At 72.4% G+C, this 55,928-nt stretch carries 56 protein-coding genes and 1 tRNA gene (2 of these 57 cut by a window edge); 20 read left to right on the top strand and 37 right to left on the bottom strand.

The window, feature by feature from the left end:
- The 4 genes from DEI86_RS09530 to DEI86_RS09515 all read right to left on the bottom strand — a co-directional run.
- On the bottom strand, positions 1 to 88 hold the beginning of the coding sequence (locus DEI86_RS09530; RefSeq protein ID WP_111010335.1) for a carbohydrate ABC transporter permease. The gene continues 737 nt to the left of window position 1, outside the view; 88 of the gene's 825 nt are visible here — the first part of the coding sequence; the start codon lies at positions 86 to 88; its stop codon lies off the left edge, out of view.
- Positions 85 to 1,023 carry a carbohydrate ABC transporter permease gene (locus tag DEI86_RS09525; protein ID WP_111010336.1) on the bottom strand — a complete coding sequence of 313 codons (939 nt, stop codon included), beginning with the start codon at positions 1,021 to 1,023 and terminating at the stop codon, positions 85 to 87. The genes DEI86_RS09530 and DEI86_RS09525 overlap by 4 nt, the downstream gene beginning before the upstream one ends.
- Before the next feature lie 2 nt (positions 1,024 to 1,025).
- Entirely contained in the window at positions 1,026 to 2,387 is a 1,362-nt protein-coding gene (locus DEI86_RS09520) for an extracellular solute-binding protein (RefSeq protein ID WP_111011975.1), read from the bottom strand.
- A gap of 85 nt (positions 2,388 to 2,472) precedes the next feature.
- Complete coding sequence (locus tag DEI86_RS09515) at positions 2,473 to 3,531, bottom strand: carbohydrate kinase family protein (protein WP_111049380.1); 1,059 nt, start codon at positions 3,529 to 3,531, stop codon at positions 2,473 to 2,475.
- A gap of 200 nt (positions 3,532 to 3,731) precedes the next feature.
- On the opposite strand from DEI86_RS09515, the gene DEI86_RS09510 reads away from it, so the two are divergent.
- The gene (locus tag DEI86_RS09510; protein WP_111035721.1) at positions 3,732 to 4,508 is read left to right on the top strand and encodes a DeoR/GlpR family DNA-binding transcription regulator; all 777 of its coding nucleotides are present in this window, start codon (positions 3,732 to 3,734) and stop codon (positions 4,506 to 4,508) included.
- Positions 4,505 to 5,863, top strand: coding sequence for a 6-phospho-beta-glucosidase (locus tag DEI86_RS09505; protein ID WP_111049379.1), 1,359 nt, complete (start codon positions 4,505 to 4,507; stop codon positions 5,861 to 5,863). Before DEI86_RS09510 ends, DEI86_RS09505 begins: the two co-directional genes overlap by 4 nt.
- Positions 5,864 to 5,908: 45 nt before the next feature.
- Here the strand turns inward: DEI86_RS09505 and DEI86_RS09500 are convergent, their stop codons facing one another.
- The 13 genes from DEI86_RS09500 to hemE all read right to left on the bottom strand — a co-directional run bounded on the left by DEI86_RS09500 (position 5,909) and on the right by hemE (position 17,312).
- Entirely contained in the window at positions 5,909 to 6,715 is an 807-nt protein-coding gene (locus DEI86_RS09500) for a nucleotidyltransferase domain-containing protein (RefSeq protein WP_111049378.1), read from the bottom strand.
- 21 nt (positions 6,716 to 6,736) lie between these two features.
- The gene (locus tag DEI86_RS09495; RefSeq protein ID WP_111010342.1) at positions 6,737 to 7,231 is read right to left on the bottom strand and encodes a MarR family winged helix-turn-helix transcriptional regulator; all 495 of its coding nucleotides are present in this window, start codon (positions 7,229 to 7,231) and stop codon (positions 6,737 to 6,739) included.
- 102 nt (positions 7,232 to 7,333) lie between these two features.
- Positions 7,334 to 8,665: a glutamate-1-semialdehyde 2,1-aminomutase gene (gene hemL / locus DEI86_RS09490; RefSeq protein WP_111049377.1), complete on the bottom strand. Its 1,332-nt coding sequence runs from the start codon at positions 8,663 to 8,665 to the stop codon at positions 7,334 to 7,336.
- The gene (gene hemB, locus DEI86_RS09485; protein ID WP_375342172.1) at positions 8,662 to 9,759 is read right to left on the bottom strand and encodes a porphobilinogen synthase; all 1,098 of its coding nucleotides are present in this window, start codon (positions 9,757 to 9,759) and stop codon (positions 8,662 to 8,664) included. The genes hemL and hemB overlap by 4 nt, the downstream gene beginning before the upstream one ends.
- Positions 9,756 to 10,529 (bottom strand): uroporphyrinogen-III synthase, encoded by a 774-nt coding sequence (locus tag DEI86_RS09480; protein ID WP_111049376.1) that lies wholly within the window; start codon positions 10,527 to 10,529, stop codon positions 9,756 to 9,758. The genes hemB and DEI86_RS09480 overlap by 4 nt, the downstream gene beginning before the upstream one ends.
- A 60-nt stretch (positions 10,530 to 10,589) precedes the next feature.
- Entirely contained in the window at positions 10,590 to 11,564 is a 975-nt protein-coding gene (gene hemC, locus DEI86_RS09475; protein WP_111011969.1) for a hydroxymethylbilane synthase, read from the bottom strand.
- Positions 11,561 to 12,814, bottom strand: coding sequence for a ferrochelatase (locus DEI86_RS09470; protein WP_375342171.1), 1,254 nt, complete (start codon positions 12,812 to 12,814; stop codon positions 11,561 to 11,563). Before DEI86_RS09470 ends, hemC begins: the two co-directional genes overlap by 4 nt.
- Complete coding sequence (gene hemQ / locus DEI86_RS09465; RefSeq protein WP_111026561.1) at positions 12,811 to 13,545, bottom strand: hydrogen peroxide-dependent heme synthase; 735 nt, start codon at positions 13,543 to 13,545, stop codon at positions 12,811 to 12,813. The genes DEI86_RS09470 and hemQ overlap by 4 nt, the downstream gene beginning before the upstream one ends.
- A 153-nt stretch (positions 13,546 to 13,698) precedes the next feature.
- On the bottom strand, positions 13,699 to 13,947 hold the full coding sequence (locus DEI86_RS09460) for a hypothetical protein (protein WP_111011967.1): 249 nt from the start codon (positions 13,945 to 13,947) through the stop codon (positions 13,699 to 13,701).
- A 13-nt stretch (positions 13,948 to 13,960) separates the two neighbouring features.
- Positions 13,961 to 14,425: a phage holin family protein gene (locus tag DEI86_RS09455; RefSeq protein ID WP_111011966.1), complete on the bottom strand. Its 465-nt coding sequence runs from the start codon at positions 14,423 to 14,425 to the stop codon at positions 13,961 to 13,963.
- 52 nt (positions 14,426 to 14,477) lie between these two features.
- The gene (locus DEI86_RS09450; RefSeq protein WP_111010349.1) at positions 14,478 to 14,738 is read right to left on the bottom strand and encodes a hypothetical protein; all 261 of its coding nucleotides are present in this window, start codon (positions 14,736 to 14,738) and stop codon (positions 14,478 to 14,480) included.
- A 97-nt stretch (positions 14,739 to 14,835) separates the two neighbouring features.
- Positions 14,836 to 16,185, bottom strand: coding sequence for an NAD(P)/FAD-dependent oxidoreductase (locus DEI86_RS09445; protein WP_111049375.1), 1,350 nt, complete (start codon positions 16,183 to 16,185; stop codon positions 14,836 to 14,838).
- Positions 16,182 to 17,312, bottom strand: a complete 1,131-nt coding sequence (gene hemE, locus DEI86_RS09440) for a uroporphyrinogen decarboxylase (protein ID WP_258376501.1) — start codon at positions 17,310 to 17,312, stop codon at positions 16,182 to 16,184. Before hemE ends, DEI86_RS09445 begins: the two co-directional genes overlap by 4 nt.
- A 104-nt stretch (positions 17,313 to 17,416) precedes the next feature.
- Between hemE and DEI86_RS09435 the strand changes: the two genes are divergently transcribed.
- Both DEI86_RS09435 and DEI86_RS09430 read left to right on the top strand, forming a co-directional pair.
- On the top strand, positions 17,417 to 18,700 hold the full coding sequence (locus DEI86_RS09435) for a glutamyl-tRNA reductase (RefSeq protein ID WP_111049374.1): 1,284 nt from the start codon (positions 17,417 to 17,419) through the stop codon (positions 18,698 to 18,700).
- 35 nt (positions 18,701 to 18,735) lie between these two features.
- Positions 18,736 to 19,131, top strand: coding sequence for an NUDIX domain-containing protein (locus tag DEI86_RS09430; RefSeq protein WP_111049373.1), 396 nt, complete (start codon positions 18,736 to 18,738; stop codon positions 19,129 to 19,131).
- A 12-nt stretch (positions 19,132 to 19,143) separates the two neighbouring features.
- Here the strand turns inward: DEI86_RS09430 and DEI86_RS09425 are convergent, their stop codons facing one another.
- The 3 genes from DEI86_RS09425 to DEI86_RS09415 all read right to left on the bottom strand — a co-directional run bounded on the left by DEI86_RS09425 (position 19,144) and on the right by DEI86_RS09415 (position 22,542).
- Entirely contained in the window at positions 19,144 to 19,437 is a 294-nt protein-coding gene (locus DEI86_RS09425) for a hypothetical protein (protein ID WP_111010353.1), read from the bottom strand.
- A gap of 189 nt (positions 19,438 to 19,626) precedes the next feature.
- Positions 19,627 to 20,529 carry a serine hydrolase gene (locus DEI86_RS09420; RefSeq protein ID WP_111049372.1) on the bottom strand — a complete coding sequence of 301 codons (903 nt, stop codon included), beginning with the start codon at positions 20,527 to 20,529 and terminating at the stop codon, positions 19,627 to 19,629.
- Positions 20,530 to 20,574: 45 nt separating this feature from the next.
- A complete protein-coding gene (locus DEI86_RS09415) occupies positions 20,575 to 22,542 on the bottom strand; it encodes a M13 family metallopeptidase (protein ID WP_111049428.1) in 1,968 nt (655 codons plus the stop codon).
- A gap of 69 nt (positions 22,543 to 22,611) precedes the next feature.
- On the opposite strand from DEI86_RS09415, the gene DEI86_RS09410 reads away from it, so the two are divergent.
- Together DEI86_RS09410 and DEI86_RS09405 are read left to right on the top strand one after the other, a co-directional pair.
- Complete coding sequence (locus DEI86_RS09410; protein WP_111049371.1) at positions 22,612 to 24,018, top strand: uracil-xanthine permease family protein; 1,407 nt, start codon at positions 22,612 to 22,614, stop codon at positions 24,016 to 24,018.
- Positions 24,015 to 25,457 carry an MATE family efflux transporter gene (locus DEI86_RS09405; protein ID WP_375342170.1) on the top strand — a complete coding sequence of 481 codons (1,443 nt, stop codon included), beginning with the start codon at positions 24,015 to 24,017 and terminating at the stop codon, positions 25,455 to 25,457. The genes DEI86_RS09410 and DEI86_RS09405 overlap by 4 nt, the downstream gene beginning before the upstream one ends.
- Positions 25,458 to 25,560: 103 nt before the next feature.
- On the opposite strand, the gene DEI86_RS09400 is transcribed toward DEI86_RS09405, so the two are convergent.
- The gene (locus DEI86_RS09400) at positions 25,561 to 26,691 is read right to left on the bottom strand and encodes a LacI family DNA-binding transcriptional regulator (RefSeq protein WP_111011960.1); all 1,131 of its coding nucleotides are present in this window, start codon (positions 26,689 to 26,691) and stop codon (positions 25,561 to 25,563) included.
- A gap of 86 nt (positions 26,692 to 26,777) precedes the next feature.
- On the opposite strand from DEI86_RS09400, the gene DEI86_RS09395 reads away from it, so the two are divergent.
- The 4 genes from DEI86_RS09395 to DEI86_RS09380 all read left to right on the top strand — a co-directional run bounded on the left by DEI86_RS09395 (position 26,778) and on the right by DEI86_RS09380 (position 30,785).
- A complete protein-coding gene (locus tag DEI86_RS09395; protein WP_111049370.1) occupies positions 26,778 to 28,076 on the top strand; it encodes an MFS transporter in 1,299 nt (432 codons plus the stop codon).
- A 13-nt stretch (positions 28,077 to 28,089) separates the two neighbouring features.
- Entirely contained in the window at positions 28,090 to 28,785 is a 696-nt protein-coding gene (gene nucS / locus DEI86_RS09390; RefSeq protein ID WP_111049369.1) for an endonuclease NucS, read from the top strand.
- A gap of 105 nt (positions 28,786 to 28,890) precedes the next feature.
- On the top strand, positions 28,891 to 29,541 hold the full coding sequence (locus DEI86_RS09385) for an HAD hydrolase-like protein (protein ID WP_111011957.1): 651 nt from the start codon (positions 28,891 to 28,893) through the stop codon (positions 29,539 to 29,541).
- Entirely contained in the window at positions 29,541 to 30,785 is a 1,245-nt protein-coding gene (locus tag DEI86_RS09380; protein WP_111035733.1) for a CynX/NimT family MFS transporter, read from the top strand. Before DEI86_RS09385 ends, DEI86_RS09380 begins: the two co-directional genes overlap by 1 nt.
- A 9-nt stretch (positions 30,786 to 30,794) precedes the next feature.
- Here the strand turns inward: DEI86_RS09380 and DEI86_RS09375 are convergent, their stop codons facing one another.
- The 3 genes from DEI86_RS09375 to DEI86_RS09365 form a co-directional block, all read right to left on the bottom strand.
- A complete protein-coding gene (locus DEI86_RS09375) occupies positions 30,795 to 32,222 on the bottom strand; it encodes an ATP-binding protein (RefSeq protein WP_111049368.1) in 1,428 nt (475 codons plus the stop codon).
- Positions 32,223 to 32,354: 132 nt separating this feature from the next.
- Positions 32,355 to 33,224, bottom strand: coding sequence for an NAD(P)H-binding protein (locus tag DEI86_RS09370; protein WP_111049367.1), 870 nt, complete (start codon positions 33,222 to 33,224; stop codon positions 32,355 to 32,357).
- 32 nt (positions 33,225 to 33,256) lie between these two features.
- The gene (locus DEI86_RS09365) at positions 33,257 to 33,913 is read right to left on the bottom strand and encodes a nucleoside/nucleotide kinase family protein (RefSeq protein ID WP_111049426.1); all 657 of its coding nucleotides are present in this window, start codon (positions 33,911 to 33,913) and stop codon (positions 33,257 to 33,259) included.
- A 79-nt stretch (positions 33,914 to 33,992) separates the two neighbouring features.
- Here DEI86_RS09365 and DEI86_RS09360 point away from each other — a divergent pair, with 79 nt between their 5' ends.
- The 3 genes from DEI86_RS09360 (at position 33,993) to DEI86_RS16855 (ending at position 36,059) form a co-directional block, all read left to right on the top strand.
- Positions 33,993 to 34,364, top strand: a complete 372-nt coding sequence (locus DEI86_RS09360) for a VOC family protein (protein ID WP_111010363.1) — start codon at positions 33,993 to 33,995, stop codon at positions 34,362 to 34,364.
- Between the two features lie 58 nt (positions 34,365 to 34,422).
- Positions 34,423 to 34,923 carry a MarR family winged helix-turn-helix transcriptional regulator gene (locus DEI86_RS09355; RefSeq protein ID WP_181439744.1) on the top strand — a complete coding sequence of 167 codons (501 nt, stop codon included), beginning with the start codon at positions 34,423 to 34,425 and terminating at the stop codon, positions 34,921 to 34,923.
- A gap of 140 nt (positions 34,924 to 35,063) precedes the next feature.
- Complete coding sequence (locus tag DEI86_RS16855; protein WP_111049365.1) at positions 35,064 to 36,059, top strand: helix-turn-helix transcriptional regulator; 996 nt, start codon at positions 35,064 to 35,066, stop codon at positions 36,057 to 36,059.
- A gap of 46 nt (positions 36,060 to 36,105) precedes the next feature.
- Here DEI86_RS16855 and DEI86_RS09345 read toward each other — a convergent pair whose 3' ends face one another.
- From DEI86_RS09345 to DEI86_RS09320, 6 genes are all read right to left on the bottom strand, one after another.
- On the bottom strand, positions 36,106 to 38,007 hold the full coding sequence (locus DEI86_RS09345) for a glycoside hydrolase family 2 TIM barrel-domain containing protein (RefSeq protein ID WP_111049364.1): 1,902 nt from the start codon (positions 38,005 to 38,007) through the stop codon (positions 36,106 to 36,108).
- Positions 38,004 to 39,320: a family 1 glycosylhydrolase gene (locus DEI86_RS09340; RefSeq protein WP_111049363.1), complete on the bottom strand. Its 1,317-nt coding sequence runs from the start codon at positions 39,318 to 39,320 to the stop codon at positions 38,004 to 38,006. Before DEI86_RS09340 ends, DEI86_RS09345 begins: the two co-directional genes overlap by 4 nt.
- The gene (locus tag DEI86_RS09335; protein ID WP_111035740.1) at positions 39,320 to 40,252 is read right to left on the bottom strand and encodes a carbohydrate ABC transporter permease; all 933 of its coding nucleotides are present in this window, start codon (positions 40,250 to 40,252) and stop codon (positions 39,320 to 39,322) included. Before DEI86_RS09335 ends, DEI86_RS09340 begins: the two co-directional genes overlap by 1 nt.
- Positions 40,242 to 41,213, bottom strand: a complete 972-nt coding sequence (locus DEI86_RS09330; protein WP_220035657.1) for a carbohydrate ABC transporter permease — start codon at positions 41,211 to 41,213, stop codon at positions 40,242 to 40,244. The genes DEI86_RS09335 and DEI86_RS09330 overlap by 11 nt, the downstream gene beginning before the upstream one ends.
- A complete protein-coding gene (locus DEI86_RS09325) occupies positions 41,210 to 42,472 on the bottom strand; it encodes an ABC transporter substrate-binding protein (RefSeq protein WP_111010369.1) in 1,263 nt (420 codons plus the stop codon). Before DEI86_RS09325 ends, DEI86_RS09330 begins: the two co-directional genes overlap by 4 nt.
- A gap of 124 nt (positions 42,473 to 42,596) precedes the next feature.
- Positions 42,597 to 43,634 (bottom strand): LacI family DNA-binding transcriptional regulator, encoded by a 1,038-nt coding sequence (locus DEI86_RS09320; RefSeq protein ID WP_111035742.1) that lies wholly within the window; start codon positions 43,632 to 43,634, stop codon positions 42,597 to 42,599.
- 141 nt (positions 43,635 to 43,775) lie between these two features.
- Between DEI86_RS09320 and DEI86_RS09315 the strand changes: the two genes are divergently transcribed.
- From DEI86_RS09315 to DEI86_RS09300, 4 genes are all read left to right on the top strand, one after another.
- Complete coding sequence (locus tag DEI86_RS09315) at positions 43,776 to 44,138, top strand: VOC family protein (RefSeq protein ID WP_111026542.1); 363 nt, start codon at positions 43,776 to 43,778, stop codon at positions 44,136 to 44,138.
- Between the two features lie 306 nt (positions 44,139 to 44,444).
- Positions 44,445 to 45,497 carry a hypothetical protein gene (locus DEI86_RS09310; RefSeq protein WP_111049362.1) on the top strand — a complete coding sequence of 351 codons (1,053 nt, stop codon included), beginning with the start codon at positions 44,445 to 44,447 and terminating at the stop codon, positions 45,495 to 45,497.
- 89 nt (positions 45,498 to 45,586) lie between these two features.
- Positions 45,587 to 46,387: a L,D-transpeptidase gene (locus tag DEI86_RS09305; protein WP_258376500.1), complete on the top strand. Its 801-nt coding sequence runs from the start codon at positions 45,587 to 45,589 to the stop codon at positions 46,385 to 46,387.
- An 89-nt stretch (positions 46,388 to 46,476) separates the two neighbouring features.
- Positions 46,477 to 47,238 (top strand): SDR family NAD(P)-dependent oxidoreductase, encoded by a 762-nt coding sequence (locus DEI86_RS09300; protein WP_111049361.1) that lies wholly within the window; start codon positions 46,477 to 46,479, stop codon positions 47,236 to 47,238.
- A gap of 145 nt (positions 47,239 to 47,383) precedes the next feature.
- Here the strand turns inward: DEI86_RS09300 and DEI86_RS09295 are convergent, their stop codons facing one another.
- The 4 genes from DEI86_RS09295 to DEI86_RS09280 all read right to left on the bottom strand — a co-directional run bounded on the left by DEI86_RS09295 (position 47,384) and on the right by DEI86_RS09280 (position 51,606).
- Entirely contained in the window at positions 47,384 to 48,298 is a 915-nt protein-coding gene (locus DEI86_RS09295; RefSeq protein ID WP_111010374.1) for a carbohydrate ABC transporter permease, read from the bottom strand.
- Between the two features lies 1 nt (position 48,299).
- Positions 48,300 to 49,259, bottom strand: coding sequence for a carbohydrate ABC transporter permease (locus DEI86_RS09290; RefSeq protein ID WP_111010375.1), 960 nt, complete (start codon positions 49,257 to 49,259; stop codon positions 48,300 to 48,302).
- Between the two features lie 34 nt (positions 49,260 to 49,293).
- Positions 49,294 to 50,634 carry an extracellular solute-binding protein gene (locus DEI86_RS09285; protein ID WP_111026539.1) on the bottom strand — a complete coding sequence of 447 codons (1,341 nt, stop codon included), beginning with the start codon at positions 50,632 to 50,634 and terminating at the stop codon, positions 49,294 to 49,296.
- A gap of 603 nt (positions 50,635 to 51,237) precedes the next feature.
- On the bottom strand, positions 51,238 to 51,606 hold the full coding sequence (locus DEI86_RS09280) for a cupin domain-containing protein (RefSeq protein ID WP_111011943.1): 369 nt from the start codon (positions 51,604 to 51,606) through the stop codon (positions 51,238 to 51,240).
- A 94-nt stretch (positions 51,607 to 51,700) separates the two neighbouring features.
- Here DEI86_RS09280 and DEI86_RS09275 point away from each other — a divergent pair, with 94 nt between their 5' ends.
- Entirely contained in the window at positions 51,701 to 52,720 is a 1,020-nt protein-coding gene (locus DEI86_RS09275; protein ID WP_111049360.1) for a GlxA family transcriptional regulator, read from the top strand.
- Positions 52,721 to 52,820: 100 nt separating this feature from the next.
- On the opposite strand, the gene DEI86_RS09270 is transcribed toward DEI86_RS09275, so the two are convergent.
- Complete coding sequence (locus DEI86_RS09270; protein ID WP_111049359.1) at positions 52,821 to 54,086, bottom strand: MFS transporter; 1,266 nt, start codon at positions 54,084 to 54,086, stop codon at positions 52,821 to 52,823.
- 140 nt (positions 54,087 to 54,226) lie between these two features.
- Here DEI86_RS09270 and DEI86_RS09265 point away from each other — a divergent pair, with 140 nt between their 5' ends.
- Complete coding sequence (locus DEI86_RS09265; RefSeq protein ID WP_111049424.1) at positions 54,227 to 54,913, top strand: SDR family NAD(P)-dependent oxidoreductase; 687 nt, start codon at positions 54,227 to 54,229, stop codon at positions 54,911 to 54,913.
- A 28-nt stretch (positions 54,914 to 54,941) separates the two neighbouring features.
- Here the strand turns inward: DEI86_RS09265 and DEI86_RS09260 are convergent, their stop codons facing one another.
- Both DEI86_RS09260 and DEI86_RS09255 read right to left on the bottom strand, forming a co-directional pair.
- On the bottom strand, positions 54,942 to 55,256 hold the full coding sequence (locus DEI86_RS09260; protein WP_111049358.1) for a hypothetical protein: 315 nt from the start codon (positions 55,254 to 55,256) through the stop codon (positions 54,942 to 54,944).
- Positions 55,257 to 55,348: 92 nt separating this feature from the next.
- Positions 55,349 to 55,435: transfer RNA gene (locus tag DEI86_RS09255), tRNA-Leu, on the bottom strand.
- 86 nt (positions 55,436 to 55,521) lie between these two features.
- Here DEI86_RS09255 and DEI86_RS09250 point away from each other — a divergent pair.
- A protein-coding gene (locus DEI86_RS09250; protein ID WP_111010799.1) for a DUF3662 and FHA domain-containing protein crosses the window boundary here: on the top strand, positions 55,522 to 55,928 show its 5' portion. 271 nt of this gene lie beyond the right edge of the window; 407 of the gene's 678 nt are visible here — the first part of the coding sequence; its start codon is at positions 55,522 to 55,524; its stop codon lies off the right edge, out of view.

The following is a 55,928-nucleotide window of genomic DNA, read 5'->3' as shown; positions in this document are numbered from 1 at the left end:
GCACACCGACGAGCGGGACGATCGCGAACAGGGCGAAGAGGCTCAGGACGACGTAGTCGACGACCTTCTCGCGCGTGGTGATCCTCATTCGGTGTCCTTCGGCTGGATCCGGTTCACGAGTGCCGTGACGATCATGATCACGACGGTCAGGGTGACCGCGACGGCGGCAGCTGCGCCGACCTGGCCCGTGTTGAACGCGCGGTTGTACGCCTCGAACGCCGGTACGGTCGTCGAGTTGCCCGGACCGCCGCGCGTGGTGATGTACACGAGGTCGAAGGTCTTGAGCGCCGACACGATCGTCAGGGTCAGCGCCACCGCGATCTGCCCGCGGAGCGACGGCAACGTGATGGAGAAGAACTCGCGCGCCGCCCCGGCACCGTCGAGCCGCGCCGCCTCGAACAACGCGGGCGCGATGTTGCCGACGCCCGAGAGGAACAGCACGAGGCACAGCCCGACGTTGAGCCACGTGCCCACGAACCCGATCGCGGGCAGCGCCGTGCCGTAGTCGCCGAGCCACACCCGCGCCAGGCCGCCGAGTCCGACGAGCCGGAGGACCTGGTTGAGCAGGCCGTCGGTGGAGTAGATCGACACCCAGATCGTCGCGACGACGACCGACGCGATGACCTGCGGCAGGAACAGCACGGTCCGGAACACGCTCATCCCCGGCAGCGCGTTCGCCCGCGAGATGAGCGCCGTCAGGAACAACGCGAGCGCGACCGGCACCGCGCAGTAGAACACCATGAGCACGAGGGCGTGGAGGAACGCCCCGCGGAGCTCGGCGTCCTGCACGACGTCGACGTAGTTCGCGAACCCGGCCCAGGTCGCGGTCGACAGGCCGTCCCAGTCGAAGAACGAGTACTGCACCGTCTGCAGGAACGGCCACCCGAGGAACACCGCGAACACGACGAACGCGGGCAGCACGTACAGGTACGGGACGAGGCTGCGCCTGCGTCGCCGCCGCGGCTGCGTCCGAACGCGGACCGCGGGTGCGGGTGCGGTGACCCGGGGCAGGGCGTCGACCATGCTCAGCCGCGGCTCTTGCCGAACGCCGCGTAGTCCGTCTGCAGGGTCTGCGTGAACTGCTGCGGCGTCGCCTTGCCCGCGACGAGGTCCTGCGCCGCGGCGGTGAGGGTGTCGTAGAACGTCGGGGTCGCGTAGTCGAGGTAGGGCGTGATGCCGTTCGCCTGCGAGATCTCCTTGTACTCGCTCGTGATGTCGCCCGAGATCGTGCCCGAGGCCGGGGTGTCGCTGCTCGGGACGACGGTGGGGAGGTTGCCCGTCTTCACGAGGGTCTCGGACGCCTTCGCGTTCGTGATGAAGTCGACGTACGCGGCCGCGGCGTCCGGGTGCTTCGTCTTCGAGGTCAGCGCCCACGCGAGCCCCTCGCCGCCCATGGTGACCGGCGTGTCCGAGCCCTTCGGGGTGAGCGCCGTGAAGCCGATGTCCTTCGCGGCGGCGGCGGCCTCGAGCGTCGCCTCGTACCAGGTCCCGGTCACGAGGAACGCGGACTGCCCCTTGCCGAAGGCCGCGACGGCGTCGTCACGCGAGACCCCGTTGGCGCCCGGCGTGATGTAGCCCTTCTCCTGCCAGCCCTGGATCGTCTTCGCTGCGGTGACCTCGTCGGAGCCGGTCCACGAGCCGCGCTCCGACGTGACGAGGTCGTTCACCGCGTCGTGTCCGGCGAGCGCCGAGAGCACGAAGCCGTACAGGTGGATGCCCGGGCTCTTCTCGACGTCGCCGTAGCTGAGCGGCAGCGATCCGGCGGCCTTGACCTTCGCCATGTCGTCGGTGAGCTCGGACACGGTCGTCGGGGGGTTCGTGATCCCGGCCTTCGCGAGCACCGCCTTGTCGTAGTACAGCCCGACGAGCTCACCCGTCTGCGAGACGCCGTACAGGTGGTCGCCCTGCCAGGTCGTGCCGTTCGACGAGAACGAGTTGAGCTTGAGCAGGCTCGACGGGTAGTAGTCGTTCCAGCCGTACAGCTTCGCGTAGTCGTCGACAGGACGGAGCAGTCCGGCCTTGACGAACGCGCCCATGTCCGGGTAGCCCTGGTTCGCCTGCACGACGTCGGGCGGGTTGTCCCCCGAGAGCGCGAGCTTCAGCGTCGTCTTGAGGTCCGCGAACGACCGCGAGACCCGCTTGACGGTGATGTTCGGGTGCGCCTTCTCGAACGCCGCGTTGAGCTGCTGCTGCGCCTCGTCGATGCCGCCGTCGGTGTTCTGGTCCCACACCGTCAGGGTCGTCCGGCCCGATCCGACGCTCTTCGACACGGGGCCGAGGCTCTGGTCGCTCGAGGCGGACGTGCCGCCGGGGGTGCACGCTGCGAGGCCGAGCGCGAGCGCGGTCGCCACACCGACGAGGAGCGGTGCCTTCCTGGTGGTCTTCATGGTTCGTTCCGATCTCCGGGTCGCGGGGAGCGCGGCGGCGGTGGAGGTGGTGGGCGGGTGTGGTGGTGGTGACGGAGCGGGCCGGTCAGGCGGCCGGGAGCAGGGCCTCCCGGAGGAACGCCCAGTCGCCGTCCGGACGGTGCCGGTCGACGAACGCGACGAGGTCGGCAGGTCGCGGTGCGCTCGCGGCACCGCCGAGTCCGGTGACGGACATCGACGCGCACAGCCCCGCGAACCGGAGGCGCGTGCGGAGGTCCCAGCCGCGCGATGCCGACGCCATGAACGTGGCGACGAAGACGTCGCCGGCGCCGGTGGGGTCGACGACCGGGACGGTCACGGTCGGGACCTCGACCACCGTACCGGTGCCGCCGTCGACGGCGACGACGCCCGCCGCGCCACGCGTGACAACGGCGAGCGGGACCCGCTCGGCGAGCACGCGTGCGGCGGCGACGGCGTCGTCGGTGCGGGTGTAGCGCATCGCCTCGACGTCGTTCGGCACGAACACGTCGACCTCGGCGAGGCGGTCGAGCACGTGCGACCCCCACTCGCCGGTGTGGTCCCAGCCGACACCGCCGACGACGGTCGTGCCCGCCGCGCGCAGCCGGGCGACCCATGGCGGCAGCTCGTGCGCGATGCCGACGTGCGTCGCGCCGACGGGCCCGAGGTCGTCCGGGAGCTCGAGGTGCCCGAGGGCCTCCTGGTAGGTGATGAAGCTCCGGTCGTGCGCACCGGTGAGGGCCACCGTGACGGGGCTCTGGTGTCCGGGCACCAGCTCGAGCAGGCTCGTGTCGAGGTCCGGCTCGGCGTCGAGCACGGCGCGGACGTGGGTGCCCAGCGGGTCGTCGCCGAGGCGGGCGAGGATCCGCGTGCTCGCACCGGCCCGGGCCGCGGCGACCGCGCGGTTCGCGACACCGCCGGGCGTCACGGTGAACCCGTCGGCGTACACCTCGGTGCCGGGTTCGGGCACGGAGACGCCCGAGAACACGACGTCGCAGAAGACGTCGCCCGCGAACAGCAGGTCGATCGCACCGGGCAGGTCGGCCGCACCGGGCAGGTCGGCGGCGCGGGGCAGGTCGGCGGCGCGGGGCAGGCCGGTGGCGGGCAGGTCCGTCCCGCCGGGGTCGGCGCGCTGGCTGTCGGTCACGGAGGCTCCTCGTCATCGCGGTTCCGCGTCCGGGTGCGTGCTGCACGACGTCGCGGTTCCGCCCGATGTCCTGCAAGCCTGTGCACTCGGTGTTTCCGGCACATTACCGAAGTGACGCGGTTCTGTTAATCCTGTTCATCTCCGGTGCGGTTCTGCTCGGGTTTGCCCGAAGTCGAGCACGGCGTGGTTAGAGTGACGGCATGATCCTGCGCGAACGGCAGAACCGCATCATCAGCGCCCTGCGCGCCGAGGGTGCCGCCTCCGTGCGGGAACTCGCCGCCGCGCTCGACGTGAGCGAGGCGACGATCCGCCGCGACCTCGAGGTGCTCGACCGCAACGGCGAGCTGACCCGCACGTACGGCGGTGCGGTCCTGAAGCCCGGCACGACCGTCGAGGACCACGGCCGCGTCCGCGCCGAGGGGCCGTTCGACGACGGGCGCGACCTCGATCTCAAGGAACGGATGGCCGAGGCCGCGGCCGCGATGGTCACCGACGGGAACGTCGTGCTGCTCGACATCGGCACGACGACGCCGCTGCTCGCGCGCCGCCTGCACGGCCGTGACGTCACCGTCGTCACCTCGAACCTCGCCGTCTTCGACGAGCTCCGCGACGACCGCGCCGTGCGGCTCGTCCTGCTCGGCGGCGTGGTCCGCCGCAACTACCGCACGCTCGTCGGGTCCCTCGCCGAACTCGCGCTGAGCCAGATCAGCGCGGACGTCCTGTTCCTGTCGTGCACCGGGGTGCGCGCGAACGGGCACGTCGTCGACAACATGGCCGTGGAGGCCCCCATCAAGCAGTCGATGATCGCGGCGTCGGACAAGGTCGTCCTGCTCGCGTCCGAGGCCAAGTTCCCCGGGACCGGAGCCCTCCGGCTCTGCTCCCTCACCGACGTCGACGCCCTGGTCACCACCACGGGCGCCCCCGACGACACGCTCGCACTGTGCCGGAACGCCGGCGGAGAGGTCACCATCGCATGAAGCTCTGCATCCTCGGAGGCGGCGGGTTCCGCACGCCGTACGTGTACCAGGCGTTGCTCCGCGACACCGGCACGCCCCGCGTGGACGAGGTCGCGCTGTACGACGTCGACGAACGCCGCCTCGCCGCCATGGTCGCGATCCTCACCGAGCTCGCGGCCGGGTTCGAGGACGCGCCGCGACTCGTGCCGACCACGGTCCTCCAGGACGCCGTGGCGGGGAGCCAGTACGTGTTCGCGGCGCTCCGCGTCGGCGGCCTGGAGGGACGGCGTTGCGACGAGCACGTCGCCCTCGACCTCGACGTGCTCGGCCAGGAGACCACGGGACCCGGTGGCCTCGCGTACGCGATCCGCACCGTCCCGGTCATGGTCGAGGCGGCCCGGGTCATCGCGGACCTCGCACCCGACGCCTACGTCATGAACTTCACGAACCCCGCGGGCATCATCACCGAGGCGATGCAGACCGTGCTCGGCGACCGCGTGCTCGGCATCTGCGACACCCCGTCCGGTCTCGGGCGTCGCGTCGCGGGCACCCTCGGGCTCGACCACACGCGGGTGCAGATGGACTACGTCGGGCTCAACCACCTCGGCTGGATGCGCCGCGTCCTGTACGACGGCCGCGACGTCCTGCCCGAGCTGCTGGCCGACGACGCCCGCCTCGCCGCCATGGAGGAGGGCCACGTCTTCGGACTCGACTGGATCCGCTCCCTCGGCGCGATCCCGAACGAGTACCTCTTCTACTACTACTTCAACCGCGACGCCGTGCGGACGATCATCGACTCCGGCAAGACCCGTGGTGACTTCCTCGCCGAGTCCCAGGGCGCCTTCTACGACCGAGCCGCGGCCGCGGGGAACGGGGTCGCCGATCTCTGGCGCGAGACCGTCGCCCGGCGCAGCGCCTCGTACATGGCCGAGGCGAAGGGCGGCACGCAGGACGAGCCCGTCGACCCGAAGGAGCGCGAGACCGACCCCGCGCACCAGGGCTACGCGGGGGTCGCCCTCGGCGTGATGGCCGCGATCAGCCGGAACGAGCGGCAGACGATGATCCTCAACGTCCGGAACCGCGGCACGATCCAGGGCCTGCCCGACGACGCCGTGGTCGAGGTGCCCACGATGGTCGACGCGAACGGCGTGCACCCGCTGACGACGGAGCAGCCGGACCTCCACCAGATCGGGCTCATGGCGCAGGTCAAGGACGTCGAGCGGCACACGATCGCCGCCGGGCTCACCGGGTCGCGATCGGAGGCCCTGCAGGCGTTCGCGCTCCATCCGCTCGTCGACAGCGTCACGGTCGCGCGCTCGTTGCTCGACGGGTACGTCGCGCGGATCCCCGAGGTGGCGGCCGTCCTGACGCACTGACCGAGCCGGATCCGGCGTGTGGGCGGACGGGGCCGACCCGTCGGTTCACTCGGCGCGGGGTGGCTCGCCCCCGATCCCCTCGCGCCGGACCGCCGCCTCGAGGAACGCCCGCGCCCGGTCCGCGCCCCGCAGGAGGTCCGGCACCTCGGTCCCCAGACCCGCCACCACGTCGTCGATGCCCGACAGCCCCGCCCGGGCGAGGAGCCGCTTCTCGTTCGTCACCCACTCGCCGCGACGTGCCAGGACGGCGTGCCCGGCGTGGCACGCGGCCTCGCTGATGAGACCGGCGCACTGCGCGACCCGTCCGTGGCGGGCGTGGCCTTCCCTCGCGTAGTGCAGGGTCAGGTCGGCGTTCGTCCACCACACCTCCGGGGCGGCCGTGCGGAGCGCCTCCGGGTACTCCCACCGGGGCACCTGCCCACGGAGGGTGCGGTTCGAGGCCAGTTCCGCCAGGAGGATGGTGCTCGGCAGGCCCGCCTGGTGGAACAGCAGGGGCTCGATGGTGAACCGTCCGCGGACGGCGTCGTCGTGGACCGCGTCGATGAGGTCGAGGTCGCGGTAGTGGATGTCGACGGACCGTCCGTCCACGGTGACCGCGCCGCCACCGTTGAAGATCCTGCCCCAGCCACCGAGTCCGGTCAGGTGCCCGGGCCACCCGAGGTCCCGGACCACCTGCGGATCGAACGCGTCGCGGTGGTAGACCGCCACGTCCCAGTCGCTGTCCGGGCGGTTCGTCCCCTGCGCTCGGGAACCGCCGAGTGCGACGGCCTCCACGCCGGGGAGCGCTGCCAGGCGGTCGGCGACGTGGTCGAGGAACGCGTCGTCGTCGAGGGTGTGCTGGGGGGAGGACATCGGTCAGCGCTCCGGCATCCGTCAGCCGCGCTCGTCGCCGATGCCGAGCCCGAGCAGCCGCCGCCGGTCGAACTCGCCGGCGGCTCCGCTGAACAGGTCGAATCCGCGCACGACGGCCGCCCGATCCTGGTCGGACAGCCGGGCCAGGACCCGCTCGATCCCCTCGGTCCGCCGGCGCGTCACGTCCTCGACGAGCGCGATCGCCCGTCGCGTCGGCACCACCAGGGTCTCGCGGCGGGAACTCGGCGCGCTGTTCCGCCGGACCCAGCCGTCCCGCTCCAGGCGGTCGACCGTCCGCGTGAGCGTCGACGGACTCGCACCGGTCTCCTCGGCGAGGACCCCCGCGCGGACCGGCCCACGCGCCACGAGCACCACGAGGATCCGGAGCTGCGGGACGGTCACCTGCTCGAGCGCGGACTCGAGCGAGGCGGCGACGATCCCGAGCATCGCCCGCGAGGCGAGCACGGCAGCCGACGGCGGGAGCACGGCGGTCAGGTCCTCGGCGGCGGCGTCCATGGGATCCCCAGACTGACACAACGGAGGCGTTCGCGACAGGGCCGGCCGACCCGCGACGGGCGACCGGCGACCGGCCGACCAGCGGCCCGCTCCCGGCCCTGCCTACGCCGAGGCGGCGGCAGCGGCCCTGGCGGCGGCGGGCAGGGCCTCCAGGACGCGACCGATGGCGCGGTCGTCGTGCGCGGCCGTCAGGAACCACGCCTCGAACACGCTCGGCGGCAGCGTGACGCCCGCGTCGAGCATGGCGTGGAAGAACGGCGGGTACCGCCAGGCCTCCTGCGCACGGACGTCGTCGTAGGTCCGCGGCGGCTCGGCGGTGAACGCGAACGAGAACAGATTCCCGGCGCGCTGCACGGTGTGGGCGACGCCCTCGGCGGTCAGCGCCGCGGAGACCGCGCCGGACAGCAGGTCGGCGGTGCGGTCGAGGTGTGCGTAGACGGCGTCGTCGGCGGCGCGGAGCGTGGCGAGCCCGGCCGCGACGGCGAGCGGGTTCCCGGACAGGGTCCCCGCCTGGTACACGGGACCGAGCGGCGCCAGGAAGTCCATGACCTCGGCCCGACCGCCCAGGGCCGCCAGGGGCATCCCGCCGCCGACGACCTTGCCGAACGTGATGAGGTCGGGCTGCCATCCGGTGCCGCCGGGGACGACACCGGCGGCCTCGAGACCCCACCACCCGGCCGGGCCGACGCGGAACCCGGTGAGGACCTCGTCGAGGATGAGCAGCGCGCCCTGCTCCTGGACGATCTGCGCGAGCGCCCGGTTGAACCCCGGCTCGGGTGCGAGCACGCCCATGTTCGCGGCGGCGGCCTCGACGATCACCGCGGCGATCCGCTCGTGGTGCTCGTCGAACGCGGCCCGGACGGCGTCGAGGTCGTTGTACGGCAGCACGAGGGTCTGCGCGGCGGTCTCGGCGGTGATGCCCGCGGATCCGGGCAGTGCGAGCGTGGCGACACCCGACCCGGCCTCGGCGAGCAGGGAGTCCGAGTGGCCGTGGTAGTGCCCGGCGAACTTCACGAGCAGGTCCCGGCCGGTGTAGCCCCGGGCCAGACGGATCGCGGTCATCGTCGCCTCGGTCCCGGTCGAGACGAGCCGGAGCTTCTCGATCGGACCGGCGCCGCCGACCCGGACGCGCTGCTCGACGAGTTCCGCGAGCTCGGTCTCGCCCGGCGTGGAGGCACCGAACGAGAGCCCACGGGCAGCGGCCTCCTGCACAGCGGCGACCGTGCCGGGATGGGCGTGCCCGAGGATCGCCGGACCCCACGACGCCACGAGGTCGACGTACTCGCGCCCCTCGGCGTCGGTGACGTACGGCCCCTGCGCGGCCACGAGGAAGCGGGGCGTCCCGCCGACCGAGCCGTAGGCCCGCACCGGGGAGTTCACGCCGCCGGGGATCGCGTGCTTCGCGCGACCGAACAGCTCGTCGTTCGTCGTCATCGGGTCGACTTCCCCACGCTCGAGAGTTCCACGGTCTCGGCACCGGCCGCCGGGGTGGCGCCGCTGACCCGGCCGCTCGCACCGGACTCCTGGCGCAGCCGCTTCGCCAGGTCGACGGCGAAGTAGGTCAGGATCGCGTCCGCACCGGCACGCTTGATGCCGAGGACGCTCTCCATCGCGGCGGCGTCGCGGTCGATCCAGCCGTTCTGCGCGGCCGCCGTGATCATCGCGTACTCGCCGCTGATCTGGTACGCCCACACCGGCACCGGCGAGATCGCCGTGGCGGCGGCGAGCACGTCGAGGTAGCTCATCGCGGGCTTCACCATGACGACGTCCGCGCCCTCCTCGATGTCGAGCTCGACCTCGCGCAGGCCCTCACGCCCGTTGCCGGAGTCGATCTGGTAGGTGCGGCGGTCGCCGACGAGCGTCGACGCGACGGCCTCGCGGAACGGCCCGTAGAACGCGCTCGCGTACTTCGCCGCGTACGCCAGGAGGGCCGTGCCCGGGTGACCTGCGCCGTCCAACGCGTCGCGGGCGGCGGCGATCTGGCCGTCCATCATCCCGCTCATGCACACGAGCTCGGCGCCGGCCTCGGCCTGGGCCACCGCCATGTCGCGGTAGCGCTCGAGCGTCGCGTCGTTGTCGACCGAGCCGTCCGCAGCGAGCACCCCGCAGTGACCGTGATCGGTGAACTCGTCGAGGCACAGGTCGGACTGGACGACGAGCGCGTCGCCCACTTCCTCCTTCGCCACACGGATCGCCACGTTGAGGATGCCGTCCGGGTCGGTGGCGCCCGAACCGGTGGCGTCCTTGTGCTGCGGGACGCCGAAGAGGTTCACGCCGCCGATGCCGACCTCGGCGGCCTCGACGAGCGCACGCCGGAACGAGTCGAGCGAGTGCTGCTCCACCCCGGGCATGCTCGTGATCGGCACCGCGGCGTCGGCGCCCTCGCGGATGAACATCGGCAGGATCAGCTCGGCGGGGTGCAGACGGGTCTCGGCCACGAGCCGGCGCATCGCGGGCGTCGCGCGGAGACGGCGCGGGCGCACCTGGGGGAACTGGCCGACGGGGGAGTGGGGTGCGGACACGGTCACCTTCCTGGTTGTGTGTCGAGGAGCGGGGCGAGGACCTCGACGACGGCGTCGAGCAACGATGCGATGGTCCGGGCGGCGGCGACGCCGTGGACGGGGAGGCCGAGCGCGCGGGCGTCGGCGGCGGTCCCGGGCCCGATGCACACGAGCCGGGTCCGGTCGTCGAGCGGGACGAGCCGGGCCGCGACCTCGCCCGCGACACTGCCGCTCGTGACGAGCACGGCGTCCGGTGGGCGGGGCACCACGACCGGTCCGGTGCCGGTCCCCACGGTACGGTACGCCTCGACGTCGTCCACGTCGAGGCCGCGGGCACGCAGCCCCGCGACGAGCGTCGGGGCCGCGATCGCGCTCCGCGGGAACAGCACCCGGCCCGCCGTGCTCGGCACCACGGCGGCCAGGTCGGCCGCTGACGCCGCGGCCGGCACCAGGTCGACCCGCCACCCGGCGTCGGTACACGCCGCCGCGGTCGCGTGGCCCACGGCCGCCACCCGCGTTCCGGCCGGGAGGCCCGACAACCGCTCCGCCACGCGCCGCACCGCCGTCGCACTCGTCACGACGATCCAGGCGTACGTCCCGGCGGCGAGGGCGTCGACGGCGGCCGCGAACGCGGCGGGGTCGGCGGGGTCGGTGTCGGTGATGAGCGGGACGACGAGCGGTTCCAGGGCCCGGTGCCGGGCCTCCCGGGCGACCCGCTCGCCCCAGGTGCCGCCGCGCGGGACGAGCACGGTGGGACGCCGGGCGTCCCGGGCCGCCGGACCGCCGCCCGCGCGCACGCCCGTGCTCGTCGCGGGAGTTCCGGCGCCGGTGTCGCTCGTGCTGGCCGTGGTCGGTGCCTACTCGCTGCTCAGGTGGAAGTCGGCGAGATCGGCGGCGCCGTTCGCCAGGAGCTCCTCGGCGACCCGGCGGGCGACGTCGCGGGCCTCGTCGAGGCGCTCGTGCGCGGGGCCGGGCTCGAGGTGTGCGCCGTGCGACGCGGTGCGGTACTCGGTGCCGTCGGGCCGGTACACGGTCGCGCTCACGAGCAGGAGCTCCGCGTCGACGACCGCGTGTGCCCCGATGGGAGCGGTGCAGCCGGCCTCGAGGCGGGCGAGGACCTCGCGCTCGGCGGTGACCGTGAGCCGGGACTCCGCGTGCTCGATGCCGCGGAGGCCCCGCTCGAGCGCGCGGTCGCCCTGGTCCCCACGGACCTCGATCGCCAGCGCGCCCTGCCCGGGCGCGGTCGGCCAGAAGCCGAGGCCGATGAGCTCGGTGGCGTCGGCGAGACGACCGAGGCGCCCCAGGCCGGCGGCGGACAGCATGACCGCGTCGAGGTCGACCCCGACCCGGGCGAGGCGCGTGTCGACGTTCCCCCGGATGTCGACGATCTCGACGTCCGGGCGACGACGGCGGAGCTGCGCGGCCCGGCGCGGCGATCCCGTGCCGACCCGCGCGCCCTCGGGCAGGGTCTCGAGCGTCAGACCGTCGCGGGCGCAGAGGGCGTCACGGGCGTCCGCACGGCGGGGCACCGCGCCGATCCGCAGGCCGGGGTACGGCGCTGTCGGCAGGTCCTTGAGCGAGTGGACGAGGACGTCGACCTCGCCGGCGACCAGGGCCTCGCGGAGCGCGGACGCGAACACGCCCGTGCCACCGAGGGTCGCCAGGGACTCGCTCGTCCGGTCGCCCTCGCTGTGCACGGTGACGAGCTCGACGGGCCGACCCGCCGCCTTGCCGAGCGCGGCGGCCGCGGCCTGCGACTGCGCGAGCGCGAGCGCGCTGCCGCGGGTCCCCACGCGGATCGGGGTGGGTCCCGCCTCGGCCTCGGGGCTCACGGCGCGAGCCCGGCGACCGCCGGCTTGAACCCGGCCCGCACGTTCTCACAGCACCCCGGGCGGCAGACGTCGTACCAGGGGCCGATGTCGGTGAGGTGCGGGCGGTCGGCGACCGGGGTGCCCTGCACGCGCTCGAGCACGAGGTCGACGAGACCGGCGACGTACGCGGGGTCGACCCCCGGCGTGGGCGTCCGGATCGACCAGAAGCCGAGCTCCTGCGCCGTCTCCGTGGCCTCCTCGTCGAGGTCCCACATGACCTCCATGTGGTCGCTGACGAAGCCGAGCGGGACGATGAGCACGGCACGGGTGGGACCGCCCGCGAGCTCCTCGTTCATGTAGTCGTTGATGTCCGGCTCGAGCCACGGCATGCTCGGCGGCCCCGACCGTGACTGGTAGACGAGTTTCCAGGCGGGCTTCGACGAGCCCTGGAGCGCGGCGCCCTCGGGCGACGCGAGGAGCTCGGCCCATGCGGCGTCGAGGACGACCTCGGCCACCGCCTCGTGCTGCGCCTCGTACGCGCCGTGCTCCCCGAAGCCCCGGAAGTCGGGGCCGGAGCGTGCCGCGTCGCTCGACGGGATCGAGTGCGTCGAGAAGAGCACCCGGAGTTCCGTCCCGACGTCGAGGCCCTCGTTCTCGGCGATCGCCCGTGCGATGCCGTCGCGGACGCCGTCGACGAACGGCCGGACGAAGCCGGGGTGGTCGAAGAACTGGCGCACCTTGTCGATCCGCACGGTGTCCATGAGCTCCGTCGCATCGAGCACGCGCGCGAAGTCCTCGCGGTACTGCCGGCAGCTCGAGTAGGAGCTGTAGGCGCTCGTGGCGATCGCGATGAGGTTCGTGGCGCCCTCGGCGGCGGCCTCCTGGACGGCGTCCTCGAGGTAGGGCGCCCAGTTCCGGTTGCCCCAGAGCACCGGCAGGTCGATCCCCCGCCGGGCCAACTCGGCCTCGAGCGCGGCCTTGAGCGCGCGGTTCTGCGCGTTGATCGGGCTCACACCGCCGAAGTGCCGGTAGTGGTGCGCGACCTCCTCGAGCCGCTCGTCCGGGATCCCGCGCCCGCGCGTGACGTTCCGGAGGAACGGGATGACGTCCTCTTGTCCCTCCGGTCCGCCGAACCCGGCGAGGAGGATCGCGTCGTACGCGGTCGGTTCGCTCACGTGCTCCGGGCCGCCCGCGGCGGCCGGCGTGGCCGCCAGGACGGCCTGACCGTTCGTGATGCCGGTCGCGCTGGGGGTGTCGGTGATCTCGGTCACGACAGGACCTCCGGGAGTTCGGTGGTTTCGATGCGGCGGCCCGTGAAGAACGGGACCTCCTCGCGCACGTGGCGCCGGGCCTCCGTGTACCGGAGGTCCCGCATGAGGTCGACGAGGTCGACGAGCTCGGGGGACTCGAGCGGCAGGATCCACTCGTAGTCGCCGAGCGCGAAGCTCGCGACCGTGTTCGTGAGCACGCGGCGGAACTTCGCTCCCTGCCGGCCGTGGTCCGCGAGCATCTGGCGGCGGTCCTCCTCGGGCAGGAGGTACCACTCGTAGGACCGCACGAACGGGTAGACCGTCAGCCAGGCCTCCGGGTCCTTGCCGCGCAGGAACGCCGGCGTGTGCCGCTTGTTGAACTCGGCGTCGCGGTGCATGCCCATCGCGTGCCACACGGGAGCGGCCTCCACCAGGAGTGCCGTGCGGCGGAGGTCGCGGAGCGCGGCCTGGATCGCCTGGGCGTCGTCGCCGTGCAGCCACACCATGAGGTCGGCGTCGGCGCGGAACCCGGAGACGTCGTAGAAGCCGCGCACGGTGACGCCGTGCTCGGCCGCCCGCGCGACCGCGGCGTCGAGCTCCGGCACGGCGTCCGCCGCGAAGGGAGCGACGGCGCCCACCGGACGCCGGAAGACCGCCCACAGCGTGTAGGCGGTCAGGAGGGTCTCGTCGATGCCGGAGTCGGACGGCGAGGCGGAGGGTTCGGTGCTGTGCGCGGGCGCGCTGGAACTCATGGGATCCATTGTCCTTCGGTCGGATGGTGGTCGCCTCGGCTCCGTTGCCGCACACCCGGCGCACTGCTCCGCGTGTCGCTCACCGCTGCTGTCGCGGTGGCGCGCACGCTGCCCGGGCGCGGGCCGTGTGGGGCGGGTGACCCCGGCCGGTGCCTACCGGCGGCGGATCACCGAGACGACGATACCCCCGACGACCAGGGCGCCCCCTGCGAACGCTGCCAGGTAGGGCACGGGGTGGTCCTCGAACCCCTGCCGCGTGCGGTGCACCGCCACGCCGAGCTGCTTCGGCACGTCGAACCAGTCCTCGATCGCGTCGAGGGTGTCGAACAGCTGCGCGCGGGTGGCCGCCACGCGGCGGTCGAGCGCGGCGAAGTCGGGTCCGTTGTCGTGGGTGTCGCTCACTGGTCGTCCCGTCTCAGAAGGTGCCGTCGACGTCCGGCCGGCGGCTGCTCTGCTGCACCGGCGGCTTCGGCTTGCGGCCCATGCCGCGGACGGCGTTGACGTCGTTCTTCACGCTCTGGATCGTGCGCGCCGGCAGCGGCGGGAGGCCGGTCTTGATCCGGCGGTACCCCAGCAGTCCGAGGACCGCGGCGATGATGAGCAGCACGACCGCGACGATGATCGCCGCGAGCCAGCCCGGCATCACCGTGGCGAGACCGAGGACCGCCGCCGTCAGGAAAACGCCGATCGCGTAGAACAGGATCACGACCGCGACGATGAGGAACGCCGCCGCGAAGGCGAAGATCTTCGCCTTCTGGAGCATCTCCGCCTTGAGCAGCGCGAGCTCGCCCCTGACGAGTTCGCGGACCAGCCGCGGGACGTCGCTGACCAGGCCGAACAACGACCGCGAGCGGCGTTCACCGCTTCGGGTATCGGACATCGTGCTTGCTCCTTCCGGCACCGGGGTCACGGTGCCTCGGCCGTTCGGACGGTCAGGACTCCGAGGAGCCGCCCGAGCCCTTGGGCCCGGCCTTGCGCACGACCTTCTTCGTGGTCTCACCGATGAAGTCCGCGACGTCGGGCGTCCGGTCGGCGATGAAGTCCTCGATGGTGTGCACCTGCTTCTGCACACCGTCGCTGTTCCAGACGCGCGTGGTCGCCGAGCGGATCTGCTCGTACCGCGCACGTCCGGCGCGGGCGCCGAGCACGTAGCCGACTCCGACGCCGGTCAGGAAGATCAGTCTGCCTCGCATGTTGGGACCTCTCGGTTGTGGCATGCGCCGAGCGGTATGCATCGGCGAACGGACGGGACTCCGCCCACAGTAGCCCCCGGCCGCCCTGCCGGTTCGGTCAGGCGTCGAGGATGCCGGCGGCCACCGACCTGCTCGTCGCGACGACACCGGCCAGACCCCGGCCGACGCTCGCCTCGCCGACGCCGAGCACACCCTCGGCGAGGCCGGCCGGCTCGGTGTCCGGAGCACGCCAGCGGACCCGGGCGGCGCCGATCACGACGCCCGCGTCGATCGGCACCCCGAGCAGCGCGGCGGCGTCCGCGGTGGCGGTCTCGGCGACGGCGCTGTCCGGGTCCACCGCCAGGCTCGTGCCGACACCGATGGCGTCCGCGCCGTCGCGCGCGGACAGCGCGTAGCTGAGCCGGAGGACGTGCCGTCCGCCCGCGCGCTCGGCGAGCCAGGGCCACTTGACGGTCGCGTGCGTGATCGCCTTCGCCCGCACGCGCTCGGCGTCCGGGTGCACGAGCATCCCGGTGCCGCGGGGCGCCGCGTCGAGGTCCGGCTGGTCCACCACGAGGGTGACGAGTTCGATCGCCGCGTCCCGCTGGCCGACGAGCCGGGACGGGTCCGCGACGTCCGCGACGACGTGGTCCGCCACCAGCCGCTCGGCCGGACCCGGGCGTCCCGTGCCGCTGCCGTCGTCGACGGGGACGACGTCCACCGCCGTGCGGTCGATCCGGACGGCGCGGGTGCCGAGACGGACGTCGACCCCGTACGTGTCGAGGTCCGCCACGAGCTCGTCGACGAGCCGGGCGATGCCACCACGGATCCCCGCGACCGCCGACCCCGCCGGCGCCTTGGCCCGCTGCGCCAGGACCGCCCGGCCGAGCGACCCCTCGCGCAGGAGGGCGGCGCGGAGGCCCGGCGCGACGCGGTCGAGGTCGAGCTCGTCCGGGTGGGTCGAGTGCACCCCCGCCGCGACCGGCACGACGAGGTCGTCGAGGACGCGGTCCCCCATGCGTCGGCGCACGAGCTCGCCGAGCGTCCGGGCCTTCGCGCCCACCGGTCCGGGCAGCAGCGAGTCCATCTGCGCGCGCAGGGCCCCCGACGTGCCCACGACCGCGATGACGTCCGCCGCCGTCGGGCTCCCCGGGATCCCGAGGAGGCCCGCCTGCGGGAGCGGTGCCACCCGTCCGTCACGCGTCATGAGCCAGGCACCGCGGGGGTCCGGGGTCACGATCTCGTTGCCGAGGCCGAGCTCGATCGCCAGCCCGCCGACGGTGTCACCGCGGGTCGCGAACGACTCGGCGCCGAGGTCGAGCTCGATGCCCGCCACCGTGTGCCGGTCGACGATCCCGCCGAGCCGGTCGGACGCCTCGACGAGCACCACGTCGGCGCCGCCCTTGGCGAGGTCACGCGCGGCGACGAGGCCGCCCACGCCGCCGCCGACCACCACGACGGCGGTCATGCGCCGAGCCCCTCGTGCGCGCTGCGGCCGTCGCCGGTCGTGCGGCCGTCGCCGAGGTCGTGCACGAGGCCGACGACGCGCGTCAGCACCGTGGGGTCCGTCTCGGGTGGCACGCCGTGCCCGAGGTTCACGACGTGCGCACGCGCGGCACCACCGCGCACCACGACGTCCCGCACGTGGGCCTCCAGCACCGGCCATGGCGCGGCGAGCATCGCGGGGTCGATGTTGCCCTGCAGGGTCACGTCGGCGTCGGCCACGCGACGCGCGGCGTCGTCGAGGGGGATCCGCCAGTCGACGCCGACCCCATCGGCCCCGACGGCCGCCATGTCGGCGAGCACCTCGCCACTGCCGACACCGAAGTGGATCGTCGGCACACCGAGGTCGGCCACGTGCGCCAGGGCCCGCGCGGAGTGCGGCGCGACCCGCGCCGTGTAGTCGGCGCGGGACAGCGACCCGACCCAGGAGTCGAACAGCTGCGCCGCGGACGCGCCGGCGAGCACCTGCGCGCGGAGGAACACCCCCGAGACGTCCGCTGCCCATCCGAGCAGGCGGTCCCAGGTCTCGGGGTCGGCGTGCATGAGGGTCCGTGCACGGATGTGGTCCTTGCTCGGGCCGCCCTCGACGAGGTAGGCGGCGAGCGTGAAGGGGGCCCCGGCGAACCCGATGAGCGGCGTCGTGCCGAGCTCCGCGACGGTCCGGGCCACGGCCTCCGCGATCGGGGTGAGGGCGCTCGGGTCGAGGGACTCGAGCGCCGCGACGTCCGCCGCGGTGCGGATCGGCCGGCCGAGCACCGGACCCCGACCGGGGACGATGTCGACGTCGACGCCCGCGAGCTTGATCGGGACGACGATGTCGCTGAAGAAGATGCCCGCGTCGACGCCGTGGCGCCGCACCGGCTGCAGGGTGATCTCGGACGCCATCGCCGGGTCGAGGCAGGCGTCGAGCATCGCGGTGCCGACACGGAGCTCCCGGTACTCGGGCAGCGACCGCCCGGCCTGCCGCATGAACCACACCGGCAGGCGCTCGGGGCGGTCCCCGCGGAGCGCCCGGACGAGCGGGGCATTCGCGGTCCGGCCGTCGGCGAGCGGGTGCGTCGGGGGCAACGCGACGGTCGTGGAGTCGATCACGCGCCCAGTCTCCCACCCGCTCGCCGTGCACACCTTGCCGTGTCCTCAGCCCGGGGGACCCCCGCTGACCCCGGCCGTCGGCGTGCCGCGGTACCATCGAGTACGTGCTCATCTGTCTCACGGCGTCGCATCGCAACGCCAGCTTCGACCTCCTGGAGCGACTGAGCATCGGAGCACCGGCTGCCGCGGACGGTCTCGTGAGCGGATCGGACGTCCTCGACGGCGCCGTGGTCCTGGCGACGTGCAACCGGTTCGAGGCCTACCTCGACGTCGCGGGCGACCGCGACTCCGCCGTCGCGGCCACGATCGACGCGGTGAGCGCCGCCAGCGACCTCGCCGCCGACGACGTCCGCGCCTCCGTCCGCGTGCTCGACGGCGCCGACGTCGTCCACCACCTCTTCGCCGTCTCGAGCGGTCTCGAGTCCGTCGTCGTCGGCGAGACCGAGATCTCGGGTCAGGTGCGTCGCGCGCTCGAGGGCGCCCGTGCCGCCGGCACCACGACCTCGGACCTCGAACGACTCTTCCAAGAGGCCGCCCACACCTCGCGCGGCGTCAAGACGCGCACGCGCATCGGCGCCGCCGGTCGCTCCATCGTCCGTCTCGCGCTCGAGCTCGCGTCGTCCCGCGTCACGGACTGGGCCGACACCCACGTGCTCCTCGTCGGGACGGGCCGGTACGCCGCCACGACGGTCGCCGCCCTCCGCGACCGTGGCGTCGCCGACATCGCCGTGTACTCGCCGTCCGGGCGCGCTCCGGTGTTCGCCGCCAAGCACGACCTGGTGCCCGTCACGGACCTGGCGGGCACGGCCGCGGCGAGCGACGTCGTCATCACCTGCACCTCGAGCGAGGTGCCCGTCGTCCACGCCTCGGACCTCGACCACCCCGGGCGTCGGCTCGTGATCGACCTCGGGCTGCCGCGGAACGTCGACCCGGCGGCCGCATCGGTCGACGGCGTCGAGCTGCTCGACCTCGAGACCATCAGCCTGCACGCCCCGCTGTCCGAGCTGAACGCCGAGTCGGAGGCCCGCGCGATCGTCGACGACGCCGTCACGCGCTTCCACACCGCGGCCCTCGAGCAGTCCGCGACCCCCGCGCTCGTCGCGCTCCGCAAGCACGTGTTCGACGTCCTCGACGCCGAGATCGCCCGCGCCCGGGACCGCGGCGATTCCTCCGAACGCACCGAGCAGGCCCTCCGACACCTGGCCGGCGTGCTCCTGCACCGCCCGTCCGTCCGCGCACGCGACCTCGGTCGGCAGGGCCGTGCCGAGGACTTCACCGCCGCGGTCGACGCGCTCTTCGGCATCGCGCCCGAGGCACCGGCGGCGCCCGTCGTGCCGTTGAGCGAGCGCGCCCGCGACCTCGGCGACCACGCGGCGGACGCGTCCTGACGACCGACCCGGGCACGGCCTCCCGGACGCTGCGCGTGAGCGCGGTGCTCGTGGTCCGCGACCGCCGTGTGCTCATGGTGCGGTCGCGCGGTCGCGACGTCCTGTACCTGCCCGGCGGCAAGGTGGAACCGGGCGAGACGCCCGTCGACGCCGCCGTCCGGGAGGCCCGTGAGGAGACCGCGCTCGGCCTCACGCCCGCCGACTGCCAGCCGTTCGGCACGGTCACCGAGGACGCACACGGCCAGGCGCCGGGCACACGCGTCGCCATGGAGCTGTTCCTCGTCGCGCCGTCCGCCCTCGTCGGCCAGGAGCCCGTGCCGTCGGCCGAGGTGGACGCCGTCGACTGGGTGACCTCCGCCGACGCACACCGGTGTCCGCCCGCCGGGGTCGAGACCCTCCGCCGCATGGTCGAGGCCGACCTGGTCGACTGAGGGCGGCGCGAGTCACGCCCCGCGGTCCTCCGGGACGTCCGCGTCGTCGTAGGCGCCGATGGGCTCCTCGGTCCGGATCCGGGGTTCGCCGGGGATCTCGGAGTCGTCGTACTCGCCCGCGGGGTCGGTGTCGCCCACCCGCAGCTCGCCGGGGACGTCACTGCTCACGTACTCCCCCACCGGCTCGGCGTCGGCCTGTGGCTGCTCGCCTGGGATGTCGGAGTCGACGTACTCGCCCGCGACGACCGCGGGGCCGTCCTCGCGTCCGCCGTCGTCGTTCCGGGTCTGCTCGTGCTTGCCAGCCATCGGGAACCGCCCTCCTGGCCGTCCGTGTCGCACGGGCGGCCGTGGTCACCGTCCGGCGTCGTCGTCGGCACCGCGTCCGGTCGGTGCCAGTCTCCCCCTCCCGCCTGGTCCCGGCCTCCGCGGCGCACCAGCGGCCCCACCCTCCCCGCCCTGTCTCGACGGTGCCGCTGTCGACCGACGACTGCTTCGTCAGGCGTGGACGTGGTCGAGGATGTCCGCGCCCATCGTGCGGAGCGCCTCCACGACCGCGAGCCGCCGCTGCAGGGAGTCGTCCTCGAACCCGACGGTCACGGCGTAGCTGACGGACGACGACGGCCCGCGCAGGACTCCGGTCTCGCTGCGGATGCCCGGCCCGGTCCCGGTCACCGCGACGAGCTGGAGGCCGTGGTCGAGCCCGCGGTGCGCCAACGGATCGAGCCCGAAGGCCCCGGCGACGAGGGTGGTGTCCATTCCGAGCGACACCCAGCCGAGCACGCGGTTGCTCGTCGCCTCGTCGACGACCTCGCCGAGCGCCAGACCCCGCATGAGCCAGCTGAGCTCCGCCGCGGCGGCGACGGCCTGGTCGGGTGCGTCGTCCGGGCCGCGCCGGTCGCGCACGCGGTCGAGCACGGCGCTGCGGTCGACGCCGAGGGACTCGGCGCGGAGCCGGACGGCCTCGATGCCGACGGTGGAGAGCAGCGCGTTCGTCGCCCAGGCGTCGGCGGCCGCTCCGACGAGGGTCGCGAGGTCGGGGACCTGCAGCGTGGGCTCCTGGAGGAACTGCCACAGCCCAGGGCCGCCGGCAGTGTCCCGGGCCATGCGCTGGAGCCGGTCGCCGTGGAGCCGGCCCTCCTCGAGCTGGGCCGCGACCTCGATGAGCAGGAGGAGCCTCCCGACACCCGCGACCGGGAGCACGACGCGCTCGTCGACCGCGAGCAGGGCGCGGCCCGACGTCGTATCGATCACCGACGCGCTGACACGGGCTCCGTCGTACGCGAGTGACCCGAGCGCGTCGACCGTCGCGGCGAAGGCGGCCTCGACGTCACCACGGTGCCGCCCGGCGGCACGCGACCGTGCCTGGTGCCGCCGTGGCGACACGTCGCGTTCGACCACTGGGCCCACACGCTCCTCGGGACGGGGTTGACCGGTCGCGGCTCGTCACCAGATGGCGACGCGCTGCTCCGGAGCGAGGTACAGGGCGTCGCCCTCGGTGACCCCGAAGGCCGCCGCGAACTCGTCGATGTTCCGCACGATCTGGTTGCAGCGGAACTCGTTCGGGGAGTGCGGGTCGATGCTGAGCAGGCGCGCGGCCTCTTCCGGGCGGATCGCCATCCGCCACGACTGGGCCCAGCTGAGGAAGAACCGCTGGGCACCCGTCATGCCGTCGATCACCGGGGGCTCCTGGCCGTCGAGCGAGATGAGGTAGGCCTTCCACGCGATCGCGAGTCCGCCGAGGTCACCGATGTTCTCGCCGATCGTCAGCGCACCGTTGACGTGGCCGTCCGGGACCTCGGTCGGCACGAGCGCGTCGTACTGCGCGATGAGGGCCTTCGTGCGCTCCTCGAACGCGGCGCGGTCGGCCTCCGTCCACCAGTTGCGGAGGCGTCCGTCGCCGTCGTACTGCGAGCCCTGGTCGTCGAACCCGTGCCCGATCTCGTGTCCGATGACGGCTCCGATGGCCCCGTAGTTCGCCGCGGCGTCGCGCTGCTGGTCGAAGAACGGGAACTGCAGGATCGCCGCGGGGAACACGATCTCGTTGAACCCGGGGTTGTAGTAGGCGTTGATCGTCTGCGGCGTCATGAACCACTCGTCGCGGTCGATCGGCCTGCCGATCTTGCCGAGCTCGCGGTCGACGTTGAACGACGCGACGGCGCGGACGTTCCCGAGCAGGTCGTCCGACGTCACCTGGAGCGCGGAGTAGTCGCGCCACCGGACGGGGTAGCCGATCTTCGGCGTGAACTTGGCGAGCTTGTCGAGCGCACGCTGCCGGGTCTCGTCGGTCATCCAGTCGAGGCCCGTGATGCTCTGCCGGTACGCCTCGACGAGGTTCGCGACGAGGGCGTCCATGGCGGCCTTCGCGGTCTCGTCGAAGTGCTCCTGCACGTAGATCTTGCCGACGGCCTCACCCATCGCGCCCTCGACGAGCGAGACGCCGCGCTTCCAGCGGTCGCGCTGCTTCGGCGCACCGGTGAGCGCGGTGCCGTAGAACGAGAAGCTCGTGGCCGAGAACGCCGTGGTCAGGTAGGGCGCCGAGGACCGGATGACCTGCCAGCGCAGCCAGTCCTTCCACGCGCCGATGGGCCGCGTGCGGAGCTCGTGCGCCAGCCCGGTCAGGAAGCCCGGCTCGCGGACGACCACGGTGTCGAACACGCCGACCGGCGCGCCGACGGCCTCGGCCCACTCGGACAGCCGGACGCCCTCGGCGAGCGCCTCGGCCTCGGCCCAGGTCATGCGGTTGTAGGTCTTCTGGCTGTCCCGCGTGGTGACGTTGTCCCAGTGGGACGCGGCGAGCGCGGTCTCGAGGTCGATGACGTTCTGGGTGCGGATCGCGCCCTCGTCGAAACCGGCGAGCGGGAACATGGCCCCGACGAACTCGCGGTAGCGACCGCGGATGTCCTCGAACCGGTCCTCGCGGTAGTAGGACTCGTCCGGCAGCCCGAGCCCGCCCTGCTCCAGGAACACGACGTAGGCCTCGGGGTCACCCGGGTCGTTGTCGACGAACAGCTGCACGAAGCTCGAGACCCCGAGGCGCTCGAACCGGCCGACGAGTCGCAGCACGTCCGAGACGTCCTGCACGAGGTCGATCTCGCCGAGCAGGGGGTCGATGGGGCCGCTGCCGAGGACCTCGAGCGCCTGCTCGTCCATGAAGCTCGTGTAGAGGTCGCCGACCTTGCGGGCCTCGGTCCCCGGGAGGGCCTGCTGCGACCGCTCGATGATGGAGCGGACGGCTTCCTCCGCCGCCTCGGCGAGCACGGTGAACGAGCCGTACCGCGCCTTGTCGTCCGGGATCGGGGTGTCGGCGATCCACCGTCCGTTGACGTACCGGTAGAGGTCGTCCTGCGGCCGGACCGTCGCGTCGATGTCGTCGGTCTGGATCCCGGATGGGCGCTCGCGCTCGGCAGTCATGCCGACCACCATAGCCACGATCCCATGGCGTTCCCCCGGGCTGCGGCCCGGCCCCGGTAGGGTTCGGCCATGCCTCTTCCCTGGACGCTCCACGGGGACGGCCGGACGGTCTCCGCCACCACCATCGTCGCCCCCGAGGAACGCCTCAGCTGGGGTCGGACGGTCGGCCTCGGCGTCCAGCACGTCGTGGCGATGTTCGGTGCGACGTTCCTCGTCCCGCTCATCACCGGGTTCCCGCCGTCGACCACCCTGCTGTTCAGCGGCATCGGCACGCTGCTGTTCCTCGTGGTGACGCGCAACCGGCTGCCGAGCTACCTCGGGTCGTCCTTCGCGTTCCTCGCCCCGATCGCCGCGGCGACCAAGGTCGGGGGCATCCCGGTGGCCCTGTCCGGCATCGTGCTCGTCGGTGCGCTGCTCGCCGTGGTCGGGGTCGTGGTGCACCTCGCGGGCTCGCGGTGGATCGACGTCCTCATGCCACCCGTCGTCAGCGGGGCGATCGTGGCGCTCATCGGGTTCAACCTCGCCCCGACGGCGAAGGCGGACTTCACGAAGTCCCCCGTCATCGGGCTCGTCACCCTGGCGGCGATCGTGCTGTGCACGGTCCTGTTCCGGGGCATGATCGGCCGGCTCTCGATCGTCGTCGGGGTGGTCGTCGGGTACGTCGCCGCGGTCCTGGCGGGCCAGATCGACTACTCGGCGGTCGCGCGGGCGGCCTGGGTGGGCCTCCCGACGTTCACCGCGCCGCGCTTCGACGGCGGGCACCTCGCCGTGTACCTCGGGTTCCTCCCGGTCGTGCTCGCCCTGATCGCCGAGAACGTGGGGCACGTCAAGGGCGTGGGGCAGCTCACCGAACGGGACCTCACCCCGCTCACGGGGCGTGCGCTCCTCGCCGACGGCGTCGCGACCGTCATCGCTGGGCTCGGCGGCGGCTCGGCCACGACCACGTACGGCGAGAACATCGGCGTCATGGCCGCGACGCGCGTGTTCTCGACGGCGGCGTACTGGGTCGCGGGGATCGTGGCGGTCCTGCTTGGGCTGTCGCCGAAGATCGGCGCCGTCATCGCGACCGTCCCGACCGGGGTGCTCGGTGGCGCGACGACCGCGCTCTACGGCCTGATCGGCATCATCGGCATCCGCATCTGGGTCGAGAACCGCGTCGACTTCGCCCGGCCGAAGAACCAGCTCACGGCGGGCATCGCGCTCGTCATGGGCATCGCGGACTTCACGTTCGGGGTGGGCGGCGCGACCTTCGGCGGCATCGTCATCGGCACCGTCGCCGCGATCGTCGTCTACCACCTCATGGACCTGATCGGTCGGGCACGCGGGACGGACGCGGTGGGCGCCGCCGACGTCGCGGACACGATCGGGAGGCCCGACACCGGTCCGCGGGACGCACTCGGTGTCCCCACCGGCACCGGCACCGGCACCGGCACCGGACCCGCGACCGCGCGGAACACGCCGACCGACCGGCGGTGACGCCGGACCCCGGCCCCGAGGACACCGCCCGCTCGGCCACCGCCCGCTCGGCCACCCCGGGACGTCCGCCACGGGGCGGGCGGGGCGGCGCCTCCCGGGTGGACCGCGACATCGTCCGGCTGGCACTGCCGGCCCTCGGCGCGCTCGTCGTCGAGCCGCTGTTCCTCATGACCGACACGGCGCTCGTCGGGCACCTCGGCGCGACACCCCTGGCGGCGGTCGGGCTGGCGTCGAGCGTGCTGCAGACGGCCACCGGGCTGCTCGTGTTCCTGGCGTACTCGGCGACACCGGCGGTGGCCCGGGCGCTCGGAGCGGGGGACCGCCGGGGCGCCGTGCACGCCGGCCTCGACGGCATGTGGCTCGCGCTCGGACTCGGGGTCGTCCTGGCGCTCGTCGGGTGGCCACTCGCCCGACCGCTCGTGGGGCTGTTCGGCGCGCAGGCCAGCGTCTCGGCCACGGCGACGGCCTACCTGCTCGTGTCGCTCGTCGGGCTGCCGGGGATCCTGGTGGTGACGGCGTCCACCGGACTGCTGCGGGGCCTCCAGGACACGCGCACGCCGTTGGTCGTGGCCACGGTGGGGTTCGTCGTGAACGGCGGGCTGAACGCGGTGCTCATCTACGGGGCGGGGATGGGGGTGACCGGCTCCGCGCTCGGGACCGTGGTCGTCCAGTGGGCGATGGCGGCCGTGTACGTCGTGATCGCGGTCCGGGGGGCCCGTTCCACCGGCGCGTCGCTGCGCCCCGGGGTCTCCGGCGTGGTGCGGGCGCTCCGCTCCGGCGCGTGGCTGTTCCTCCGGACGGCGTCGCTCCGGGTGGCGATGCTCGCGACGGTCTCGGTCGCCGCGGGCCTGGGGGTCGCCGGACTCGCGACGACGCAGGTGGCCCTCACGGTGTTCTCGACCCTGGCGTTCGCGCTCGACGCCCTGGCGATCGCCGGCCAGGCCCTGGTCGGGCACGCACTCGGAGCACGGCAGGCGGACCGGGTCCGGCTCGTGACGACCCGCCTCGTGGTGCTCGGCGTCGCGGGCGGGGTGCTCCTCGGGCTGCTCACGGCCGCGCTGAGCGGGGTGCTCGGGCCGGTGTTCTCGGACGCGGCGACCGTCCGGTCCCTGCTGCCCGCGCTGCTCGTGGTGACCGCGATCGGGCTGCCGGTGGCGGGGTACGTGTTCGTGCTCGACGGCGTGCTCATCGGTGCCGGCGACGCGCGGTACCTGGCGCTGGCGGGGCTCGTGAACCTCGTCGTGTACCTGCCGCTGCTGTGGGTGGTGTCGCAGGGGGCCGGGTCCCACGGGGCCGACGCGGCGCCTCCCGGCGGCATCCACGCCGGTCCCGTACCGCTCTGGGCGGCGTTCTCGTTCGGGTACATCGGCATCCGGGCGATCACGCTCGGCGTGCGGGCGCACCGGCCGGGGTGGATCCGGCGTGCGATGGCGTCCTGACCGCGAGAGCGGCCCGGCACGGCCTGTCGGCGCGGCGCGGCGCGGCGCGGCTCACGCAGCGGCGCGGCTCAGCGCAGCGGCGGCGGCCCGACCGTGTCCCGGCTCAGTGCACCGGCGGCGGCCCGACGGTGTCCCCGACGCGCAGCTCGCTCCGGAAGGCCGCGGGCTCGGGCTCCTCGCCCTCGAGCATCGCCAGCGCGGCCCGCGCGGCGGCCTGACCCTTCTGCACGGCGGGCTGCACGAGTGTCGTCAGGGTCTGGACGGGCGAGCGGTGCAGCAGGCTGTCGTCGATCCGGATGCCGTCGAACCCGACCACGCTGACGTCCTGCGGCACGCGGAGCCCCGCGTCGAGCGCCGCGACGATGACCCCGACGGCGAGCAGGTCGCTCTGCGCGACGACGGCGGTCGGCCGGGACGGTCCCGCGAACAGGGTCGCCCCGGCGAGGCGGCCCTCCTCGACCGCGCTGCCGCCCGCGACGACGGCGGCGGCGTCGGGGAACACCTCGTGCACGCCACGGAGGCGCTCGAGGGCGATGAACGACGTCGCCCGGCCGGCGAGCTCGGGCGTGAGCGGCCCGCGGGTGCGGTCCGGGTCGATCGGCAGCGCGACGACGGCGACGTCCGTGTGGCCGAGGTCGCGGAGGTACTCCGCACCCCGCCGTGACGCGTCCCGGTTGTCGAGCATGATCGGCACGGCACCGGCGATGTGCTCGGCCTCGACCGCGACGACGGGGATCTCGCGCCGCCGGAGGACCGCGACCGCGGCGTCGATCCGGACGTTGCAGCCGATGAGCACGACCGCGTCCATGGGGGCGTCGACGAGCGGCCCGAACCCCTCCGCGCCGTCGAGCGGGCTCCGCACGAGCAGCAACGAGGCGCCCGCGGCACCGGCGACCTCGGCGATCCCGTCGAGGGTCTGTACGTTCACCGGGTCGCGGAAGGCGTCGCTGAGGCGGTCGTCGAGCACGACGCCGACCACCCCGGACCGGCCGCGGCGGAGCGATCGTGCGCGAGGGTCCGGGCCGTCGTACCCGAGCTCGGCCGCGACGGCGAGCACGCGCTCCTTCGTCTCCGCGGCGACCGGACCGGCACCGCTGAACGCGAGCGAGGCGGTCGACGGTGCCACCCCCGCCGCGCGCGCGACGGCGGCGAGCGTCGGGCGTCGGGCGTCACCACGCGGCCTGGAGGCGGTGCCCACGTCCGACGCGCCGGTCTCCCTTGCCGCGTTGTCCATGGCTCGGTAGCGTAACGACCGATCCTGGGTCGAATCGATTCGAGCGACGAAGACCGCCCGCACCGGATCGACGACGAGGAGGCCGCGTGACCACGCCGACGAGCACCCGGACCCCGGGCACGCGGACCTGGCGCAACGCCGTGTTCGTCGTGTTCACCCTCTCCGGCCTCGACATGGCCACCTGGCTCGGACGGGTGCCGAGCGTCCGCGACTCGCTGCACGCCTCGACGTCCGAGATGGGGCTGCTCGTGCTCGGCATGTCGGTCGGCTCCATCGTGGGGCTGTCCGCGGCGAGCCACATCGTCGCCCGGCTCGGGGCACGACGCGGGATCCAGGTCGCCGCGGTCCTGCTCGTCGTCGGCATGGTGAGCGCGTCGATCGCCGTCTCGGCCGGCTGGGGGTTCTGGGCGATCTGGGGCTGCCTCACCGCGTTCGGGTTCGGCAACGGTCTGTGCGACGTGTCGATGAACGTCTCCGGGGCCAGCGCCGAACGTGCCGGCGGGCGGAGCGTCATGCCGCTGTTCCACGCCGCGTTCAGCGTCGGGACCCTCCTCGGGGCGACACTCGGCTCCGCCGCCGAGGCCGCGGCCGTCCCCGTGTGGATCCACATCGGCAGCATCGGCGTCCTCGCGAGCATCGGCATGGTCGTCGCCGTCACTCGACTCCGCGACGAGCGTGCCGAGCCCCACCCCGAGTCGACGGACACCTCGCCCGTCGCCGTCCTCAACCGCTGGCAGGTGTGGGCGTCACCGGCCACGATCCTCATCGGGCTCATCGTGCTCGGGATGGCCCTGGCCGAGGGCGCCGCGAACGACTGGCTGCCCCTCGCGATGGTGGACGGCGACGGGTTGACCAACGCGGAGGGCAGTGCCGTGCTGTCGGTGTTCGTCGCGGCGATGACGGTGGGTCGCGCGGGTGGTGTGTTCGTGATCGACCGGTTCGGCCGGGTGCCGGTGCTCCGCGGCAGTGCGGCGCTCGCCCTCGTCGGCCTGCTCGTGCTCATCCTCGTGCCGTCGGTGCCCCTCGCGATCGTCGGCGTGGTGCTCTGGGGCATCGGGGCATCGCTCGGGTTCCCGATGGGGATGTCCGCCGCCGCCGACGACCCCCGGAACACGGCCATCCGCGTGAGCGCCGTCGCCACGATCGGCTACGTCGCGTTCCTGGCCGGCCCGCCCGTGATCGGGTTCCTCGGCAAGCAGTTCGGGCTCCTGCACGCCCTGCTCGTCGTGGTCGTGTTCATCGTCCTCGCGGGGCTCGCGTCGGGTGCCGCCCGCGAGCGCACCCGCCCCCAGGTCGAACCGCGCCCTTCCGGTGGAACACCCGCATCCGGCGGTTGGACCGGAAGGAACCGGTTCGACACGGACGAACCCGCCCGCCGGCGCTGACTAGGCTCGTCGGGTGCGTCTCGTCATCGCCCGCTGCTCCGTCGACTACGCCGGACGACTCTCGGCCCACCTCCCCCTGGCCACCCGGCTCCTCATGCTCAAGTCGGACGGCTCGCTCCTCGTCCACTCCGACGGCGGCAGCTACAAGCCGCTCAACTGGATGAGCCCGCCCTGCACGATCAGCACGGCCGAGCCCGACGAGGACCAGGCGGCCGCGGGCATCACCGAGGTCTGGACGGTCACGCAGAAGAAGACGCAGGACCGCCTCGTCGTCAGCATCCACGAGGTCGTCTCGGACGAGTCCCACGACATGGGCGTCGACCCGGGGCTCGTCAAGGACGGCGTCGAGGCCCACCTGCAGCAGCTCCTCGCCGAGCAGATCGAGCTCCTCGGCGACGGCCACACGCTCGTCCGTCGCGAGTACATGACCGCCATCGGCCCCGTCGACATCCTGGCCCGCGACGGCGGGGGCGCCGCCGTCGCGGTCGAGATGAAGCGCAACGCCACGATCGACGCGGTCGAGCAGCTCACGCGGTACCTCGAGCTCATGAACCGCGACCCGCACCTCCGCCCGGTCCAGGGCGTCCTGGCGGCGCAGACGTTCGCGCCGCAGGCCCGCACCCTCGCCGAGGACCGCGGGATCCGCTGCCTCGTCCTCGACTACGACGCCATGCGCGGCATCGAGGGCGGGCACACCCGCCTGTTCTGAACCACGCGCGCTCCGCGAGCGACGCGACGGGGTGGGGACGTGCCTCCCGGCCGGGAGGCCCCACCCACCACGGCCACGCAGCGCCCGTCCCATAGGCTGGAACCGATGTCCAGCCCGTTCTCCGCGATCCTGTTCGACCTCGACGGCACGATCTGCGACTCGGCGCCCGGGATCACGTCGAGCCTCACGTACACGTTCGAACGCATCGGGGTGCCGGTGCCGTCGCCCGCCACGCTCCTCAGTTTCGTGGGGCCGCCGATCCTCGACTCGTTCCGCAGCATGGGGATGGACGAGGACCAGGTCCAGCACACGCTGCAGGTCTACCGGGAGCACTACCTCGCCCACGGCACCCTCGACGCGCGGGTGTACCCGGGGATGCCCGAGGTCCTGCGGCGCGTGCACGAGGCCGGCGTGCCGACCTCGACCGCGACGAGCAAGCCCGAGACCCCGGCGACCTACATCCTCGAGCACTTCGGGCTCCTGCCGTACCTCGACGTCGTGACGGGCGCGAGTGACGACGAGGTCCGCAGCGCCAAGGCCGACGTCGTCGCCGAGGCACTGCGCCGGCTCGCCGCGCGCGGGGTCGACGTGTCGCGGCCGGTCCTCGTCGGCGACCGGCACCACGACGTCGAGGGCGCCGCCGCCCACGGCGTCCCGGTCGTGTTCGCCGAGTGGGGGTACGGCTCCCCCGCCGAGGCCGCCGGCACGATCGCCCGGGCCGCCGAGCCGCTCGACCTGCTCCCCATCCTGCTGTGATGTCCGACCGCACCGGCGCTCGTGTCCGCGAGCGGGCCGCGTGGCTCCTGCCCGCGGCGATCGTGCTCATCGCACTCAACCTGCGCGGTCCCGTCGTGGCGGTCGCCCCGGTCATCGGCGACGTCCGGCACGACCTCGGCCTGACCCCGACGGTCGCCGGGCTCCTCACGACGATCCCGGTGCTGTGCTTCGCGCTCGCGACCCCGCTGGCGTCGTGGGTGATCGCCCGGCTCGACCCGGAGCGTGCCGTGACGGCGTCGCTCGTCGGGGTGCTCGCCGGCACGCTCCTCCGTTCCGCCGGCACGTCGTGGGCCCTCGTCGCCGGGACGGCGCTCATCGGCATCGCGATCACGATCGGGAACGTCGTCGTGCCCGTCGTCATCCGCCGCGACTCCTCACCCGAGCGCGTCGGCATCGTGACCGGCGTCTACACGTCGGCGCTCAACGTCGGGTCGATGATCACCTCGCTCGGCACGGCCCCCCTCGCCGCGGTCGTCGGCTGGCCCGTCGCGATCGCGATCTGGGGCGTGTTCGTGCTCATCGCGGCTGCCGCGTGGTCGCGCGCGGTCGGCGTCCGCGCCGCACTCCGAGGTCCGATCACCGCGAGCGCCGAGCCGCTCCCGGTCACCGGCCCGATCGACCAGGTCCTCGTCCCGGAGACCCAGCGGCACGCCACCGCACCAGCCCCGGCGCGGCGGCTCGTCACGTGGGGCCTCGTCCTGGCGTTCGCGGGTCAGGCGTTCTCGTACTACGCCCTGACCGCGTGGATCCCGACGCTCCTGCACGACGAGATCGGGTTCGACACGGCCTCGGCGGGCGCGAGCTCCTCGGTCTTCCAGATCCTCGCGGTCGTCGGGGCCCTCGGCGTCCCCGTGCTCGCGTCCCGCTGGCGGCCCCGCTCGATCATCGTGCTCGTCAGTCTGTTCTGGCTCGCGATGCCGCTCGGGCTGCTCCTCGCACCGCAGCTCTGGCTCCTCTGGTCGATCTGCGGCGGTGCCGCCCAGGGCGGTGGCATCACGGTCGTGTTCATCATCGTCGTGCGGCTCGTGACGACCGACGCCGACGCGCGCCGCATGTCCGCGCTCGTGCAGGGCGGCGGGTACCTGCTCGGCAGTGCGGGTCCGCTCGTCGCCGGGACGCTGCACGAGGTCTCGGGCGGCTGGACCGTGCCCCTGCTCGTCGTCGTCGGTGCGGTGCTCGTGCTCGGGGTGTCGGGGACGATCGCGGCCCGGAACGTCGACTAGCGAGGTCGGTCAGTTCCGCAGCCGCCACACGGCTCGCGGATCTCGCTCCGACTTGCCGATCCACTCGATGAGTGCCTCGGAAGCGAGCGCATCGAGGCGCGCCTTCGTCGCCGGTCTACTCAATCCGACCAGCTGCGAGATCTCCCCCGTTCCCAGGTCTCGATCTGCGGCACGCATGACGTCGAGTACTTCCTGCGAGCGAGCCGGCAGTCGAGCCGCCGTTCGTTCGTCGATACGTGGAAGGGCCAGGAGTGTCAGCTTCACGCTTCCCTGGCTCTGCACGTACACGGGATCCGTCAGGCCGACCCGCCGCATCTCGTCGAACATGCGCCGGATTCCCTCGCCGAGTTCCTGACCGATCCGGAGGTCGGCGCAGACCCTCGCGATCCGCGGGTTCCTGGCGAAGCGACTGATGTCAAGAGGCCGCGCCGGGTCAGCGAGACCGGGGAAGCGGCCCGGACTCTCGATCTCGATCCGGTCCGTGAAGATCTCGACCCGGATGTGGTCACCGCCGAGACTGTAGGAGCGATGGATGACCGCGTTCACGACACCTTCGAGCCACGCATCCTTGGGGACGATGGGCTCGCTCTCGAACAGACCGGAGGCGCGCAGCGACCTCTTCCGCGGGACGAGACGTTCGATCTCCTCAGCGGCCTTGGTGATGGCATAGGGGATCGGTCCCTCGATCCTGAGGTCGTTGGTGTCGTCAACCGACAGGCGAGCGCCCGTGCCACGCTCAGGACCCAGGTATCGGATCACCCGAATGTGCGCTTGAGGGAACTCGTCCTGCGGGTGCTCACCGAACAGCAGATAGCAACCGTTCGTGTACTCGCCGTGCCGCGTCACGAGGCTGCGCGCCTTCAGAAGACGATCGAACGTGCCGGAAGCGCCCGTGGCACTGCGGAACTGTTTGAGGAGCTGGCGGTTGAGGTCGTCCCGCCGAAGACCGAGCAACGGATGCCCGTCCCACTGCGCTTGTCCCTTGTCGTACTCGAGCTCGCGGCGCTGTTCATGGCGGAGCTTCCGAGATTCGTCTCCGACGCGGAGGTAGCAGTCTCCGTTCTTCATCTCGTGAACGACTTCGCCAGGGTCGACGCGGACGACCACCAACGTGTCGATCTCGCCTGCGTCATTGACGCAACGTGTCTGATCCACGCGCGCCCGCACGGGTGGCACGGTGTGGTCGATCGCCGTCTGCTGGAAGTCGTTGAGGCGCCCGGCACTCGCTTTCAATCCCTCGACCCGGCCGTCGCTCAGACCGAGCACGATCACGCCACCTTCCGCGTTCGCGAACGCGACGAGATGCTGTGCGAGGTCCTTCGCCTGGATCCGGATCGACTTCCGGTCGAACCACTGGTCCTCGAGAAGGGCACACAGCTTGGGACCGACCTCGTCGCGCGGAGCAGCGAGGGCACGGTCCACGTCGTTCGCGCTCATCGGACCGAGCCTACGGCTTCAAGTAGGTTTCGAGTACCGGCTACTCACGCCCTGTTGACAGTTGAAAATGCCTGATGAGCGGGGTGATGGAACGGCACCGGTGAGCGCAGCACCTCTTTTGAGTGCGGGCGATCAGCCCGCCGCGAGCACCTCGCGCAGGGACATCGGGCGCCGCCCGGTCACCCGCTCGACGTCACCGCTGACGGCCGCGAGCGCACCCTCGGCGATCGCGGTGTACGTGCTCACCCAGGCGTCCGCCTGCCACGGAGCGGGGTCCCAGCGCGCCCGTGACGCGTACGCCTCGTCGAGCGTCTCGGGGTGGTAGGTCACCGTGCGGCTGCGGACGTCCGACACGATCGCCGCCGCCTCGGCCAGGGTGACGGCCTCGGGCCCGGTGAGCGCGTAGGTCGCTCCAGCGTGCTGGTCCGGGTGCAGGAGGACCGTGGTCGCGACCCGCGCGACGTCCGCGCGGGCGACCGCCGCCATCGCACCGTCCCCGGCCGGACCGCGGATGACGCCGTCCTCGCCGACGAGCTCCTCCACGAAGTCGAGGTAGAACGAGTCGCGGAGGAACGTCCACGTCATGCCGGAGGCGCGGATCGCCTCCTCGGTGGCGTGGTGGTCGCGCCCGAGCGTGAAGGTGGCGTCGGGCGCCGCGCCGACGAACGACGTGTACACGACGTGGCGGACCCCGGCCTCGGCAGCGGCGCGGACGAAGGCGCGGTGCTGCTCGAGGCGGTCCTCCGCCTCGGCCGCCGAGACCATGAGCAGGACGTCGACACCGGCGAGCGCGGCACGGGCGGCGTCCGCGTCGGCGAAGGCGGCCACGGCGACCTCGGCTCCGGCGAGCCGGGGTGCCCGGGCCGGGTCGCGGACGACCGCGCGGAACGGTCGGCCGGCCGCGGCGAGCGCCCGCGCGACGGCACCGCCGACGTGCCCGGTGGCACCGGTGACGGCGATGACGGGCTGGGGATCCGCCGTGCTGGGCGTCGTGTCGGACATGTGCCGGTCCTCCCGGTCGGGTGCGGTGGGGGTCAGGTGGTGACGACGAGGTCGGCGCGGTCCGCCGTCGGTTCGATGCGCCGGGCGTTCGCGCCGTCGACCTCGGTCGCCCAGGCCCGGGCCGCCGCGTGGTCGCGGCCGTGCCGCATGTGGCGTCCGACGAGCCGGTCGATCCGGACGGCGGCGTCGGTCCGGCAGAACCAGGTCTCGGTCAGGAGGCCCGGCAGCAGTGCCCACGGCTCGTCCCGGTCGAGCAGGTAGTTGCCCTCGGTGACCACGAGTCGCACGGCGCGTGGCACGGCGATGCTGCCCGCCACGGGCTCGTCGACCCGCCGGTCGAAGTCGGGCGCCCACGTGACGTCCTCGCCGGCGGCGACGAGCCGGCGCACGAGCGCGACGTAGCCGGCGGCGTCGAAGGTGTCGATCGCGCCCTTCCGGTCGGACCGACCGAGGGCGGCGAGCGCGGTGTTCGCCAGGTGGAACCCGTCCATGGGCACCTGGACGGCGACGCCCGGCCCGTGCGCCTCGGTGACGGCGGCGACCACACGGCGCGCGAGGGTCGACTTGCCGGAGCCGGGGCTGCCCGCGATGCCGAGCACGGCCCTTCCGGTGGGCGGAGGGTCGGCGACGAGCGTGAGGGCCCGCTCCACCGCGGCCGCGACGTCGAGGGCGGCGGGGGTGGGCGGCATGTCGCAAGTCTCCCACCCGACGGTCCGGATGCCAGGGCGGGTCTGGTGCTCCGGCACGGTCGGAGGGACACTGTCGGCCATGATCGATGCGACGAGGGCGTTCAGCGGCTTCTCCGTGCGGGACACCGCCGAGGCGCGGGCGTTCTACGAGGACGTGCTCGGACTGTCGGTGCACGAGGCGAACGGCATGCTCATGCTCGAGGTCGGCGGCGGGACGCCCGTGCTCGTGTACCCGAAGGGCGACGCGCACGAGCCGGCGTCGTTCACGGTCCTCAACTTCCCGGTGCCGGACGTCCCCGCGACGGTCGCGGACCTGACGGAGCGCGGCGTGGTGTTCGAGCAGTACGAGGGGCTGACGGACGATTCGGGGGTGAACCGCCACGGCGGGCCGCTGATCGCCTGGTTCACGGACCCGTCGGGCAACGTCATGAGCGTGGTGGAGGACAGCTGAGCGCATCGACGGTCGCGGTGGCAAACTGTTCGCAGATCGAACGACCCCGGGGAGCATCGTGTCCGAGCCGACCGCCGACGACGACCGCACGCGTCGTGAGGACGAACGCATCGACGAGGCGATCGACGTCGTGGCGGCGTTGACCCGCGTGGAGGCGGCGGATGCGGCGCTCCGCTCACGGCTCCGCGCGCGGCTCGGTGTCGGGGGCACGGACCTCGTCGTCCTCCAGTTCATCGCGCGGGCCGAGGCGGTCGGTCGTGCCGTCCGCGTCAAGGACCTCACGCAGCACGTCGGCATGACGAGCGCCGCGACGAGCGTCATCCTCGAGCGTCTGGAGGCTCGCGGCCACGTGCTCCGTGAGGTCGATCCGACGGACCGCCGCAGCAAGTTGATCTGCCTGTCCGACACGACGAAGACCGCGATGCAGGAGGCGGTCGGGGGAACGCAGGACGCGTTGCGCTTGGTGCTCGACGAGGTGGGCCCGCGGGACCGCAAGCGCTTGGTGGGCCTGCTCGACCGGGTCGTGCGGGCGCTGGAACTCGGCGTGCCCCAGGGCTGATCCGGGGGCACGGGCCACCGCTGAACGACGGGGGTACCCCGGTCGGATTGTCCAATTTTCTTTGCTTTTCCTCCTCCTTCCGCCTATCCTCGTCACTGCGCGGTCTCCCCGACTCGTCGCCCTGCGTCGAGGACCGACGGATGCCCGCGAGCGGCGAGGACACCACGGGAGCGATGGACACCACGACCGGTGCGGCGGCCACTCCCATCCGAATCGAGGCCCACGGCCTCGACGCCGACCAGGCCATGGACGACCTGCCCCGGCTCTACGCCGGTGCGGCCTGGTCCTCGGCACCGACGCGGGCGACGCCCTACCGCTACCGCTACGCCGCGATGGGCGACACGGACCTGACACTCCGGACCTCGCGCATGCACGGCGAGATCCAGGGCGACATCCCGCCGGGCGGCGACTACGTCGTGCAGTGGCTGACGGCAGGGCGGTCGACGGTCGACCTCGGCCACGACGACCTGCGCATGGTCCCCGGGCGGCCGCTGCTGTTCCCGGCGCATCGGTCCTTCGTGTTCCGGTTCACGGACTACGACCAGAAGCTCGTGCACCTGGGGCGTGACCACGTCGACCGCATCGCCCGCGAGCAGGGCCTCGCCGGCGAGGACCTGCGGTTCGACCACACGGCCGCCCCCACCGACGCCGCGGTCCGCAGCTGGCAGGGCACCGTTGGACTCGTGTCGAACACCATGCGCTCCGGCCCGGTCAGTCCCCTGCTGTGGGACGAACTCACGCGGATGACGGCGATCGCGTTCCTCGGGCTCTACCCGCCCCTCGCCGACGCCCTGCCGTCCGCGGTGCTCCTGCCGCGGAACGCACGGATCCGGGCCGCGGTGGAGTACGTGCAGGCCCATGTGCACGAGCCGATCGGCACCACCGAGATCGCGGCCGCGGCGCACCTCAGCGTGCGGGCGTTGCAGGAGGGCTTCCGACGCGTGCTCGACACCACACCGCTCGGGTACCTGCGGCAGGCCCGCCTCGACCGCGTCCACGCGGAGTTGCAACAGGGCGTACCGGGGACGACCGTCGCCGGGGTCGCGCAGGCGTGGGGCTTCACGCACCTCGGACGGTTCGCGGGGGCGTACCGCGCGCGGTTCGGGGAGCATCCCCGCGCCACGCTGCGCGGTTGAGCCGGGAGGGACGGGGCGGGACCCGCCACGTCCCTCCCGGCCGCGATCAGTCGCGTCCGGCGACGGCGCGGCGGATCCGCTCGATCGGCACCTTCGGCTCGCGCTCCGCGGTGAGCAGCCCGTTCGTCTCCTGCAGCGTGTCGGTGAACTGCGTGTAGCAGGACCCGGCGAGGAACGAACTGGCGCGGATGCCGTCGTACAGCGCGGTGATCCGGTCGACGTAGTCGTCGCCGTCCACCGCGACGGAGTACCCCCAGGCGTCGTCGCGGTCGGCACCCGGCTGGTAGTTGACCCCGCCGAACTCCGTGAGCATGACCGGCTGGCCGTGGTCCTCGGCGTCGCCGACCAGGATCCGCCGGCCGGCCGGGCCCATCCCGGCGAGCAAGCGGGTGCGGGCGTCGTCGTCGGCGTAGGTCGCGGCGAGGACCTCGCCCGAGGCCTCGTAGTCGTGCACGCTGAGGATGTCCGACGCGGCGTGCTCCCAGCCGTCGTTCGAGATCACGGGCCGTGACGGGTCGAGCGCCCGCGTGACGTCGGCGAGCGCCCGGGCGTACGCCTGCTGTGCCGGTTCGTGCGCGATGTGCTGCACGCCCCAGCTCTCGTTCGCCGGCACCCAGGTCACGATGCACGGGTGGGACACATCCCGTTCCACGGCGTCCATCCACTCCCGCATGAGCCGCTGCACCGCTGTCGGGGTGAACGCGTAGGCACCCGGCGCCTCGCCCCAGACCAGGAGGCCGAGGCGGTCCGCCCAGAACAGGAACCGCGGGTCCTCGATCTTCTGGTGGATCCGGGTCGCGGTGAACCCGAGCTCCTTGATGAGCTCGACCTCACGACGGAACGCGGCCGGGCTCGGCGCGGTGAGGTTCGAGTCCGGCCAGTAGCCCTGGTTGAGCACGCTCCGGACGTCGTAGGGCCGGTCGTTGAGCAGGAACGCCCCCCGGTCGACCGCGACCGACCGGAACCCGAGGTACGACGCGACGACGTCCCCGGACCCGTCGGGGTGCCCGAGCACGACGGTGGCGTCGATGAGCCGCGGGGTCTCCGGCGTCCACACGATCTCGTCGTACGCCTGGCCGTTCGTCTGCCGCGCGACGGGGACGACCACGTCCACGGTCGTGGCGCCCGCCGGCACGACGACGGAGGCGCTGCCGAGGTCCTCGTCACCGTCCTCGTGGCGGAGCGACACCGACAGTGTCGTGCCCGCGGTCACCCGACCGGCGATCCGGACCGTGCCCCGGACCACCGAGCCGGGGAACTCGGTCTCCCAGCGGAGCGCCGCGACCGACACCGGGGGGACCGCCTCGAGCCACACGGTCTGCCAGATCCCCGTGGTGCGGCGGTACCAGATCACGTGCGGGTGCTCGTGCCAGTCCTGTTTGCCGCGGGGCTGCGTGACGTCGTGCGGGTCGTCCTCGGCGCGGACGACCAGGGTGTGCGTGGTGTCGGTGCCGGCGTCGACGTCCGTGCTGGCGTCGAGCACGTGCGTCACGTCGAACGAGAACGGCGTGTGGCCGCCCTCGTGCTCGCCGAGGCGCACCCCGTCCAGCCACACCGTCGCGCGGTAGTCGACCGCACCGAAGTGCAGGAGCACCCGGGACGCGTCGGCCGAGCGCCCGGCACGCTCGAGGTCCCCGGCCGAGATGCTGCGCGCGTACCAGACCACGGGGTGGAATCCCGGCTCGTCGATGCCCGACGCGACCGACTCGGGCGGGAACGGCACCGTGATCGTGCGGTCCGTCGCCCCGTGCTCGGGCCGGAAGCCCGCCGACCAGCCCGCGCCCAGGCCCTCGTCGCCGTCGTCGTGGCGGAACGACCACGGCCCGTCGAGGTCGGCCCAGGCCGGACGGACGAGTTGCGGCCGGGGGTGGGTGCCGTCCTGGCGGCTCGCCGGTTCGGGGACGGACAGGGTCCGGGGAGCGGCTTCCTCGCCGCGCAGCGTCGTCATGGCGTCCAGTCTGCCGCAGCCGTTACAACGTTGTACAGACGGTTGGCCGGCGCGCCGGTCTCGGTCCCGAACGCCGCTGCCGCTCCGGTCGGGACGCGCTGCAGGGAGCCGTCCGCCTGCTCCTCGAGCCGGACCAGCCCCATGCGGCGCAGCGACGGGGTCTTGCGCCCGCCGACGACCCGGGCGGCCACGACCTCGTCGGGCACCGCGAACTCCTCGACGTTCCGACCGCCGGACGCGTACGACCAGTCGACGAAGTCGAACAGGGGCCACCAGGTGTACCCGCGCAGGTCCATGCCGCCCGCCACGAGTTTCTGGACCGCGTGGACCGAGTCGCGCACCCAGGCCGTCCGGACCTCGTCCGTGCCCTCGATGCTCGTCTCCGTGACCATCATGGGCAGGCCGTAGCGCGCCTCGAACCGCCGCAGGCTCGTGACGAGCCCGTCGGTCCAGCGGTCCGTCGCGATCTGCACCACGTCGGTGCCGTCGGCGACGAGGGTCCGCGGGGACAGGTCGGGGTAGTAGTTGACGCCGAGCACGTCGATGCGCGCCGGGTCGGCCCGGAGACGCGCGAGCTGCTCGGGTGCGGCGCCGTGCTCGAGCAGCCACCCGTGCATGGGGTGCTGCACGCCGACCAGCCCGAGCACCAGATCCGTCGGCACGGTGCCGATCGCGGTCAGGTGCTCGGCCTCGCCCGCGAGTGCGGGGTCGTCCGTGGCGAACAGGGACGACGCCTCGACGTGCACGATGACCGCGGCCGGGTTGGCCGCCCGGATCGCCGCGACGGACCGGGTGATCCCCTCGGCCAGCGCGAGCGTCACGCGCACCCAGCCGTCCCAGCCGGTCAGCGCCGGCGGCCACACGCCGCGGAGGCCGCAGAACGACGCCGTCGTGACGGGTTCGTTCAAGGGTGTGACGTGGTCGACCAACCCGCGGTAGCGCGCCGCGAACGCACCCGCGAACGCCGCGACGACGTCGGGGTAGCGCGGGTCGGCGAACGAGCCGTCGAGCCAGGTCGGCGTGCCGTAGTGCACGAGATCGGCGATCACCGTCAGCCCGAGCTCCTCGACCGCGAACCGGAGCCGCTCGTCGAGGGTGCTCCAGTCGTAGGTCTCCGGCGCAGTGTGCACGAGCGGCCAGTTCACGCCGTACCGGACCGCCCCCGCGCCGAGGTCGCGCGCGGCGGTGAGGTCCGCGCGCCAGTGCTCGGTGTGCTCCGTCAGGTCGTACTCGTCGAGCGGCGCCATCGCGAAGTGCGCCGGCGGGTGGACCGAGGTGTCCTCGATCCCGAGGACCCAGGTGAAGTCGCCCATCACTTCAGTCCACTCGTCGCGACGCCGGCCACGAAGTACTTCTGTGCGAAGAAGAACGCGATCGCGATCGGGACCAGCGAGATGGTCGCACCGGCGAGCAGGATCGCGTGGTCGGTCACGTGCTGGCCGCCGAACAGCGTCAGGCCGGCGGGCAGGGTGAGCATGTCGTTCGACGTCGTGACGACGAGCGGCCAGAGCAGGTCGTTCCACAGGTTCATGCCGTTGAGCACGGCGACGGTGGCGATCGCCGGTTTGGCGAGCGGGAGCACGACCTGCCAGTAGATCCGCCAGTGCCCGGCGCCGTCGATGCGCGCCGCCTCGTCGAGCTCCGGCGGGATGCTGACGAAGAACTGCCGGAACAGGAAGATGCCGAACGCGCTCGTCGCCCGCGGGACGATGAGCCCCTGGTAGGTGTTCAGCCAGCCGAAGTGGAACAGCTCGACGAACACGGGGATCAGGGTCACCTGGAACGGCACCATGAGGGTCGCGATGACGATGACGAACGCGACGTTCCGACCGACGAACCGCATCCGCGCCAGGGCGTAGGCGCACATCGAGTCGAACAGCAGGGTCAGCGCCGTCGTCACGCCCGCGAACACGAACGTGTTGACGAGCAGCCGGACGAACGACAGCTGCTGCCAGACGCCGACGTACCCGTGCATGGTGATGCTCGTCGGGAACAGGCTCGCGGGGTTGTGGAACAGGTCGCTCTCGCTCCGGAACGACCCGGAGACCATCCAGATGAAGGGCACGAGCGCGAACACGACCCCGACGCCGAGGTAGACCCACTTGAGCACGTCCACCGTGCGCACGGCGGGCCGCGGCCCGTGCTGCCTGCGCTGCGTGGGCGTGGACCGGTCGCCGCGGTCGTCGCCGCCGCGTGACGAACGGGAGGTCCGGGGCACGTCCGCCACGGAGGTGTCAGTCGACATCGTTGTACCTGAACAATCTGAGCTGGACGAGCGAGATGAGCATGATGATCGCGAACAGCACCCACGAGATCGCGGACGCGTACCCGGTCTGGTAGTCGACGAACCCGTCGCGGTAGAGCAGGTTGACCAGCGAGTCGGTGTGGAACACCGGGCCGCCGCCGGTCATGACGTAGACGAGGTCGAAGACCTGGAACGACTGGATGGTCAGGATCATCGAGGTGAACAGCAGCGTGGGCCGGATGCTCGGGATCGTGATCGACCACACCGTGGCCCACCGGCCGGCGCCGTCGAGCTGGGCCGCCTCGTACCGCTCGCCGGGGACGCCCTTGAGGCCCGCGACGAACAGGATCATGGCGAAGCCGACGCTCTTCCAGACCGACACGAAGATCACGGTCGGCAGGGCGAGGGTCGTCGACTGGAGCCACCCGATCGAGGGCAGACCGAGCGCCGCGGTGAGACCGCCGACGAGCCCGATGTCCGGGTCGAGCAGGAACTTCCAGACCAGGCCGATCGTGACGAGCGAGACGATCGTCGGGAAGAAGAAGATCGATCGGACGATGCGCGTCGCGATCCCCTCGCCCTGGAGCGCCAGGGCCGACAGGAACCCGAACACGAGCAGGAGTACGACGGACACGATCGTGAACTCGAGCGTCACGCCGAGCGCGTTCCAGAACTGGTGGTCGTGGAACAGCTTGACGTAGTTGCCGAACCCGACGAACGGCTCCGTGCTCGCCCCGACGGTCCAGTCGAAGAAGCTGTAGTACAGCGACCGGAAGATGGGGAAGATCACGAACACGCCCAGGATCAGCAGGCTCGGCGCCATGAAGAGCCAGGCCGGCTGGAACCGGAACCGACGAGCGGTCGCGCGCCGGCCCTCCCCACCGCTGCGCGACCCTGGGGTGGTGCCGGCCCCGTCGCGCGTGCTGCGCGACGGGACCCGCTCCGAGGTGTGGCTGGTCACTGCGAGCAGCCCGTGAGGCCGTCGATCGTCTGCGCGGCGTCCTTGGTCGCGCTCGCGACCGAGGTCCCGCGCGTGATCTTGCCGATGAGCGGCACGTAGCCGTCCGAGTCGACCTTGGTCGCCTGGGGGACGTGCGGCAGGTACAGGCGGGCGTTGCCGACCTGCGACGCGAACACCGACACCGTCGGGTCGGCCGTGAGCTTGGCGTCGTCGGTCATGTCGGTGCGCAGCGGCGGGAACCCGGTCTTCAGCGAGAACTTCTCCTGCGTCGACTTGCTCGTCCAGTAGGCGAGGAACTCCTGCGCCTGCTTCGGGTACTTCGTCTTGGCCGACACCGACAGCGGCGCGGTCGACCCGAGCGTGACGGACGTGCCGTCGACCCCGGTCGGGATGGTCGCGATCCCGAGGTCGACGCCCGCGCTCTTGTAACCCGGCGCGGCCCACGGCCCGTTGATCTCCATGGCGGCCTTGCCCGCGGAGAACAGGGAGTCGGCCTCGGCACCGGTCTGCCCCACCGGGCTCACCTTGTCCTTCGCCACGAGGTCGGCCCACGTGGACAGGCTCTTCTGGCCGGCGCTCGTCTGCAGCACCGAGCAGCCCTTGCCGTTGACGATGTCGCCGCCCTCGAGCCACTGCAGGACGGGCCACATCTGGATCGTCTGGTTGTCCGCGAGCGAGATGCCGTAGTGGCCGCCGGTCGTCAGCTTCTTCGCGTCCTGCGCGAGCTCGTCGATGGTCTTCGGCGGGTTCGTGATGCCGGCCTGCTGGAACAGCTTCTTGTTGTAGTACAGGCTCAGCGTCGCGAAGTTCGCGGGGATCCCGTAGAGCTTGCCCTTGTACGTGAACTCCTTGACGGTGCCGGGCGCGAGCTTCGACGTGTTGATCTGGTCCTTGCCACTGCCGGTGTCCGTCAGGGCGAGCACCGAGTTCGTCTTGACGTACTGCGCGACCGCGTTCGGGTCGCTCGACACCGCGGCGATGTCCGGACCCTGCCCGGTCAGCCATGCCGACGGGAGCTTCTGCTGGATGGTGTCCCAGGGCTGCACGGTCATCTGGACCTTGATGTCCGGGTGGGACGCCTCGAAGTCCTTGACGATCTGCGCGTACCCGGGGCGGTCACCACCGGTGAACCCGGTCCAGACCTTGAGGGTGACCGGTCCGCTCGCCGACGACGATGACGACGTCGAACAGCCGGACAGGGCCAGGGCCACAGCGGCGGCTCCGGCGGCGACGGCGAGGGCCGTGTTGCGCTTCTTCATGGAACGCTCCTTTGCGTTGTGGACCGTCCTCGGGAGGGGACGGCACGGAGGTGGGGTGTGATGGTGGGCAGGGGAACGGGTCTGAGGGGGACGGGGGCCGGCGACGTGCCGGTGGTCGGGCGGTTCAGTCCTCGGCGCGGTGCTCCGGGCCGCAGCCGCACGACTCGCGGACCACGATCGACACCGGGAGTTCGCGGTGGGTCGGACCGTCGCTCGTGCCGTCGACGAGGTCGAACAGCCGCTCCGTGGCCAGGCGGGCCATCTCCTCGGCGGGGACCCGGACGGTCGTGATCGCGGGCGTGGTGACACGGGCGAGACCGAAGTCGTCGAACCCGACCACGGACACGGCTCCCGGCACGTCGACGCCGGCTGCGCGGAGCACCCGCATGCCGCCGGTCGCCATGTCGTCGTTCGCGAAGACGACGCCGTCGAACTCCGTGCCCGCGTCGAGCAGGGCCCGGATCGCGTCGGCACCGGACTCCTCGCCGAGGTCCCCCTCGACCACGAGCGCGTCGACGCCGTGGTCGCGGACGGCGGCGAGGAACCCCTCGCGTCGGTCGAGTCCGGTCTGGTGGTCGAGTGTGCCCGTGACGTGGACGAGCCGGCGGCGCCGGTGTGCGTCGATGAGGTGCTCGGTGATCCGCCGCGTCGCAGCGACGTCGTCGATCCCGACGCTGGCCGCATCGGGCAGGGACGGCGCGTTGCCGATGAGCACGACCGGGAGGCCCGACGCGACGAGCCGCTCCATGTTCCGGTCGTCGATCGCCGCGCTGGTGACGATCACGCCGTCGGCGCTCCGCGAGCGCATGACGCGCTCGTAGGCGGCCACGCCACCCTCCTCGTCCGCGTTGGTCGAGACGATCACCTGCGCGTCGTGCGCGCTGGCGGCCCGGGACATGCCGGTGAGCACGTGCATGAAGTACATGTGCCCGAACACGTGGTGCGAGCTGTTCGGGACGACGAGGGCCACGGCGCCGGCCCGCTGGTTCCGGAGCGCGCGCCCGGCGGAACTCGGCACGTACCCCAGCTCGTCAGCGGCGCGACGCACGGCGTCCCGGGTGGCGGCGCTGATGCGCTCGTGACCGGACAGCGCCATCGAGGCGGCGGCAGCGGTCACGCCGACGCGCTGCGCGACGTCCTTGAGCGTCACGGACTTCGCCATCAGTGCCTCCTCGCACGGCTGCTGGTCGGGCTGCTTTATCGATTAACCGCCCCGACTCTTGGAACTGTAGCGCTGCTTTATCGATTCAACAAGCTCATCGGGGTCTTCTCCGCTCCGATTGCGAGTGGCAGCATGCCGCGAATGGAGATCACACGGCAGATCGTCGTCCTCGACACGGCGGACCTCGCGGCCGAGAGCGGGTTCTGGGCGCGGCTGCTCGGCGGACGGGTGGAGGCCGAGGACGACTGGCACAGCCTGTACGTCGACGGCCAGCCGCGGATGGGGTTCCAGCTCGCGCCGGACCACACGCGGCCGGACTGGCCGGACGGCGAACCGCAGCAGATCCACCTCGACCTGTACGTCGAGGACATCGGTCCTGCGCATGAGGAGGCCGTCGCCGTCGGAGCACGGCTCCTCAAGGCGGCGGACGACCCGACGGCGCCGCAGGGGTTCCAGGTCTACGCGGACCCGTCGGGCCACCCCTTCTGCCTCTGTTGGGGATGACAACGTTCCCGGCCACCACCCGGTCCGACCGCCGGAACGGCCCAGCGCCTGGGCACCGGCCCGGACCCGGACCCGGACCCGGCCGACCGTGCGACATGTCGTGTGCGACGCTCCGTTCTGACATCCGATCGGGAGTACCGCTGCGGTCCCGTTGGGGATAGGGTCCTCACAGATCCGGAGGTTCTGAGGGCTTTTCGGTTCCGCCGCCGCGTCGGCCCGAGACCTGGCGGCACCGGCGCGTCGGCCCACGACGCACCACCACCGAAACCGCGGATCCGATCCGCCCGTCCCGAAACGGAACCACCCGTGAAGCGTCTCCCCGTCCTCGCAGCGGTCGCTGCCACCGCCGTCGCCGGCGCCGCCGTGCTCACCGGCACCGCCACCGCCGATGCCGCCACCACCGCCGGCGTCAGCCCCCGCCTGCTCGACGCCTCGACCCAGTCGTCGACCTGGATCACGAGCGCCGACCTCCAGACCTACAGCGGCACCGGCGAGCCGCCGACCGGCACCTGGTACACCGGCACCGCGACGGGGTTCACGACGCCGACGTTCGGCCCGTCCGGCCTGACGTTCTCCGGACCGGGCGTGCTCCTGCACTCGACGGACGGCCACCCGGCGAGCGACCTCACGTCGATCACCAGCTCGACCGACACCGACCTCGGCACCGCCGACCTCGTGAGCAGCGACGACGCCGACTTCACCCTCGTGGTGGACCTCGACGGCGACGGCGAGATCGCCGACCAGAACTACGCAGCGCTCGTCGCGGTCACGGGCGGCGACGAGGGCATCGACGGCGAGTACACCTCGTTCACCCCGGTCGGGACCATCCCCGCCGGTACCCCGGCCACGCTCGCGCAGTTCCAGGCGCAGTTCGCCGCGACGAGCCCGGACGCCACGATCCGCGAGTACGGCGTCTCCGACGCCACCGGTCCGGCCACCGTCACGGGCATCGCCTTCGACGGGCAGAACGACTACTTCACGCCGCGGCCCTCCGACGCCGGCACGATCACGCCCGCGACCCTGTCGGTGAGCGACTTCGCCACCACCGGCGTCGCGGTCTCCCAGCCGAACGGGTTCCTGCCCGGTGAGCCCGTCAGCGTCGCGCTCGTCGCCGAGGACGGCACGGCCACGGACACCGGTGTCACCCTCACCGCGGGCGCGGACGGCAGCGTCGTCGGCACGGTCACCGACCCCGACGCGACCGCCGGCACCTACGCGCTCACCCTCTTCGGCGAGAACTCGGGCATCTTCGTCGGGTTCGTGCTCGACGTCACGGCAGACCCGGCCGTGACGACGCCGACCACCCCGCCCGCCCCGGTCGCGACGCCGGTCACCACCACGGCGACCTTCACCGGCTGACCCCCACCGCGCACACGCCGATCCGCCGGACGCCCGTCGTCCGGCGGATCAGCGCTGTCCGGCACCACCTCGTCCCCGGAAGGCCCGCCGTGCTCCGCCGTCTCGCTCCCGTGACCGTCGCCGCGGTCACGGCAACGCTCCTCCTCGCCGGCTGCTCCGGTGCCCACCCGCACCACGCGCGTGCCGGTCACACCCCGACACCGACGCCGACCGTCCACGTCGGCGGCGCGCTCGGTCAGCGTCCGACCGCCTCGCCGAGCCCCAGCGCGGATGCCACGGCACCGAGCACCCCGCCGATCGCGGCATCGGCGACCGTCGCGACGGCGGAGGTCGCCAGCGTCGCCGTCCACGCCGCCGCCGCCGGCGCGGTCACGACGACCCTCCCCAACCCGCAGTCGAACGGCGCCCCACTCGTGTTCCTCGTCGTCGCGCAGCAGTCCGGGTGGGTCGAGGTCGACGTCCCGACGCGTCCGAACGGCCGTACCGGGTGGGTCCGCGCGAGTGACGTCGCGCTGAGCACCGTCGCCTACCACCTCGTCGCGGTCACCGAGACGAACTCCCTCACCGTCTACCGCGCCGGGAGGCCCGTCGCCACCTACCCGGTCGCGTCCGGCACCGGCGGGACCCCCACCCCGCACGGGTCGTTCTACCTGACGGAGCTCCTCAAGCCGACGAACGCCGGGTACGGGCCCTACGCGTACGGGCTCTCCGCGTTCTCCGACGTGCTCACGAGCTTCGGGGGCGGTCCGGGGCAGATCGGCCTGCACGGCACGGACGACGCGTCGAGCATCGGCAAGGACGCCAGCCACGGGTGCATCCGCATGCAGAACGCGGACATCACGGCGCTCACGAAGCTCCTGCCGCTCGGCACCCCGATCACGATCATCTGACCCGCCCCCACCCCCGGCACCCGGTCCGCTGCCATCCCCACGGCGTATCGAGGGAGCACCGCACCGCACCGCACCTCCGGGAGGCCCGCATGGAAGACCTGCACACTGTCCGCGCACTCGTCACCGGCGGCACGTCGGGCCTGGGCCGCGCGATGGCCGAGGGACTCGTCGATGCGGGCGCCCGCGTCGCCGTCACCGGCCGCTCGGAGGCCCGGGTCACCGCCGCCGCGCGCGAGATCGGCGGCGACACGATCGGGATCGCCATGGACAGCCGCGACGACCGGTCCGTGGAGCAGGGCACAGCCACCGCGTGGCAGGCGCTGGACGGCATCGACCTGCTCGTCAACAACGCGGGCATCGGCATGCGCACCGTGAACCCCGCGTTCATGACGACGCCGCAGGACTTCTGGGAGGTCTCCCCCGATGGTTTCCGGGACGTCGTCGACACCAACCTGACGGGTTACTTCCTCGTCGCACGGGCGGTCGTGCCGCGGATGCTCGCTGCGGGCACGGGCCGCGTGGTCACGATCAGCATGAACCACGGCACGATGAACCGCCGCGGCTTCGTCCCGTACGGACCCTCCCGCGCGGGCGCCGAGGCCCTCGCCCGGATCATCGCCGCGGACCTCGCCGGCACCCCGGTCCGCGCGAACATCCTCCTCCCGGGCGGTGCGACGGCGACCGGGATGCTCGAGGGCACGTCCCGGCCCGAGGCACTCGCCGTCCTCTCCCCCGACGTCATGCGGGCCCCGATCCGGTGGCTCGCGTCGGACGAGGCCGCCGACGTCCACGACGAACGGATCGTCGCGACCGAGTTCACGGACTGGCTGGCGTCGCGCCGGGCCTCCTGACCGACGGCCGGGAGGCGCGGCACCGGCATGACCCGTCCCTCCCGGCCGGTGGGACGAGCGCGGGTGACCCGCCGACCGCTGCTCCGGGCACGACGAGAGGCCCCGCCGGAGCGGGGCCTCTCGAGGACCGGTGGTGCAGGTGGCGTCAGCCCTTGAGGCCGCTGCCGGTCACACCCTCGACGATCTGCCGCTGGAAGATCAGGTACAGGATGATCAGCGGCAGTGCCGCGAGGATCGCACCTGCCTGGATGTCCGCGTACCGCTGACCGAACGAGCCCTGGACCGTGGCGAGCCCGACGGGGATCGTCATGAGGTTCGGGTTCGACAGCACGAACAGCGGCAGGAGCAGGTTGTTCCAGACACCGACGAAGGTCAGGATGACGACCGCGGCGATGACCGGACGGGACAGCGGCATGATGACCGACCAGTACACCTTCCACAGCCCGGCGCCGTCGATGCGCGCGGCCTCCTCGAGCTCCCGGGGGATGCCGTCGAAGAACTGCTTGAAGATGAACACCGCGATCACCGCGGGGACCTGCGGGAAGATCACCGACCAGTAGGTGTTGAGCAGGCTGACCGCGCCGAGCTCCTGGAAGATCGGGACGATGAGCACCTGCCCCGGGATCATGATGCCGAGGATGATGAGCAGGAACGCGAGGTTCTGACCCGGGAAGTTCAGCCGGGACAGCGCGAACGCCGCCATCGACGCGAACAGCACGGTGAGGATCGCGGTGATCACCGAGGTGATGCCGCTCGCCAGGTACCAGTTCCAGATGTCGCCGGCCTGGAACAGCGACGCGTACGAGTGCAGTGTCGGGTTCCAGTGCGACAGGATCGCGCCGGCGCCGAGTGCCGCGGTGCCGTTGTCGGACAGCGACGTCTTGAGTGCGAACAGGCTCGGGATGAGCCAGATGATCGCGAAGACCGTCAGGACGATGCCGGCGACGATGTTGAACGTCCGGCCGCTGACACCGATGCGCGTCGCGTTCTGCGCCGGTGCTGCCGCGGAGACCGGGGACTTGCTGCGGGTCCTGGTCGGCGCTGTGGTGGTCGTGGCCATCTCAGGCCTCCTTCCGAGCTGCGGAGCGGTCGATCACCTGTCGGATGACCGCGATGGCGACGATGACGATGAACAGCAGGACCGACGCCGCCGACGCCGCACCGATGCGGTTGTCGGTGAAGCCGGTGTTCGTGATGAGCCCGAGGGCCACCTGCGTCGAGATGCCCGGCCCGCCGCTCGTCATCAGGTAGACCTGGTCGAAGATCTTCAGGCTGGCGATGATCTGCAGCAGGATCACGAGGGTCGTGGTCCGGCCGAGCAGGGGCAGCGTGATCGATCGGATCTGCTGCCAGTTCGACGCGCCATCGACGGCGGCCGCCTCGTACAGCTCACGCGGGATCTCCTGGAGGCCCGCCAGGTACAGCACGAAGTTGAAGCCGAGGGTCCACCAGACGGTGGCGAGCGCGATGCCGATCATGGCGGTCTTCGGCGACGCGAGGACACCCGCCCCCGGCGTGATGCCGAGCCAGCTCTCGCCCAGCGCCCAGAGGCCGGTGCCCGGCGTGAAGATGAACACCCAGATCAGCGAGATCGTCGCCGACGGCAGGATGTAGGGCAGGAAGAACGCGAGGCGGAAGAACCACTGTCCCCGACGGATCCGGTTCGTCAGCACCGCGAACACGAACGCGAGGATGACGAGCGGCGGTGTCGTGTAGATGGTGAACTGCAGCGTGTGCCACAGCGCGCTCCAGAAGTCGGCGCGGGTCAGCATCTCGCCGTAGTTCGCGAACCCGGCGAAGGTACCGAGGCCCGTGTGGACGGTCGACGTGTTGAAGAAGCTCGTGATGATCATCCACACGGTCGGTCCGAGCAGGAACGCCAGGTAGAAGAGTCCGAACGGGGCCAGGAACAACCAGGCCTTGCGCCCGTCCTGTCGATCGAGCGCCGCGCGCCGCGGCCGCGACTTCGGGACGTGGGTCGTGAGCGTGGGACGGTTCGCTACGGGTGCGGTGGCGGTCACGTCGTCGTACCTCCGGGGTTCTGGGGTGAGGGGGTCACAGTGGGCTGGGGGTGCTGAGGTAGACGGCGAGCTGCTGCTTGATGGCCGACATGGCGCCCTGCGGCGACGTCGAACCCTGCTGCACGAGCGCGAGCTGGGCGCCCACCGTGGCCTCGAAGGTGGAACCGGACCCGCCGTACCAGGCGGGGTTGTCGTACACGGCGACCTTGGCGGCCGAGGCGTAGTCGGCCTGCGGCTCGAGCTTGTGGTACGCCGCACTCGTCGCGGTCGGCTGGTACGCCGGCACGTGACCGCCCTGCGCCCAGGTCATGCTCTGCTCGAGCATGGTCTTGATGAACCCCATGTGCTGCTTGCGCTGGTCGAGGGTCCGCGCCTTCTTCGGCAGGACGAACGTGTGCGAGTCGGCCTGCGCGGCCGGCTTGTCGAAGATCTGCGGGATCGGCACCATGCCGAACTTCAGGCCCTTGATCGACTGGGCCGTGCTGATCTCCCACTCGCCCTCGAGGTAGAAGCCCGCCTTGCCCGTGAACATCTGCGTCTGCGCGCCGGCGTAGTCGAGGCCCTTGTTGAGCCAGCCGTTCTTCACCCAGGTCTGCATCCGCTCGTTCACCTTGTTGAAGGCGTCCTCGTCGACGGACAGCTTGGCCCCGTTGTCGGAGAGGAAGGGCGTGACGCCGTTGATCTGGTTGTAGAACGTCCAGAACACGCGCCAGGGGGTCGCAGTCTCGCTGACGTTCGCGACCGTGATCGCGTTGCCACCCGTGACCTTGCTCACCGCGGCGAGCGCCGACTCGAACGTGTCGAGGCCCGTGAGGTCCTTGAGCTTGCCGTCGCTGCCGATCAGGCCGGCCTTCCGGCACACGTCCTCGTTGTAGAACATGACGATCGGGTGGGTGTCGAGCGGGATGGCGATGTTGTTCCCGTCGGTCTTCTGCGCCGCCCACGACTTGGCGTTGAAGTCGCTCGCCTTGAGTCCGACGAGCGCGAGGTCGTCCTCGGTGATCGGCTCGAGGATCCCACCGTCGTAGAGCGGCTTCGCCCGCGTCAGGTGCGCGACCGCGACGTCCGGCGGCTTGTTCCCGACGGTGGCCAGTGTCAGCTTGGAGTAGTAGGGGTTGCCCCAGGCGAACGTCGTCGCCTGCAGGGATCCCGATCCGCCGTGTCCCTTGCGGTAGCCGGCCTCCATCTGCTGCATGCGGTTGCCGTCACCACCACCGAACAGGTTCCAGAAGATGAGCTGCTCGGGGTTGAGCTGACTGCCCACCAGTCCTGCCGACACGGGGCTGCTGCAGCCCGCGAGTGCGACCGTTCCTGCCGCGGCGATGCCCGCGGTCAGGAATCCCCGCCTCGTGAAGGCTCCCGTTCCCGTTGCCATTTCGACCTCCTCGTCGTTCCGGTGCCCGTGGACGGGTCGCCGGGGGTGCTGCGTTGGGTGCTCGTCCGCCAGGGAAGCGGACGTGGTTTCAGTGCGTCACCGGCGCTGCGCCGGATCCTGTCTGGAGGACCGGTGCCGGTCCTCCCGTCCGGTCGCCGGGCGTGGGGTGCGGCCCGCGGAGGACCCTCCCCGCGGCGCGGTGCGCAGCACGGGGATCTCGGACGCGGAGGCGTCGCGGGTCGTTCGGGTTGCGGTCATGGCATCACTCCATCGGGACGGACCGATCCCACCGACGGCGCGGCGGGTCTGGGGTGACTTTACAACGATGGAATGGAGTTGCAACACCCTCTTGCCACAGCGTGTCGAGAGCGCTCACACGAGCGGCGCGCATTCCTGTCCGGCGTCGGTGCACGGGCTGTGCGTCGGCGATGACCTCGCACACGCTGCCGCTGTCGCACACGCTGCCGCTGTCGCACACCCTGCTGCCGTCGCGCACCCTGCTGCCGTTCGCACCCCCGCTGCCGTTGCACACCCCGCTGCCGTTCGAACACCGTCATCCGGGTGTTCGACGGGAACGCACCGGTTCGTCCCGATGCCGCTGCGTCAGGACACCGGCGGCGTCCCGCCGCCCTCGCTCCACTCCGGCTTGCCGCCGGCCGCGGTCGAGGTCACCTCGGGGCCGACGATGAGGAACCGGACCTCCTCATCGGCCACCGGGCAGTGCTCGACCCCCCGCGGCACGACGAACAGGTCGCCCGGCGCGAGGTCGACGTCGCGGTCCCGCAACTGGATGCGCAGGCGTCCGCTGAGCAGCAGGAACGTCTCGTCCTGGTCGTCGTGCGCGTGCCACCGGGTGGAGCCGATGCCCTTGGCGACCTTGAACAGCTGCCCGTTCGCCTCGGCGAGGACACGCTGCGACCAGAACTCGGTCAACGTCGCCGCTTCGTCCGCCAGCGTCACCTTGTCGTCCACGTGGTCCTCCTCGTCCTCGGGCCGGGCCGTGCGCCCGTCTCCGCCCGTCAGCGTAGGGATCGGCAGCGGCGGTCGAGCGTGGTAGGAATGCCCGATGTCGCAAGGATCGTTGCAACCCGACGCCGGGGCCGTCCCGCGTGGTCGTGGGACACCGCACCGGGTGGTGCTCGTCGTCGACGAGGGCTCGAACCCCTTCGAGATGGCGTGCGCCTGCGAGGTGTTCGGTGCCCGCCGTGCCCAGGACCTCGGCTTCGAGCCCTACACCCTGCGGATCGTGGCGCCGGGTCGCCGGACGACCATGCGCGACGGCCTGTTCCGGATCACCGCCGACGGCGACCTGTCCGCCCTGGCGACGGCGGACACCGTGATCGTGCCGAACCGTCCCGACGTCGAGACCGCCTCACGCCCGGCGGTCCTCCGCGCGATCCGGGAGGCCCACGACCGCGGCGCCCGCATGGTCGGTCTGTGCACCGGGGCGTACACGCTCGCGGAGGCGGGCCTCCTGTCCGGCAGACCCGCGGCGGTGCACTGGCAGCTCGCCGACGACTTCCGGGCGCGGTTCCCCGACGTCGACCTCCGCCCCGACGTGCTGTTCGTCGACGACGGCGACGTCCTGACGTCCGCCGGCAGCGCGGCGGCGCTCGACCTGGGCCTCCACATCGTGCGGAACGACCACGGCGCCGAGGTGGCGAACCAGGTGAGCCGACGCCTGGTGTTCGCGGCCTTCCGCGACGGCGGTCAGCGGCAGTTCGTCGAGCGGTCGGTGCCGCGCGTCACCCACACACCCCTGTCGGCGACGCTCGACTGGGCCGAGGAGCACCTGGCCGAGCCCCTGACCGTCGCGGACCTCGCCGCCCACGCGCACGTCGGGGTCACCACGCTGCACCGGCGGTTCCGTGCCGAGGTCGGCAGCACGCCGCTCGCCTGGCTGACGGGGCGGCGGGTGCTCCTGGCGGAACGGCTGCTCGAGCGGGACGACCTGCCCCTGGACCTCGTGGCACAGCGGAGCGGACTCGGGACGACCGCGAACCTGCGCGCGCTCATCCGGCTGCACACGGGGTCGACGCCCTCGGTGGTGCGGGCGCGGTTCCGGGCGGCGGTCCCAGCGCGCTGATCGCCGGCCGCGGTCGCCCGGCGCGGTCGCCGGCCGTGCGTCGAACACCCCGCTGCCGTTCGAACACCGCGATCGTGGTGTTCGAACGGACGAACGCGGTTCACCGCTCGGTGACACCACCGCGCTCGGCAGCATCCCGCCGTGCGACGACGAGCGCCACCACGAGCGTCCCGACCACGAGCACCGCGGCACCGATCGCCACCGCCGAGCCCACTCCGACGGCCGCGCCGAGCACCGCCAGCGTGATGCCGTTGCCCGTGCGCAGCCCGCTGCCGAACATGTTGTAGACCCCGACCACGCGGCCGCGCTGCTCGAGCGGCGCCCGGAGCTGCACGACCGCCTGCCCGATCGACATGCCCGCCATGTTCGCGACACCGCCCACGAGCAGCGCGAGCACCGCGACGACGTAGTTCCCGGTCACCGCGACGGCGATCGTCGTCAGCCCGAACAGGACACCCGCCGCGACCGCCGCCCGGGTGTTCGGCTTGATCGCGCCCGTGGCCTCGAGCAGGAACCCGCCGAGCACACCACCCGCGCCGTTGGCGAACAGCAGCAGCCCGTACGCGAGTCCGGCGTCCCCGGCCCCCAGGGCGTCGGCGAACGACGGGATCGCGACCTGCAGCGCCCCGCCGATGCACAGCGCGGTGAGGCCGGCGAGCACGATCATCCCGATGAGCACGCGGTCGCCGCCGACGCTCCGGAGCACCTTGCCGGTGTCGAGCAGCGAGACGCGGGCGCGGTGCACGTACCCGCTCCGGGTGTGGCCGGTGTACGGCGTCCGGAGCATGAGGAGCGTCATGGGCACGTAGAACAGGACGTTCGCGAAGATCCCCCACGTCGACCCGAGCCCGAGCAGCAGCGCCGAGCCGACGACCGGCCCGAACAGGATCCCGAGGCTCCGGAACGTCGCGTTGAGCCGCACCGCGCTCGTCAGTTCCGCCGGTTCGGCGAAGTCGTGCAGCAGGAGCTGTTCCGCGGGTGCCCACAGTGCGCCGGCCATGCCGTGCAGCACGAGGAGCAGGCAGGCCTCCCAGATGTGCAGGGTCCCGGTCAGGAACAGCACACCCCAGGCCACCGACACGAGCATGAACATGCCCTGCGCGATCTGGATGAGCCGGCGGCAGTCGTACCGCTCCGCCAGCGTGCCGAACCACACCGAGAGCAGCAGGAACGGCAGCCAGTGACTGACGACCTCGAACCCGACGAGCGCCGGCGAGTGGAACCGCTGCCAGAGCACCCAGTAGGTGATGACGTGCTCGATGTTGTCGCCCATCATCGACAGACCCGCGGTGAACAGGTAGGGGCGCGAGTGCCGATCGCGCAGGGCGGCGAAGCGCCGCGGTGCGCTCGCGATGGGGGTGGTCATGCTGCTCCTGCTCTGATCCGGTACCGGCACGGTACTTCATGCCCGGCATGCCGAATCGGGGGTGTCGAGCACGATCCGACGAGCACGACCTCATGAGCACGACCCGCACCTCGACCCCGCGTGGGGCATACCGTGGCGTCGTGGACCTCGAACTCACGGACAGCGTCGCACTCGTCGTCGGCGGACAGGGCTACATCGGCAGCGCCGTGGCCGACCGACTCCGCCGCGAAGGCGCGTCCGTCGTCATCGCGTCGCGGAGCGCCGACCCCGGACCCGACACCGTCCGGCTCGACACCGGCGATGCCGGCTCCGTCGAGCGCGCCGTGGCCGAGGTCGTCGACCGCCACGGCCACATCGACGTCCTCGTCGTCACAGCGGCCCCCGCTGCCGGCACGCTCGACCCTGCACGCGCGTCGGACCCGGAGCAGGTGCTGCACGCCATCGACGGCAAGGCCCTGGGCTTCCTCCGGGTCGCGAACGCGGTCCTCCCGGGCATGCGCGCCGCCGGACACGGACGCGTCGTCGTGCTCAGCGGCCAGAACGCCTACCTCACGGGCAACGTCACGACCTCGGTGCGGAACGCGGCGACGAACGTCATCGCGAAGAACCTGGCCGACGAGCTCGCCGGTTCGGGCGTGACGCTCAACGTCGTCAACCCGGGCACCGTGACCGACACGCCCGCGGCCCAGGTCGCCCCGGGCCGCGGCGGCGAGTCGAGCCCGGAGCAGATCGCCGACCTCGTCGCGTTCCTGTCGTCCCCGCGCTCGGTGGTCTCGGGCGAGTCGATCTCGATCGCGCACCGGGTGCTCGGGTCCGTCGTGCTCTGACGCGCCCGTTCCCCGTCGGTCCCGCGGATCAGACGGCGGCGTCGACGACCGGTGCCGTGCCTCCCGGCTGGACCAACGCGGGTCCGCGATCCGCCCGCAGCTCCCCGTACCTGGGCTCCCGCGTCGACGGGTCGACCGTGGCGCGCAGCACGGCCGTCACCGCCGAGCCGTCCGCGTGCTCGAGGTCGAACCGGAACAGGGCAGCACCGTCGGGCGCACGAGTGGCGGTGACGACGGATGTCGCCCGGAGCGACGCCCGTTCTGACCGCAGGGTCTGGAGGCACCGCTCGCGGAGTGCATCGGCGTCCGCCGGCCCGTCGGCGGCGTCGGTGGTGGGGTCCAAGAACCGCAGGGCGCGGTCGGACAGGCCGTCCGGCGGGCTCCAGCATCCCCGGGAACGACGAAGGCCCCGGGTGTTCCCGGGGCCTTCATGTCTGGTGCGCGAGGGGGGACTTGAACCCCCACGCCCTCACGGGCACACGGACCTGAACCGTGCGCGTCTACCAATTCCGCCACTCGCGCCAGCCGGACGACTCTAGCACGCACAGGAAGGAACCCACGCCAACCACTACCATGCATGAGTCGGCGACCGCGATCACGGGAGACCCATGGGCCTACTGGACAGTTTCGAGCGAGGGCTCGAGCGCGCGGTCAACGGCGCGTTCGCGAAGACCTTCCGCTCGGGCGTGCAGCCGGTCGAGATCTCGGCGGCGCTCCGACGCGAGCTCGACACCAAGGCGGCGGTGGTCACGCGCGAGCGCATCCTCGTGCCGAACGAGTTCACGGTCCGGCTCGCGCCGCCGGACTACTCGCGCATGAACGACATCGGCCGGCCGCTCATCGACGAGCTCACCGGCCTGGTCCAGCAGCACGCGGTCGCACAGAACTACTCGTTCTCCGGTCCGGTCCAGATCACGCTGCGGCAGGACGGCACGCTCTCGACCGGGATCCTGCAGGTCGACTCCACGACGGTCCGTCGTGACGTCACGTGGGCCGGCGTGCTCGACATCGGGTC

It is taken from the genome of Curtobacterium sp. MCBD17_028 (assembly GCF_003234875.1).
Lineage (GTDB): Bacteria > Actinomycetota > Actinomycetes > Actinomycetales > Microbacteriaceae > Curtobacterium.
This window is presented reverse-complemented; position numbering and strand designations above follow the sequence as displayed.

Coding starts and splice junctions, on each gene's coding strand:
- DEI86_RS09455 (WP_111011966.1), bottom strand. CDS start 14,425: ATGTCCGATACCCGAAGCGGTGAACGCCGCTCGCGGTCGTTGTTCGGC.
- DEI86_RS09345 (WP_111049364.1), bottom strand. CDS start 38,007: ATGACGACGCTGCGCGGCGAGGAAGCCGCTCCCCGGACCCTGTCCGTC.
- DEI86_RS09505 (WP_111049379.1), top strand. CDS start 4,505: ATGAAGCTCTGCATCCTCGGAGGCGGCGGGTTCCGCACGCCGTACGTG.
- DEI86_RS09270 (WP_111049359.1), bottom strand. CDS start 54,086: ATGACCACCCCCATCGCGAGCGCACCGCGGCGCTTCGCCGCCCTGCGC.
- hemL (WP_111049377.1), bottom strand. CDS start 8,665: ATGACGACGAACGACGAGCTGTTCGGTCGCGCGAAGCACGCGATCCCC.
- DEI86_RS09495 (WP_111010342.1), bottom strand. CDS start 7,231: ATGGACGCCGCCGCCGAGGACCTGACCGCCGTGCTCCCGCCGTCGGCT.
- DEI86_RS09500 (WP_111049378.1), bottom strand. CDS start 6,715: ATGTCCTCCCCCCAGCACACCCTCGACGACGACGCGTTCCTCGACCAC.
- DEI86_RS09300 (WP_111049361.1), top strand. CDS start 46,477: ATGGAAGACCTGCACACTGTCCGCGCACTCGTCACCGGCGGCACGTCG.
- DEI86_RS09400 (WP_111011960.1), bottom strand. CDS start 26,691: ATGGACAACGCGGCAAGGGAGACCGGCGCGTCGGACGTGGGCACCGCC.
- DEI86_RS09365 (WP_111049426.1), bottom strand. CDS start 33,913: ATGCCGCCCACCCCCGCCGCCCTCGACGTCGCGGCCGCGGTGGAGCGG.
- DEI86_RS09520 (WP_111011975.1), bottom strand. CDS start 2,387: ATGAAGACCACCAGGAAGGCACCGCTCCTCGTCGGTGTGGCGACCGCG.
- DEI86_RS09415 (WP_111049428.1), bottom strand. CDS start 22,542: ATGACTGCCGAGCGCGAGCGCCCATCCGGGATCCAGACCGACGACATC.
- DEI86_RS09285 (WP_111026539.1), bottom strand. CDS start 50,634: ATGGCAACGGGAACGGGAGCCTTCACGAGGCGGGGATTCCTGACCGCG.
- DEI86_RS09320 (WP_111035742.1), bottom strand. CDS start 43,634: ATGGCGAAGTCCGTGACGCTCAAGGACGTCGCGCAGCGCGTCGGCGTG.
- hemQ (WP_111026561.1), bottom strand. CDS start 13,545: ATGAGTTCCAGCGCGCCCGCGCACAGCACCGAACCCTCCGCCTCGCCG.
- DEI86_RS09340 (WP_111049363.1), bottom strand. CDS start 39,320: ATGGGCGACTTCACCTGGGTCCTCGGGATCGAGGACACCTCGGTCCAC.
- DEI86_RS09360 (WP_111010363.1), top strand. CDS start 33,993: ATGATCGATGCGACGAGGGCGTTCAGCGGCTTCTCCGTGCGGGACACC.
- DEI86_RS16855 (WP_111049365.1), top strand. CDS start 35,064: ATGCCCGCGAGCGGCGAGGACACCACGGGAGCGATGGACACCACGACC.
- DEI86_RS09325 (WP_111010369.1), bottom strand. CDS start 42,472: ATGAAGAAGCGCAACACGGCCCTCGCCGTCGCCGCCGGAGCCGCCGCT.
- DEI86_RS09450 (WP_111010349.1), bottom strand. CDS start 14,738: ATGCGAGGCAGACTGATCTTCCTGACCGGCGTCGGAGTCGGCTACGTG.
- DEI86_RS09370 (WP_111049367.1), bottom strand. CDS start 33,224: ATGTCCGACACGACGCCCAGCACGGCGGATCCCCAGCCCGTCATCGCC.
- DEI86_RS09335 (WP_111035740.1), bottom strand. CDS start 40,252: ATGTCGACTGACACCTCCGTGGCGGACGTGCCCCGGACCTCCCGTTCG.
- DEI86_RS09275 (WP_111049360.1), top strand. CDS start 51,701: ATGTCGCAAGGATCGTTGCAACCCGACGCCGGGGCCGTCCCGCGTGGT.
- DEI86_RS09295 (WP_111010374.1), bottom strand. CDS start 48,298: ATGGCCACGACCACCACAGCGCCGACCAGGACCCGCAGCAAGTCCCCG.
- DEI86_RS09385 (WP_111011957.1), top strand. CDS start 28,891: ATGTCCAGCCCGTTCTCCGCGATCCTGTTCGACCTCGACGGCACGATC.
- DEI86_RS09425 (WP_111010353.1), bottom strand. CDS start 19,437: ATGGCTGGCAAGCACGAGCAGACCCGGAACGACGACGGCGGACGCGAG.
- DEI86_RS09525 (WP_111010336.1), bottom strand. CDS start 1,023: ATGGTCGACGCCCTGCCCCGGGTCACCGCACCCGCACCCGCGGTCCGC.
- DEI86_RS09380 (WP_111035733.1), top strand. CDS start 29,541: ATGTCCGACCGCACCGGCGCTCGTGTCCGCGAGCGGGCCGCGTGGCTC.
- DEI86_RS09510 (WP_111035721.1), top strand. CDS start 3,732: ATGATCCTGCGCGAACGGCAGAACCGCATCATCAGCGCCCTGCGCGCC.
- DEI86_RS09375 (WP_111049368.1), bottom strand. CDS start 32,222: ATGAGCGCGAACGACGTGGACCGTGCCCTCGCTGCTCCGCGCGACGAG.
- DEI86_RS09445 (WP_111049375.1), bottom strand. CDS start 16,185: ATGACCGCCGTCGTGGTGGTCGGCGGCGGCGTGGGCGGCCTCGTCGCC.
- DEI86_RS09410 (WP_111049371.1), top strand. CDS start 22,612: ATGCCTCTTCCCTGGACGCTCCACGGGGACGGCCGGACGGTCTCCGCC.
- DEI86_RS09315 (WP_111026542.1), top strand. CDS start 43,776: ATGGAGATCACACGGCAGATCGTCGTCCTCGACACGGCGGACCTCGCG.